Origin of the sequence: Terrihalobacillus insolitus, from assembly GCF_028416575.1 — a bacterium.
GTDB classification, from domain to species: Bacteria; Bacillota; Bacilli; order Bacillales; family Amphibacillaceae; genus Terrihalobacillus; species Terrihalobacillus insolitus.
The window spans coordinates 1-57,671 of the sequence record NZ_JAMQKB010000010.1 but is presented as its reverse complement, the minus strand read 5'-3'; the positions used below and the strand labels follow the sequence as shown (position 1 = coordinate 57,671).

At 39.6% G+C, this 57,671-nt stretch carries 50 protein-coding genes (1 of these 50 running past the window's edge); 49 read left to right on the top strand and 1 reads right to left on the bottom strand.

Annotated elements, in window-relative coordinates:
* On the bottom strand, positions 1 to 458 hold the start of the coding sequence (gene dcm, locus NC797_RS11075; protein ID WP_272436845.1) for a DNA (cytosine-5-)-methyltransferase. It extends 886 nt beyond the left edge of the window; the window shows 458 of its 1,344 coding nt (coding positions 1–458); its start codon is at positions 456 to 458; its stop codon lies off the left edge, out of view.
* A gap of 200 nt (positions 459 to 658) precedes the next feature.
* Between dcm and spoIIR the strand changes: the two genes are divergently transcribed.
* The 49 genes from spoIIR (at position 659) to galU (ending at position 57,346) form a co-directional block, all read left to right on the top strand.
* Positions 659 to 1,297: a stage II sporulation protein R gene (gene spoIIR, locus NC797_RS11070; RefSeq protein ID WP_272436844.1), complete on the top strand. Its 639-nt coding sequence runs from the start codon at positions 659 to 661 to the stop codon at positions 1,295 to 1,297.
* Positions 1,298 to 1,657: 360 nt separating this feature from the next.
* Complete coding sequence (locus NC797_RS11065; protein ID WP_272436843.1) at positions 1,658 to 2,101, top strand: hypothetical protein; 444 nt, start codon at positions 1,658 to 1,660, stop codon at positions 2,099 to 2,101.
* Positions 2,102 to 2,733: 632 nt separating this feature from the next.
* Positions 2,734 to 3,771 carry an L-threonylcarbamoyladenylate synthase gene (locus NC797_RS11060; RefSeq protein ID WP_272436842.1) on the top strand — a complete coding sequence of 346 codons (1,038 nt, stop codon included), beginning with the start codon at positions 2,734 to 2,736 and terminating at the stop codon, positions 3,769 to 3,771.
* A gap of 179 nt (positions 3,772 to 3,950) precedes the next feature.
* Entirely contained in the window at positions 3,951 to 5,984 is a 2,034-nt protein-coding gene (locus NC797_RS11055) for a DEAD/DEAH box helicase (RefSeq protein ID WP_272436841.1), read from the top strand.
* A 33-nt stretch (positions 5,985 to 6,017) separates the two neighbouring features.
* A complete protein-coding gene (locus NC797_RS11050; RefSeq protein ID WP_272436840.1) occupies positions 6,018 to 6,434 on the top strand; it encodes a hypothetical protein in 417 nt (138 codons plus the stop codon).
* A gap of 357 nt (positions 6,435 to 6,791) precedes the next feature.
* Positions 6,792 to 8,018 (top strand): IS110 family RNA-guided transposase, encoded by a 1,227-nt coding sequence (locus NC797_RS11045; protein WP_272436839.1) that lies wholly within the window; start codon positions 6,792 to 6,794, stop codon positions 8,016 to 8,018.
* A 99-nt stretch (positions 8,019 to 8,117) separates the two neighbouring features.
* Complete coding sequence (locus NC797_RS11040) at positions 8,118 to 8,777, top strand: hypothetical protein (RefSeq protein ID WP_272436838.1); 660 nt, start codon at positions 8,118 to 8,120, stop codon at positions 8,775 to 8,777.
* Between the two features lie 167 nt (positions 8,778 to 8,944).
* Positions 8,945 to 9,499, top strand: a complete 555-nt coding sequence (locus tag NC797_RS11035; RefSeq protein WP_272436837.1) for a manganese efflux pump MntP — start codon at positions 8,945 to 8,947, stop codon at positions 9,497 to 9,499.
* A gap of 851 nt (positions 9,500 to 10,350) precedes the next feature.
* Entirely contained in the window at positions 10,351 to 10,962 is a 612-nt protein-coding gene (locus tag NC797_RS11030) for a low molecular weight protein arginine phosphatase (protein ID WP_272436836.1), read from the top strand.
* Between the two features lie 24 nt (positions 10,963 to 10,986).
* Entirely contained in the window at positions 10,987 to 11,433 is a 447-nt protein-coding gene (gene rpiB / locus NC797_RS11025) for a ribose 5-phosphate isomerase B (protein WP_272436835.1), read from the top strand.
* A 250-nt stretch (positions 11,434 to 11,683) separates the two neighbouring features.
* A complete protein-coding gene (locus NC797_RS11020; RefSeq protein ID WP_272436834.1) occupies positions 11,684 to 12,241 on the top strand; it encodes a TIGR01440 family protein in 558 nt (185 codons plus the stop codon).
* A gap of 98 nt (positions 12,242 to 12,339) precedes the next feature.
* Positions 12,340 to 13,575, top strand: a complete 1,236-nt coding sequence (locus NC797_RS11015) for a serine hydroxymethyltransferase (protein WP_272436833.1) — start codon at positions 12,340 to 12,342, stop codon at positions 13,573 to 13,575.
* Between the two features lie 287 nt (positions 13,576 to 13,862).
* Positions 13,863 to 14,492 carry a uracil phosphoribosyltransferase gene (gene upp / locus NC797_RS11010; protein ID WP_272436832.1) on the top strand — a complete coding sequence of 210 codons (630 nt, stop codon included), beginning with the start codon at positions 13,863 to 13,865 and terminating at the stop codon, positions 14,490 to 14,492.
* 25 nt (positions 14,493 to 14,517) lie between these two features.
* On the top strand, positions 14,518 to 15,675 hold the full coding sequence (gene wecB / locus NC797_RS11005) for a non-hydrolyzing UDP-N-acetylglucosamine 2-epimerase (protein WP_272436903.1): 1,158 nt from the start codon (positions 14,518 to 14,520) through the stop codon (positions 15,673 to 15,675).
* Positions 15,676 to 16,450: 775 nt separating this feature from the next.
* Positions 16,451 to 18,682 carry a S8 family serine peptidase gene (locus NC797_RS11000; protein ID WP_272436831.1) on the top strand — a complete coding sequence of 744 codons (2,232 nt, stop codon included), beginning with the start codon at positions 16,451 to 16,453 and terminating at the stop codon, positions 18,680 to 18,682.
* A 468-nt stretch (positions 18,683 to 19,150) separates the two neighbouring features.
* Positions 19,151 to 19,519: an ATP synthase subunit I gene (locus tag NC797_RS10995; RefSeq protein ID WP_272436830.1), complete on the top strand. Its 369-nt coding sequence runs from the start codon at positions 19,151 to 19,153 to the stop codon at positions 19,517 to 19,519.
* Between the two features lie 23 nt (positions 19,520 to 19,542).
* Complete coding sequence (gene atpB, locus NC797_RS10990) at positions 19,543 to 20,265, top strand: F0F1 ATP synthase subunit A (RefSeq protein WP_272436829.1); 723 nt, start codon at positions 19,543 to 19,545, stop codon at positions 20,263 to 20,265.
* Between the two features lie 125 nt (positions 20,266 to 20,390).
* Positions 20,391 to 20,597, top strand: a complete 207-nt coding sequence (gene atpE, locus NC797_RS10985; RefSeq protein ID WP_272436828.1) for a F0F1 ATP synthase subunit C — start codon at positions 20,391 to 20,393, stop codon at positions 20,595 to 20,597.
* A gap of 197 nt (positions 20,598 to 20,794) precedes the next feature.
* Complete coding sequence (gene atpF, locus NC797_RS10980) at positions 20,795 to 21,259, top strand: F0F1 ATP synthase subunit B (protein ID WP_272436902.1); 465 nt, start codon at positions 20,795 to 20,797, stop codon at positions 21,257 to 21,259.
* Positions 21,256 to 21,801, top strand: a complete 546-nt coding sequence (locus NC797_RS10975) for a F0F1 ATP synthase subunit delta (protein ID WP_272436827.1) — start codon at positions 21,256 to 21,258, stop codon at positions 21,799 to 21,801. The genes atpF and NC797_RS10975 overlap by 4 nt, the downstream gene beginning before the upstream one ends.
* An 18-nt stretch (positions 21,802 to 21,819) precedes the next feature.
* Positions 21,820 to 23,328, top strand: a complete 1,509-nt coding sequence (atpA, locus tag NC797_RS10970) for a F0F1 ATP synthase subunit alpha (protein WP_272436826.1) — start codon at positions 21,820 to 21,822, stop codon at positions 23,326 to 23,328.
* Between the two features lie 48 nt (positions 23,329 to 23,376).
* Positions 23,377 to 24,240 (top strand): ATP synthase F1 subunit gamma, encoded by an 864-nt coding sequence (gene atpG, locus NC797_RS10965; protein ID WP_272436825.1) that lies wholly within the window; start codon positions 23,377 to 23,379, stop codon positions 24,238 to 24,240.
* Between the two features lie 41 nt (positions 24,241 to 24,281).
* Positions 24,282 to 25,703, top strand: coding sequence for a F0F1 ATP synthase subunit beta (atpD, locus tag NC797_RS10960; RefSeq protein ID WP_272436824.1), 1,422 nt, complete (start codon positions 24,282 to 24,284; stop codon positions 25,701 to 25,703).
* Between the two features lie 68 nt (positions 25,704 to 25,771).
* Positions 25,772 to 26,173: a F0F1 ATP synthase subunit epsilon gene (locus NC797_RS10955; protein ID WP_272436823.1), complete on the top strand. Its 402-nt coding sequence runs from the start codon at positions 25,772 to 25,774 to the stop codon at positions 26,171 to 26,173.
* Between the two features lie 1,404 nt (positions 26,174 to 27,577).
* Entirely contained in the window at positions 27,578 to 27,808 is a 231-nt protein-coding gene (locus tag NC797_RS10950) for a DUF1146 family protein (RefSeq protein WP_272436901.1), read from the top strand.
* Between the two features lie 479 nt (positions 27,809 to 28,287).
* Positions 28,288 to 29,010 carry a YwmB family TATA-box binding protein gene (locus NC797_RS10945; RefSeq protein WP_272436822.1) on the top strand — a complete coding sequence of 241 codons (723 nt, stop codon included), beginning with the start codon at positions 28,288 to 28,290 and terminating at the stop codon, positions 29,008 to 29,010.
* Positions 29,011 to 29,043: 33 nt separating this feature from the next.
* Positions 29,044 to 30,351: a UDP-N-acetylglucosamine 1-carboxyvinyltransferase gene (gene murA / locus NC797_RS10940; protein WP_272436821.1), complete on the top strand. Its 1,308-nt coding sequence runs from the start codon at positions 29,044 to 29,046 to the stop codon at positions 30,349 to 30,351.
* 518 nt (positions 30,352 to 30,869) lie between these two features.
* Entirely contained in the window at positions 30,870 to 31,862 is a 993-nt protein-coding gene (spoIID, locus tag NC797_RS10935) for a stage II sporulation protein D (protein ID WP_272436900.1), read from the top strand.
* A gap of 293 nt (positions 31,863 to 32,155) precedes the next feature.
* On the top strand, positions 32,156 to 33,076 hold the full coding sequence (locus NC797_RS10930; RefSeq protein ID WP_272436820.1) for a M23 family metallopeptidase: 921 nt from the start codon (positions 32,156 to 32,158) through the stop codon (positions 33,074 to 33,076).
* Positions 33,077 to 34,062: 986 nt separating this feature from the next.
* Positions 34,063 to 35,115, top strand: coding sequence for an AimR family lysis-lysogeny pheromone receptor (locus tag NC797_RS10925; protein ID WP_272436819.1), 1,053 nt, complete (start codon positions 34,063 to 34,065; stop codon positions 35,113 to 35,115).
* Positions 35,116 to 35,211: 96 nt separating this feature from the next.
* The gene (locus tag NC797_RS10920) at positions 35,212 to 35,355 is read left to right on the top strand and encodes a hypothetical protein (protein ID WP_272436818.1); all 144 of its coding nucleotides are present in this window, start codon (positions 35,212 to 35,214) and stop codon (positions 35,353 to 35,355) included.
* Positions 35,356 to 35,714: 359 nt separating this feature from the next.
* Complete coding sequence (gene spoIIID / locus NC797_RS10915; protein WP_272436817.1) at positions 35,715 to 36,032, top strand: sporulation transcriptional regulator SpoIIID; 318 nt, start codon at positions 35,715 to 35,717, stop codon at positions 36,030 to 36,032.
* Between the two features lie 448 nt (positions 36,033 to 36,480).
* Complete coding sequence (gene mreB, locus NC797_RS10910; RefSeq protein WP_272436816.1) at positions 36,481 to 37,482, top strand: rod shape-determining protein; 1,002 nt, start codon at positions 36,481 to 36,483, stop codon at positions 37,480 to 37,482.
* A 219-nt stretch (positions 37,483 to 37,701) separates the two neighbouring features.
* On the top strand, positions 37,702 to 38,526 hold the full coding sequence (locus NC797_RS10905) for a flagellar hook-basal body protein (RefSeq protein ID WP_272436815.1): 825 nt from the start codon (positions 37,702 to 37,704) through the stop codon (positions 38,524 to 38,526).
* Positions 38,527 to 38,539: 13 nt separating this feature from the next.
* Positions 38,540 to 39,367: a flagellar hook-basal body protein gene (locus tag NC797_RS10900; RefSeq protein ID WP_272436814.1), complete on the top strand. Its 828-nt coding sequence runs from the start codon at positions 38,540 to 38,542 to the stop codon at positions 39,365 to 39,367.
* 88 nt (positions 39,368 to 39,455) lie between these two features.
* Positions 39,456 to 39,827, top strand: coding sequence for a DNA-directed RNA polymerase subunit beta (locus NC797_RS10895; RefSeq protein ID WP_272436813.1), 372 nt, complete (start codon positions 39,456 to 39,458; stop codon positions 39,825 to 39,827).
* Between the two features lie 80 nt (positions 39,828 to 39,907).
* Positions 39,908 to 40,327 carry a 3-hydroxyacyl-ACP dehydratase FabZ gene (fabZ, locus tag NC797_RS10890; protein ID WP_272436812.1) on the top strand — a complete coding sequence of 140 codons (420 nt, stop codon included), beginning with the start codon at positions 39,908 to 39,910 and terminating at the stop codon, positions 40,325 to 40,327.
* A 378-nt stretch (positions 40,328 to 40,705) separates the two neighbouring features.
* Positions 40,706 to 41,110, top strand: coding sequence for a hypothetical protein (locus NC797_RS10885; RefSeq protein WP_272436811.1), 405 nt, complete (start codon positions 40,706 to 40,708; stop codon positions 41,108 to 41,110).
* 251 nt (positions 41,111 to 41,361) lie between these two features.
* Positions 41,362 to 41,949, top strand: coding sequence for a competence protein ComK (locus NC797_RS10880; protein ID WP_272436810.1), 588 nt, complete (start codon positions 41,362 to 41,364; stop codon positions 41,947 to 41,949).
* A gap of 302 nt (positions 41,950 to 42,251) precedes the next feature.
* Positions 42,252 to 43,121 (top strand): efflux RND transporter periplasmic adaptor subunit, encoded by an 870-nt coding sequence (locus NC797_RS10875; protein ID WP_272436809.1) that lies wholly within the window; start codon positions 42,252 to 42,254, stop codon positions 43,119 to 43,121.
* A gap of 3 nt (positions 43,122 to 43,124) precedes the next feature.
* A complete protein-coding gene (locus NC797_RS10870) occupies positions 43,125 to 46,190 on the top strand; it encodes an efflux RND transporter permease subunit (protein ID WP_272436808.1) in 3,066 nt (1,021 codons plus the stop codon).
* Positions 46,191 to 46,350: 160 nt separating this feature from the next.
* Complete coding sequence (locus NC797_RS10865) at positions 46,351 to 47,547, top strand: glycosyltransferase family 4 protein (RefSeq protein ID WP_272436807.1); 1,197 nt, start codon at positions 46,351 to 46,353, stop codon at positions 47,545 to 47,547.
* 16 nt (positions 47,548 to 47,563) lie between these two features.
* Positions 47,564 to 48,850, top strand: coding sequence for a glycosyltransferase (locus NC797_RS10860; RefSeq protein WP_417168708.1), 1,287 nt, complete (start codon positions 47,564 to 47,566; stop codon positions 48,848 to 48,850).
* A 19-nt stretch (positions 48,851 to 48,869) separates the two neighbouring features.
* Positions 48,870 to 50,126, top strand: a complete 1,257-nt coding sequence (locus NC797_RS10855; RefSeq protein ID WP_272436806.1) for a nucleotide sugar dehydrogenase — start codon at positions 48,870 to 48,872, stop codon at positions 50,124 to 50,126.
* A 29-nt stretch (positions 50,127 to 50,155) separates the two neighbouring features.
* Complete coding sequence (locus NC797_RS10850) at positions 50,156 to 50,965, top strand: ABC transporter permease (RefSeq protein ID WP_272436805.1); 810 nt, start codon at positions 50,156 to 50,158, stop codon at positions 50,963 to 50,965.
* A 14-nt stretch (positions 50,966 to 50,979) separates the two neighbouring features.
* On the top strand, positions 50,980 to 51,891 hold the full coding sequence (locus tag NC797_RS10845) for an ABC transporter ATP-binding protein (RefSeq protein WP_417168707.1): 912 nt from the start codon (positions 50,980 to 50,982) through the stop codon (positions 51,889 to 51,891).
* Positions 51,892 to 51,931: 40 nt separating this feature from the next.
* Entirely contained in the window at positions 51,932 to 54,049 is a 2,118-nt protein-coding gene (locus NC797_RS10840; protein WP_272436804.1) for a glycosyltransferase family protein, read from the top strand.
* A gap of 16 nt (positions 54,050 to 54,065) precedes the next feature.
* On the top strand, positions 54,066 to 56,303 hold the full coding sequence (locus NC797_RS10835; RefSeq protein ID WP_272436803.1) for a glycosyltransferase: 2,238 nt from the start codon (positions 54,066 to 54,068) through the stop codon (positions 56,301 to 56,303).
* Positions 56,304 to 56,458: 155 nt separating this feature from the next.
* Entirely contained in the window at positions 56,459 to 57,346 is an 888-nt protein-coding gene (galU, locus tag NC797_RS10830; protein ID WP_272436802.1) for a UTP--glucose-1-phosphate uridylyltransferase GalU, read from the top strand.
* The last annotated feature ends 325 nt before the right edge of the window (positions 57,347 to 57,671 follow it).

Sequence of the window (57,671 nt, the reverse complement as noted above, 5' to 3'; positions counted from 1 at the left end):
GGTCTATTCTTTCTTAAAGTATTACAGGCATGTTTATCTATTTCAACATTGCCAATAGACTCAAAACCTGCATACTCAAGGCCTAATCCTAAGCCTCCTGCTCCTGCAAATAATTCTAAGACTTTATATTTTTTATTGGGTTTGATATTTCTTACCTCAACAAAATCATTACCATCATCTTGATTTTCTTTCTTACCCTTTTTGTATATTACTTTCTTAGAATTTTGCTCCTCAATTCCTAAATTAAGCTCCATCTGTTCAGCTATATCCTCAAAACGAACATCAAGAGTTTCACATAGCTTTAGAGCATTGGATTTGATAGGATTATAGTTATGAGAAAGTAACATGGATAATTGGTTCTTGCTCAGTCCTAATTGCTCAGCTAATTCTTTTTGAGTAGCAATCCCATGCTTTTTCATATGTAATCTTACTTTTTCTTTACTGATAGAGTAGTACATTTATAACCCCCTCACAAAGTTAAAGATTATTTTAACTTTACATAGGGTTATTATAATGCTTGTACTATGATGAGTCAACAAATTAAAACAAATAAGCACTTACAATGGAACGAACTTAAAAAAAATAATAGATTAGGAGTTTAAAAGTATAGTAAGCTGCCCATACTGCTTGTAAGAAGAAAGCGAAAGGGGCAGGAACAATGAAAAAAGCAATTTTTATCGTTATTTCATTTTTTATATTACTAGGTTCGTTTCCAACAACAAGCGCAAGTGAAAGAGGAAAAACAACACAGGGTGAATCCTTCCAGGTCATACCAGATGAGGCTATTCGGCTTCGTATTCTAGCTAATAGTGATGACAACGTAGACCAAACGATAAAACGCACGATCCGTGATGAAGTGAATGCATATATTAGTAAATGGGTAACGGATATCGAGGACATAAAAGAAGCAAGACAAGTTATTCAAAAACGTTTGCCTGAACTGAAAGAAATTGTCGGGACAACGTTAGAGGAAGCAGGAGTCGATCAATCGTATCAGGTCGAGTACGGAAAAAATGTTTCCTTTCCAACAAAGCTTTATGGGCCTTACATTTATCCAGCTGGCGAATACGAGGCAATTTTAATTACGTTAGGCGACGGTAAAGGTGCAAATTGGTGGTGTGTTCTTTTCCCACCACTATGCTTTTTAGATTTTTCAAATGGAACAAGTGTCGCTAAGGAACAAGAAGATGAAAAAGAAGATAAACAACAAGAAGATGATAAGAAAACAGAGACAAAAGAAGAAGACAAAGATGAAAAAGTAGCCGTCAAGTTCTTCTTTCTCGAGTGGTTTTTTTAAAGGATTTGACAGATTTTATTCGAATACGAGTGACTATCGTAGTGTCGAGTTTGTCTGATGGATTTGAACAACCTCTAAAAGTGCGTGTTCAAAAAATCAGCAAATTAGAAGGTCGACTAATGTCGCCACGTCCTGTGGCAACGTCGACACTAGCACGTCCTGTGCGTCGCAAGCAGGTCGAGGCGGCGCAGTTTTGAGTAACGGAGCGTATGCTTTTAATACGTGAGTAACGGAAAAGCAAGCCAACGAAGAGATGCGTAGCTTATCATTTGGTGACTTTTTGAACAACCTCTAAAACTATCATATTTCTCCCTATCTATCATAGACTAATATAAATCGTTAGATAGGGAGAGGATGTAGATGAACGTAACAAGTACATTGGATATGGAAGAAGCAGTATTAAGAGATTTTTTTGAAGGAAAATGGGACACTTTTGTCGATAAGGAATCGTTACACGCTTGTGGATATTTAGTTGATTACCAAGGGCAATATCAAGCTTTTTTTGCCTTAGCTCCAGTAGTAGATGGCGGCTATTGGTTGAAAAGCTTATACATAAAAGAAGGCGTACCTACAACGTTTCCACTCACCATCATCGAGTCTAGCATCACACTAGCAAAAGAGAAACGAGCGTCATCCCTTTACGTGTACAGCCATCAGTCTGCATTGGATCGCCTATTGTCCATTCTACAATTTATGCCCCAGGAACAACCGTCATTTTCCAAAGAAATAGAAGCAATAGGCGGAAATTGGTGGGTGATGGATATAGATAACGACCTTCCCACAAAAGACAGCACGACCATTTAAAAATGAATTATTCTAAGCAAACAGTAGAAGTGGAATCGGACATTTATTCCTCTATTTGTAGTAAAACCATTAAAAGAAGGAAAAAAGGAAATCAAAGCAGCCTTTCAGGAACAGCCAGTGAAATGTTCCAAGCAAGCAGCTTCATTGACAGAAAACGCCAGATCTAGTTATCCACTAGGTCTGGCGTTTTTTTTATGAAATACATGCTTCCAAACTGTCTCACCAATTTTCAATACTTCATCAAAGGCAATATTGTATAAAGGTGCGGTTACGTTAGGCTTTTTACCGTTATCCACAACAATCAGTGAAAAGATAACCAGCATCACTTATTGTGGATAAAACAGTTGTGGATACTGTGGATTGATTAAAGATGAACCCCATTATAAATGTATTTTTTGCAATCTTATGAACAACACACATAAATTGCACACGTCGTGTGGATAAAATAACTCATGTGTGGATAATTGACACGAAACAAACACCAACATGTGGACAACTTGTTGAAAGGCTGTGCATAAATGAAAAAATGCTGGCCGCTGAGGATAAGTGCAGCTCTGCTTGCCAAATATGGCATCTTTCTTTCATAATGGTTGTGGACAATGCAAAATGGACAATCGAAAAGGAGTATACCCATGCCGAAAACAACAGTTTGGTCAATACAACAAATAGATCAAGACACAGCAAAAATAAGTGTGGAGGAAGCTGCACAAATGTTGAAAAAACAGGAAGTTGTAGCATTTCCGACCGAAACCGTATACGGACTAGGCGCAGATGCAACGAACGAAGCGGCGGTAAACAAGATTTTTCAAGCAAAAGGGCGACCCTCCGACAACCCACTGATCGTTCACGTAGCAACGAAACAACAGATGGAGGAATTTGTCACTCATATCCCACCACTAGCTGAAACATTAATCACTGCTTTTATGCCAGGACCGTTAACAATCATTCTCCCGAGTAATGGGAAGATCGCTGCAAATGTGGTAGCAGGATTGGATACAGTGGGCCTCCGTATTCCAGATCATCCTGTTGCACTTGCGCTTATTCAAGTGTGCCATCTCCCTTTGGCAGCACCTAGTGCGAATCGCTCAGGCAGACCAAGTCCAACTACTGCTGCACACGTACTACACGATTTAGATGGAAAAATAGCAGGAGTGCTGGATGCGGGTCAAACGGGTGTAGGAGTGGAATCAACAGTTGTCGACTGTACGGGAGACCTACCGATGATTTTACGTCCAGGTGGAGTGACAAGACAGCAGCTCGAGAAGGTTATTGGCGATGTGATGGTTGACCCAGCATTAGCTAAGAAAAACGAAAAACCTAAATCACCAGGAATGAAATATACCCACTATGCACCAGAAGCACCACTTTGGCTTGTTGACGGGAGTGTAAATTTTATCCAGAACTTGATTAACGAAAATAACAAGGAAGGCTTGCAAGTTGGGGTGTTGGCTAGCGATGAATTAGCGTGTCAAGTAACCGCAGATGTCGTACGAGCATGTGGTTCAAGGGCAGATTTAAAACAAGTTGCGATCCATTTATATGATGCACTAAGATCTTTTTCTAGTACCAATGTAGATATCATTATCTGCGAAACATTTATAGAGGAAGGGATCGGCGAAGCCATTATGAACCGACTTCAAAAAGCAGCGACAAAAAAACTTACCCAGTAGAGAAATAGCTGGACTAACGGACTAGCTTCTAATTTGCCGACTTTTTGAACACGCACTTATAGACTAGCTTTATTAACTTTTTTATAGCAACAAAAACCCTATTAATTTTTTCTACTAGCTAGCAAATGTATGATAAAATAAAAACAAATCTATCTTGTCCACGTTGGAGGCAAACCGTTATGGGGAAATTTTTGTTTAAATTAGATAGGGAACTGCTAGATTTAAATGCGATGGAAATGGACGATGCGCTCAGCCATTTCCTAAAAGATTTAGCGAAAGATTCGGATGAAAGCATTGAAATGGTCAATGATCAAGGGGTTACACGCAAATTCAAAATAAATTGGGATGACAACACCTTGCAGGGGCGTGGAATTAAGGGTTTTTTCTCCCCGTATAATGCAGAATATCTATTCATTAATAAAGAAACAAATGGCGAAATTAAGGTTTCCTCTCCTAGTCATTCCGAACAACAGCGGGTGAGGCAAAAGTCTATTAGCGGAGCAGATAGACTGGAAACCGTTATGAATGCCATGAAAGGGTTCAAACAAAATTCAGAAACGTGGTTTCAGCTATACCAATCGGCCCAAGCGTTTCAGATCAACGCAAAAGATGATCAATTAGTATGCCTCCCGTATATCCGCGAAGCACAAACATTCCAATACCAACTACAAACGGTAAAATCTGTCATAAATCATTTTAAAGGAAGGGTATTGTTAGGTGATGAGGTAGGTCTCGGAAAGACGGTAGAAGCGGGTATGGCAATGCTCGAGTATATTATGCGAGGCCTTGTCAAAAAGGTGCTCATTCTCACGCCGCCTTCTCTTGTACAACAATGGGAAAACGAAATGAAGCGGAAATTCAACCAAGACTTTATAAAAGCAGATGATCCAGCATTTAAAAAAATGGGAGATCAAGCATGGTCACACTATAATAAGGTGATTGCATCCATATCTACAGCGAAAAGAAAGCAGCACCGTGATCCGATTTTCAATGAGCATTATGATTTGGTGATCGTCGATGAAGCGCACCATTTAAGAAATCGCAATACCCAAGCATGGAAATTTGTCAATGGCATTAACAAAAAGTACATTTTCCTTTTAACTGCAACTCCAGTTCAGAACCATTTGGAAGAACTTTATAATCTGATAACATTGCTCAAACCTGGCCAGCTTAAAACATACCGTTACTTTAAAAACAATTTTATTGAAAGTAAAGACGGGATTGAGGTTAAAAATTCGGATCGGCTTAAGAGTTTAATCTCTGACGTCATGATTCGTAACAAACGAAGTAATGTCGATGTTCAATTTACCAAAAGGAAGGCATACACAACAACAGTTGATTTACCAAGTGCACAACAGGAATTATACGAAGATATTAGTAGTTTTATTCGCAATAAATATAGAGAAGATACGCCATCGATTAGTCGCTTCCAATTGAAAAATTTACAAGAACAGATGGGCAGCACATACACCTCCATGTATCATACACTTGAAAAACTTGCAGCCAATGAAAAATTGTCCATTTTTGACCAAAAATCACTAAAGAAGTTTTCCTTAAGAGCACAAGATATTGTGAACATGGAAAACGAAAACAATCCAAAAGTCAATCAACTCGTTCATATTTTAAGAGATTTTAATGATAAGATGCTTGTTTTTACAAAGTACAAATCAACACAGAAATTCCTTGCGAGCCTACTAAAAGAGCGCGGTTTTAAGGTTGCCGAATTTCATGGTGGATTAAAGCGAAAAGAAAAAGAAGAACAGATTACTTTTTTTAAAGAACAAGCAGATGTGCTTGTAAGTACAGAAGTTGGTGGAGAAGGGCGTAACCTACAATTTTGTAATGGAATGATCAACTATGACTTGCCGTGGAACCCGATGGCAATTGAACAACGTATTGGACGAATCCATCGTATTGGACAAACGCGCGATGTGTTCGTATACAATCTAGTTGCAAAAGATACCATCGAACACTATATCTTGGAATTATTAGATCGTAAAATAAATATGTTTGAGCTTGTTGTAGGGGAAGTGGATGCCATACTTGGCGATATTGAAAATGAAGAGGACTTCTCTGAGCTCATGATGAAAGCGTGGGCCCACTCAAATAGTAAAGAAGAAATAGAAAGTGAAATGGAGCAAATAGGTGAAAAGCTTTTTGAGAACAAACAAAAATTGTTAAAACAAAAAGAATTAGATGACCGTCTATTTTGATGATAAATATTTTTGCGAGGAAGGTGTCTCTAAATGGAGCTCCAAAAGTTTGTGACCAAAGTGATAGAAGGATTTGGAGGCGTTGTTGAGCCAGTCGAATATGCTTTATGTCAAGTACTTATTCCTGAAGAGTATAAAAGTTATTTTCAGAATAAGACCGAGCTTGAGCTTGCATTTGATTTCGAAGTAGCTCAAGAAAATCCTCAGTCTGAATTTGTCACCTTTGGAAGCTTTATATTAGAACAAGTACAGACGATCGCTAATCAACAGGCGATCAGCACACTAAGGTTTGCAGAAGTGGAACGACAGACACTTGCGAATCCTTTAAAAAAAATCACGCATTTTTTGCAAGAAGAAAATGGGAAAATCAACATTCTTGATGAGATCAATGTGATGGGTGTTTGGGCTGTTTTTCAATTTCACATAACCTCGTATAGTATATTCGTATAGTATATTTAAGAACAAAAAATTGCTCCTTGAAAATTGAATAATAGAGTTACATTAAAACCTTTTTGCTTGGGTATTGCGTGATGTCCTTAGATAATAGAATTGGAATGGATCCAACTGGGAATATGCTTTCATCTCCTGTAGATAAACTACGATTAAAGACTGTGACCCAGACAATTGTTGTACTGCAAACGCACAAGCTGTATCGATGTTTCGCTAAACCGAGATTAGTAGACTTGGGCAGCTTTTAGCGAGGCATCAGGGAATACTCATACGCGAGGTTGTTGTTAGGCAATTGTTCTAGGGATATCCCGCAGTATCCAAGCTTATTCCAAAATCTTATGAAAGGAGGTCCTTTCCGTGAAATTATTCGTAGGTATTGATGTTAGCTCTAAAAATCTTGATGTGTGCTTCCTTGACAGTGAAGACACGCGTCTAAAAGAAGAAACACTTTCCAATGACTTACATGGTGCCAACCAGATAAAAGAAACCATTTTAACGTATAACGGGCAGTTCCATTACGAAAAAATTATTGTTGGTATGGAATCTACATCTGTTTATAGTTTTCATCCGTCTACCCTTTTAGACAATGATAAGGACTTACAAAGGATTGGTGTGGAAGTAGTTGTTCAGAATCCTAAGGCCATTCATCGGTTTAAAGGGTTGTTTGAAGAAGATAAAACAGACCGTATTGATGCTTTTCGCATTGCCGATTTCCTTCGATTTGGACGGTACAATAAAACCGTTATCAAAGAAGAAAAGTATGTTGCCCTCCAACGATTAACGCGATCTCGTTATCAAGTGATCCAGCAATTGACGGAGTGTAAGCAACATTTTCTTGAGAATCTTTATTACAAGTGCAATACGCTCTCTAATGACGTAGATACTTCCATTTTTGGAGCTGCCATGATGGAATTGTTTGCCGATTCCCTTTCTTTAGATGACGTTGCCAATATGGAATTAGAGGAATTAGCTCTTTTCCTCCAAGGGAAAGGCAAAGGGCGCTTTCGTGATCCTGAAAAATTGGCCAAAAATATTAAAAAGGCTATTCGTGATTCCTACCGTCTTGGAAAGGTCGTGCAACACTCTGTTGATATGGTCTTGGCAACTTATGCCAGACTGGTTCAAACACTCAAGAAACAAATCAAAGAACTGGACAAGGGTATTGAGGCCTTATTCGAAATTCTTCCAGAGGCACAATGTCTCATAAGTGTGCCAGGTATTGGACCTGTTTATGCGGCCGGTATTATCGCTGAGATAGGTCAAATTGAACGCTTTGAAACACAGGCACAACTGGCGAAATACGCCGGTCTCTATTGGAAAAGATCACAATCTGGTGACTTTGAATCGGAACGAACACCTAGGGTGAAAACAGGAAATCAGTATCTTCGTTATTACTTAGTTGAAGCTGCCAACTCCGTACAACGAAATGAACCTGTGTACCATGAATTTTACCTAAAGAAATATAAAGAAGTTCCGAAATACAAACATAAAAGAGCCCTCGTAATGACCGCGAGAAAACTGGTACGTTTGGTGGATGTGCTACTACGCAACCACCAACTCTACACGTCAGAAAGGAGCGTGTAAATCGAAAGCAAATAATGCTTTTGAATCCTTTCTAGCATACCCGAACAAACGTTTTGTTAGTTGGGCGGGTTTAGTTCAGTGCGCTCTTTTTTACCTTAAATGAATGTTTTTATCTTTTTCTTTTATCAACTTTTACTTGACTTATCACCACAAGTCTTTATTTCCGATGAAAAGGAAGAAAGCTTAGATCAAGTCTGGGTAAACTTAATCACTGGTGAAATATCTGAAACAATGAAACAGGAGCAAAACAGTATCATGTACACGTCTGATCCATTGTATAACCATCCGATTCCTGTAGATTTGAACATAGAAGCAGCTTTTACAACCGCTTATAACCATGTAGAAAACAAAACAGAAAAACAGCAAAAGCAGCGCCAAAAAGATAATCAGCTTCAAAAAGATTTGGATAGAATTGAAACATATTACCAGGAATTAATAAAAGAAAATGATAGAAGAGCACAACGCAAAGGATTAAGCGAAGAAAAAGTCGAGGAAATTACAACAAAATCAAAAGTTATTGCTTTAGAAATGAACAAACAAATCGAAGAAATTAAGCAAAAATATCAAGGCCACACTGAAATAACAATAGATCATGGCATCCTGTATTTTGTGCCATTGCTGCAATATGACATTGAAACGATTTTCCGTTCCAATCGCAAGCAACAAACACTCTACTATAATCCGATAACAAAACAATTTATTGTTTCAGCAAATAACAAAGTAGCATTAGAGCAGAAGCTTCAAAAAATCTCTAAATGATATATGGTGCATTCATTTGGAGTAGTTTTTGCACCAGTCGCAATTACACGCTATACCAATAGAAAGCAGGCACCAATACAAGCCCGAACCATAACCACCGCTCATTTTCACATAATTGCTTGTCTTCAAGCATATAGTGAATTAGCATGTTCGGAGGTGGTTGTGGGATGCCAGATGCAGTGCTTGGAGAATTTATTTCCTTATCATTCATGGCAATTGCGTTGGGGGCAGACGCATTCTCTGTTGGATTAGGTATAGGGATGCAATGGCTCCGATTGAAGCGGATATTTGTAATCGGGTTAACGGTTGGCTTGTTCCACGTCATGATGCCGTTTCTAGGCATTGTGATTGGCCACTATATTTCGAGTCAATTAGAAGGCTTTGCCATCATTGCTGGTGGTGCCCTTTTATTTGGTATAGGGATGCAAATGTTACTATCATCCTTTAACAGAGAAGAGCAGAAATGGCTTCATCCAACAGGAACAGGTCTTGTCTTATTCGCACTTAGTGTAAGTATTGATAGTTTTTCTGTTGGACTAAGTCTTGGCATGTCTGGAACAAAGGTTTTTCTTGCCTTACTATTGTTTGGATTAGCAGCCACTGGCCTTACCTGGTTGGGACTGCTGATAGGAAGAAAAGCAAATGGATTATTAGGTGTCTATAGCGAAATATTTGGCGGAAGCATTCTTTGCGCATTCGGTTTAAAACTTATTTTTGGTTAAAATGGACTGGCTTTCTCTGTTATACAGGTGAAGCCAGCCCTTTTATTGTTAGGAAATGATAAAATTATTGTCAAGACCGTACCGTACGAGCCCAGAGCTACCCCTCATAAAGCCCATGAACGACATTTCTCATGCCAACGCACCCCGAAATGCCCCTCATAAAGCCCATGAAGGACATTTCTCTTGCCAACGCACCCCGAAATGTCCTTCATAAAGCCCATGAACGACATTTCTCTTGCCAACGCACCCCGAAATGTCCTTCATAAAGCCCATGAACGACATTTCTCATGCAACGCGCCCCGAAATGTCCTTCATAAAGCCCATGAACGACATTTCTCGTGCCAACGCACCCCGAAATGTCCTTCATAAAGCCCATGAACGACATTTCTCATGCCAACGCACCCCGAAATGTCCTTCATAAAGCCCATGAACGACATTTCTCTTGCCAACGCACCCCGAAATGTCCTTCATAAAGCCCATGAACGACATTTCTCGTGCCAACGCACCCCGAAATGTCCTTCATAAAGCCCATGAACGACATTTCTCGTGCCAACGCACCCCGAAATGTCCTTCATAAAGCCCATGAACGACATTTCTCGTGCCAACGCGCCCCGAAATGTCCTTCATAAAGCCCATGAACGACATTTCTCGTGCCAACGCACCCCGAAATGTCCTTCATAAAACCCATGAACGACATTTCTCATGCCAACGCACCCCGAAATGTCCTTCATAAAGCCCATGAACGACATTTCTCGTGCCAACGCACCCTTTCTGCTAATTTCCTTTATCATCAAGTAGAAACTATGATATAGTTTTGTCAAAGAGTGATTTTGATGGAGGTTTATAAATAAATGAGGATCTTGTTCGTTTGTACTGGAAATACATGTCGAAGTCCAATGGCAGAAGCGTTACTCAAGCAAAAGAATGATCAAATCAAAGTACAATCAGCAGGAATTTTTGCCGGTAAAGGACAGCGTGCCTCACAAGGTACAATCGACGTATTAAAAGAAAAAGGAATCCCTTTTCATCATCAGTCGCAACCAATCACAAGGGACTTACTCAATTGGGCTGATCTCGTTCTTGCGATGACCACACAACACAAACAAACAATCGTCATGGAGTACCCAGAGTTTTACGACAAAATTTTCACACTAAAGGAATATGTGATTGATACCGAAAATGAAACGTGGGAGCAATTGAAAAAAGCCTATACGGAAATGGAAGAAAAACGTGCAATATTTATGAAAGATCAAGGAAATAAATTAAATAGCAACAAGTTAGATCATGCATTAAGCATACATTTAAAAGATGAGATCAGCCGAATCCAAGAACTTGAGGCAAGGTTGCCGAATTATGATGTCACCGATCCATTTGGTGGCGATTTGGAAACGTATAAAAAAACATTAGATGAAATCGATAAGTTTATCGAACTACTGACGAACAAGTTAGATAATAGTAACTAAGGCAATGTGGAAGGAGTATCAAAAATGAAAGTTATATTAGCATCAGATCACGGCGGAGTAAATATTAGGAAAGAAATTGCTTCTTTATTAGAAGAATTAAATATCCAGTATGAAGATATGGGCTGTGATTGTGAGGGGTCTGTCGATTATCCTGACTTTGGTATACCAGCAGCAGAACGGGTTGCACGCGGCGAGTTTGACAAGGGAATTCTAGTTTGTGGCACAGGGATCGGCATGTGTATTTCCGCTAATAAAGTCAAAGGGATTCGTGCTGCACTCGTACACGACGTTTTCAGTGCAAAAATGACCGCAGAACATAACGACTCCAACGTATTAACAATGGGGGAGCGTGTGATTGGCCCTGGTCTTGCAAGAGAAATTGCCAAAACATGGCTACAAGCTGAATTCCAGGCAGGACGCCACGCGAACAGAATTGGCAAAATCACCGAATACGAAAACACAACACTTTAATGCTGTAAAGTAATGGAGGATCATATCCCAACATTTTGGAGGTAAAGCAAAGGAGGGACATACCCCAACGTTTGAAGGTAAAGCAATGGAGAAACACATCCCAACATTCGGAGAGGAACATGACCCAACATTTGGTGGTTATTTAACTGTGCATTAACGTCTTTTAATCCCAACATTAGGAGAAGAATATATCCGAACATTAAGATTTAATGCAATGGATGAACAATTCCAACATTAGGAGGTTATGCAGATGAGTGAGCTTCATGCCATTAGAGGGCACATGGCAGACATTGTGGACGAATGGCTTGCGAGTGATTATCTCACGTCTGGAGATCTATTTGTAGTTGGCTGTTCGACAAGTGAGGTTACTGGTCAGCGCATTGGCACATCGGGAAGCGAGGAAATTGCTGCAATTCTATTTGAAGAACTGCAACGGTTGCAAAAAAATTCAGGCGTCACACTAGCTTTCCAATGCTGTGAACATTTAAACCGTGCCATTGTCATGGACAAGAATATTGCTCGTCAGTCCAAATACGAGGAAGTAACCGCTATTCCCGTACCGACGGCAGGGGGATCCATGGCCTCCTATGCCTACAAACAAATGGAGCACCCAATTCTTGTAGAGGAAATCCAAGCAGATGCAGGTATCGATATTGGAGAAACAATGATTGGTATGCAATTAAAAAAAGTTGCGGTGCCATTACGTTTTAAACAACGATTCGTCGGAAATGCACGTATCAACGCAGCTCGAACAAGGCCCAAATTAATTGGCGGACAACGTGCACATTATCCTGATCATATGAGATAATGTACTACAAAATCTTATTATTTGGTGACTTCTTGAACAACCTCTATAAGATTTTATAAAAATAAAAGTAAAGAAAACGACAAGGGGGAAATACGAATATGGAACATGTGAAACAAAACGATTTAGAACTTTTTGAAGCAATCGAAAACGAAAAAAGGCGCCAACAGGACAAAATTGAACTGATTGCTTCTGAAAACTTTGTCTCAAGAGCAGTAATGGAAGCACAAGGTTCTGTGTTAACAAATAAATACGCAGAAGGATACCCAGGACGCCGTTACTATGGTGGCTGCGAATATGTCGATGTTGCAGAAAACCTGGCAAGAGATCGAGCAAAAAAATTGTTTGGAGCAGACCATGCTAATGTCCAACCCCACTCAGGCGCACAAGCGAACATGGGTGTTTATTTTGCCATATTAGAACCTGGCGACACTGTTTTAGGTATGAACCTTAGCCACGGTGGTCACTTGACACATGGCAGCCCAGTTAACTTCAGCGGAAATCTCTATCATTTCGTTGATTATGGTGTCGACAAGGATACGGAACAATTGGATTATGATGCTGTATTAGAAAAAGCACAGGAAGTCCAGCCAAAGCTAATCGTTGCTGGAGCGAGTGCCTATTCACGCACAATTGATTTTAAACAGTTCCGTGAAATCGCCGACAAAGTGGGTGCCTACTTGATGGTTGACATGGCCCATATCGCAGGTCTTGTTGCAACAGGGCATCATCCGAATCCAGTCCCACATGCCCACTTCGTCACAACGACAACACACAAAACATTACGCGGACCTCGGGGCGGTATGATTTTATGTCAGGAAGAATTTGCAAAAAAAATAGATAAGTCAATCTTCCCAGGAATTCAAGGTGGACCATTAATGCATGTAATCGCAGCCAAAGCAATGGCATTCAAAGAAGCATTGGAAGAGGACTTCAAAGCATATAGTCAATCCGTCATTGACAACGCGAAACGTCTTGGAGAAGCATTACAAAAAGAAGGTGTAAGACTCGTTTCAGGTGGTACGGACAATCACCTATTATTATTAGATGTACGACCACTAAATCTAACCGGTAAAGTAGCAGAAAAAGTACTAGACGATATCGGTATCACTGCAAATAAGAACACGATTCCATTTGATCCAGAAAGCCCATTTGTTACAAGTGGCATTCGGATCGGTACAGCCGCTGTAACAACCCGCGGATTTGGACTAGAAGAAATGGATGTCATTGCATCGATCATTGCAGCAACACTAAAGAATCACGAAGATGAAGCAACACTCAAACAATCAGAAGAACGCGTTAAAGCATTAACAGAGAAATTCCCATTATATGCATAAACATCTCTCCCTAGCCTGAGTACGTGCCACCCACTCTGGCTAGGTTTTTTTGGAAAAATCGGCAGAAAATCAGAAAATTAGCGGTTATGTAGTTTTGGGGCAAGCACAAGTAAACTTTGAGATAAAATATCTTGTGCTTACAAACTCTCGGGAAATAGATCATTTAACGTTTTTCCGAAAGAAGTCTCTCTCTTCAATCAATCATATTGCAGCTCCTACTTGAAAGACTGTCGATTTTTCTGTAAAATTTCAAGGATGCCAAAAATAATAAAAGGAGTGATCAGACCATGGGAAATGTTTACGTATTAGATCATCCGTTAATTCAACATAAGCTTACGTACATAAGAAACAAAAGCACAGGAACAAAAGAATTTCGAGAACTCGTTGATGAAGTTGCAGCATTAATGGCTTTTGAGATAACGAGGGACCTTCCACTTGAAGAAATCACAGTTGAAACACCTGTCACAGAGGCGAAAACAAAAATACTAGCAGGGAAAAAAATCGGTTTAATTCCAATTTTGCGTGCTGGTCTTGGGATGGTAGACGGAATTTTGAGACTCATTCCAGCTGCAAGAGTGGGACACGTTGGTTTATATCGAGATCCTGAAACGTTAAAACCTGTTGAGTACTATATAAAGCTTCCTTCTGATATTGATGAAAGAGAATTGATTGTTATTGACCCAATGCTCGCCACAGGTGGATCTGCTAACGACGCGATTCATTCTTTGAAAAAACGCGGTGCGAAACAAATTCGCTTAATGTGCTTAATTGCAGCACCTGAAGGCGTCGAGTTAGTACAACAACAACACCCAGATGTAGACATTTATTTAGCAGCACTTGACGAGAAACTGAATGAAAAAGGCTATATCGTACCAGGTCTTGGAGACGCTGGTGATCGTTTATACGGAACAAAATAACAATGAACCATTTGGAGTGACGACAATGACAGACCGGATCAAAGTTATGACGATTTTTGGGACAAGGCCAGAAGCAATTAAAATGGCTCCGCTCGTGCTCGAACTTAAGAAACGTCCAGAACAGTTTGAACCAATCGTAACGGTAACTGCACAGCACCGAGAAATGCTGGATCAAGTACTCGATATTTTTGGAATCACACCAGACCACGATTTAAACATTATGAAATCAAGACAATCACTTGCCCAAATTACGACCAGGGCATTAGAAGGCTTGGACGAGGTGATGCAACAAACGAAGCCAGACATCGTGCTCGTCCATGGTGACACGACGACAACATTTGCGGCATCCCTTGCAGCATACTACAACCAAATTGCGGTAGGACATGTGGAGGCGGGGCTGCGTACGTGGAACAAATACTCTCCGTTTCCAGAAGAAATGAACCGGCAGCTTACAGGTGTGATGGCCGATCTTCATTTTTCACCAACGGAACAGTCGAAACAAAATCTTGTCAACGAAAATAAGCAGGCTGACACTGTTTTTGTAACTGGAAATACAGCAATTGATGCACTAAAAACAACAGTAAACGAACAGTATAAAAGTCAAATCCTAGACGAACTTGGCAACAAACGTCTCGTATTAATGACAGCCCACCGTAGAGAAAATTTAGGCAAAAACATGCAGCAAATGTTTCGTGCGATTAAGCGATTAGTAGAAAAACATGATGACGTGCAAGTTATTTATCCTGTACACCTCAATCCAGTCGTTCAAGACACGGCAAATGAAATTTTAGGAAATGACGAAAGAATTAAGTTAATTGAGCCATTAGGGGTAGTCGACTTCCACAATTTCGCATCCCGCTCCCATCTAATTCTGACGGACTCAGGTGGGGTGCAAGAGGAAGCGCCATCTCTTGGGGTACCTGTTTTAGTGCTGCGTGACACAACAGAACGACCTGAAGGAATCGACGCAGGTACACTGAAACTAGCAGGTACAGACGAAGATCATATTTTTTCACTCGCTGATACACTTTTATCCGATCCAAACGCACACGAGCAAATGGCTAAAGCTTCCAACCCCTACGGCGATGGTCAAGCATCTAGCCGGATTGCAGAAGCGATTCGTTACTTTTTTAAGCAGCGTGCCGATCGACCAGCATCCTTTCAAGTAAAAAAAGTAACGTAAAGAAAACACAGTATTAATGCGGGCATTTATCCGGCTATTTGGTCAAAATTGAGCACGTCAGCTGCCTTTTTGATAAATACCCAAATAAATGCCCGCACACATTTACCAAAAAACGGGAATAATGTCCACTTCAAAATAAGCTGGAAATGCCCTTCATAAGGGTGATGAACCACTTTTCCTAGCCCAAATCCACGTGAAATGTCCTTCATAAGGGTGATGAACCACTTTTCTTAGCCCAAATCCACGTGAAATGCCCTTTATAAGGGTGATGAACCACTTTTCTTAGCCCAAACCCACGTGAAATGCCCTTCATAAGGGTGATGAACCACTTTTCTTAGCCCAAACCCACGTGAAATGCCCTTCATAAGGGTGATGAACCACTTTTTCTAGCTCAAATCCACGTGAAATGCCCTTCATAAGGGTGATGAACCACTTTTTCTAGCTCAAATCCACGTGAAATGTCCTTCATAAGGGTGATGAACCACTTTTCTTAGCCCAAACCCACGTGAAATGCCCTTCATAAGGGTGATGAACCACTTTTCTTAGCCCAAACCCACGTGAAATGCCCTTCATCCCCGTGATGAACCACTTTTCCTTCCTCAAATGTTGATTACCTCAACTTTTCCGTTTTGCATAGACTAAATTCACTCATCACACGTTCAAAACTAAGCGTGTCCTCAACTATGCGATTCATATGTTCATAAATCCGTGCATGAAAAAGTCGATCATAACAAAAACTAATAAGACTTGTAACATAATGGAGGATGACGTGCACATGAACCTTTTCCGAATCGCATCGATCATACTACTTAGTATTATGGTAACAGCAGTAACTTTCCCAACCATAGCCTTATCAGAAACAGGTTTTGCTCGTGCCGATGATAAAGAAAATTCAATTATTATTGAAGTCGAAGGGAATCCATACGAACGTAAAAAAGAAATCGAAACCTACCACCCTTTTGTAGAGGTCGTCCAAGTATACGATACCATTTTGACTGGACTGGCGCTAAAGGGAGATTTAGATAAACTTCAGGATATAAAAACAAAATCCTTTGTCAAAAAAACATACCCCGTTCGAAATTATCAGGTGAATAGTAGGGATGAAGACAATATCAACAAGAGTATCCCTTTTATTAAAAAACAGGCCAAAGGAGTCTTGCCTGGAGATCAAAATTATACAGGAAAAGGGGTGAAGGTAGGAATAATTGATACGGGAATCGATTATACCCATCCAGATTTACAAAAGAATTACAAAGGAGGTTACGATTTAGTCGATTTAGATGATGACCCAATGGAAACATTGCCTGAGCAAGGTAGTCCCACACTGCACGGAACCCATGTTGCTGGGATTATAGGAGCAAATGGAAAAATGAAAGGTGTTGCACCCGAAGCAGATTTGTATAGTTATCGTGCCTTAGGGCCAGGCGGGATGGGTACGTCGATCCAAGTGATTGCAGCAATTGAAAAGGCTGTGAAGGATGGGATGGACATCATCAATTTATCATTAGGTAACACGGTAAATGGCCCGGACTGGCCAACAAGCATTGCAGTGAACCGCGCCGTAGACCACGGTGTTTCGGTGGTGATTGCAAATGGAAATGCAGGACCAGATCAATGGACGGTAGGATCGCCAGCAACGGCAACAAAGGTCATATCAGTTGGCGCCTCAACACCACCGATTACCATACCGTATCTTGACGATTCCTTCACAAACAAAAAAATCCCCTTAACCCCGCTGATGGGATCCGTTCCTTGGCAGTTTGAGAAAGACCAGCCAATCGTTTATGGTGGCATAGGAGCAAAGCCATTGACCGATGCTAGGAATAAAATCGTTCTGTATAAACGAGGCGAAATTCCTTTTGCTGAGAAAGCAAGGAGGGCACAACAAGCTGGGGCAGCTGGCGTGATCATTTTTAATAATGAAAAAGGCCCACTTCAAGGCTCTGTTGCAGACGGAAAAGCAGCTGTTACCATACCAGTTGTTTCGGTAACAAAGCGAGACGGTGAATGGATATTGGATAACATGGTGAACAAAAATAATTGGCTTGATACCTCCTATACAACTGTAAAAGATAAGATGGCGCAGTTTAGTTCAAGGGGTCCTGTAACGGTCAATTGGAGGATAAAACCAGAAATTGTAGCACCAGGTGCGGCTATCTTGAGTACTGTTCCAGATGGATACCGAGAGCTTCAAGGGACAAGCATGGCAGCACCACATGTGGCAGGCGCCCTTGCGCTAGTGAAAGAGGCACATCCTGATTGGTCCCCACAAAAACTGAAGGGTGCATTGTTAACAACAGCATTACCATTAGAAGAGAAGGAAGGACAACTTTATGATCCGATCGAACAAGGAATGGGGAGAATGCAGCCTGCCCGTGCCATTGAAACATCGACAATCCTTTATCAGCCGCTCATTAGTTTAGGAAATGTGACAAAGCTACAAGACACGAAAACATACGCTTTTAAAGTTGAAAACCTTTCGAACAAGAAGAAAGAGTTTTATTTTGATATGCCAAAGCAGAAACAGGGAATGCGATGGGTGCTGCCGCAAAGTATTACCGTCCCTCCAGGTGATAAAAAGACGATCGAGGTCAAGCTTACCGTTGATAGCAATAGGATGGAGGAAGGTATTCACCAGGGCTGGTTAACATTAAAAGAAAGGGATAAAACATATCAACTACCATATTTATTCCTTATTAAAGGTGGAGACTATCCAAAAGCGATGGGATTTGATTTTTCACTAGAAGCACTTTCCGACGATATGTATCAATATAGCTTGTATTTACCAGAAGGAGCAGAGAAAGTGACCGTTGACCTGTACGATCCACAAACATTTCAATATAAAAGAACCTTGTTAGAGATGGACGATCAACAAGTTGGATTAATCGAAGGCACAATGGAGGAACGTAAAGTGGGCAAAGGCGGCCAATATCTGGCAGTTGTATCCATAACTACGAGCAATGACAAAACCTATACCTACCCAAGCAACATTGTCATCGAGCAATGAAGCGGGTAGGTCTCCCCAACACATTACAAGCGAACTCGTTTCAGTAAGTTGAAACATCGGGGATCAGATGGAGTCTCGACTCCATCTGATTGGAAACTCCTACCTACGCTTCACTTAGAGGTAGAGTCTAATACGATGTAATAGGTGCGCTATTTTCGAGCATTCGCGTCACACTTTTGTCACACTTTTGGCGTACATTTGCATACTTATCCGTTATAATAAATAGTGGTGTCAAAGGCATAGTAATTGAATTCGTTTGAGGAGCAATATTCCAATAAGTATCGAATTTTTTCCAATTTGTACTTTTACTCACAAACTAATTGACATCAGATAGCCCCTATTGTATGCTAACTTAGGATGAATGATAAGGGTTTCACTGTGCCTGAAAAACTTCCTTGTATTCTTCTTGGAACAGAGAAAATGGAACAGTCTATTTAGTTCAAAAATGCATGGGAGACGAGTAAACGAATGCAACAATACCAAAATATGATTACCCGTCAACGAAAATGGATGTTCTTTCTTCTAGCATTGTTGGTTTTGGGTGCTGGATTTACACCCTATCCGCGCATATTCCTCGGTCTCATCTTAGGAGCTGTAATAAGTTTTTTCAATCTTTGGTTATTGCAATCAAAAGTTAACAAACTTGGACATGCAGTAGCTAAACAAAAATCCGCGCATAGTATAGGTACCTTTACGCGACTAGCAGCAGCAGTACTTGCTGTTTTAATCGCCCTTCGTTTTGAGGATTACTTCCATTTAGTATCTGTGATTATTGGATTAATGACAGCTTATCTTGTCATTATGATAGATTTTATTTACTTTAGATTTAGAGATTAACACAGGAAAGAGAGGTGAAGAAATTGGATCATGAAGCACCTATAGTGGAAGACGTACTTGGTATAGCTTGGCTTGATTTCAACTTGTCTAATGTGTTAATGATATTCATTGCATCTACGATCGTGTTTATTTTAGGCCTACTATCTGCACGTAGTCTGAAGATGAACCCCAAAGGATTACAAAATTTCATGGAATGGGTAATTGACTTTGTAAAGGGAATTGTCGGGGATACCATGGATTGGAATACTGGTAAGACTTTTCTTCCGTTAGGTTTAACCCTAATCACATATATTTTCGTTGCCAACATGCTTGGTGTAGTAACACTAGGAGTATACGGAGATGAACTATGGTGGAAGTCCCCAACATCTGATGCAGGTATAACATTAACACTCTCCACTCTCGTTATTGTATTGACACATTATTACGGGATTAAACGTAAGGGATTGAAAGAGTACGGTAAAGACTACTTGCGCCCATTACCATATTTGCTACCATTGAAAATAGTGGAGGAATTTGCAAATACATTGACATTAGGTCTGCGACTATTCGGTAATATTTATGCGGGAGAAATTTTACTCGGATTACTAGCAGGACTTGCAACAACAGGTGTTGGTGGATTCCTAGGTACAGCTATTCCGATGATCGCGTGGCAAGGATTTAGTACATTTGTTGGTGTGATTCAAGCATTTATCTTTACTATGCTAACAATGGTTTATATGTCACACAAAGTGGGACATGATCACTAATTTTGTTCACCACAATTTTCTTAATGAAGAATAAATAAGGTCAACACCATTGCATTACATGTAACACTTAAATCAATGAAAAAATTTTATCGAAAAGATAATACATTATGAGGAGGAGTTTTATTATGGCAGCTATAGCAGCGGCAATTGCGGTAGGATTAGGAGCACTTGGTGCGGGGATTGGTAACGGTTTGATTGTAGGTCGTACAGTTGAGGGTATTGCACGTCAGCCAGAATTACGTGGTACACTTCAAACTACTATGTTTATCGGGGTTGCATTAGTAGAAGCATTACCGATTATCGCGGTCGTTGTCGCATTTATTGTAATGTAACACCAACTAGCAATGAATACGGACAACTTAACAAAATGGCGAAGTTCTAGTAAAGGTGGGGTCTTCGCCATTGCTTTGTGATACAACACGATCGTCTTAAAGCAATGCCTTGACAAAGATAGTAGAAAGGAGTGAACACTGTGGTGACAAACGCAGGATGGATCGTTATTGGTGCTGAAGGCTTACTTGTAGGTGACATGCTAGCTCAATTGGTCTTCTTCATCTTATTATTATTCCTATTAGGTAAATTCGCTTGGGGTCCACTTATGGACATGATGAAAAAGCGTGAAGACCATATTGCAAGTGAAATAGAAACTGCGGAGAAAAGTCGTAATGAAGCAGAAAAAGCGTCAAAAGAAGCCGCAGAAGAACTAAAACGTACCCGCCAAGAAGCCCACTCTATCATTGAGGAAGCAAAAAAGGTAGGACAGAAGCAGGAAAAGGATATTATCGAATCAGCTCGAAAAGAAGCAGAACGCTTAAAAGAGACTGCACAGCAGGACATTATACAAGAAAAAGAAAAAGCAATTCAGGCGCTCCAAGATCAAGTGGCATCGTTATCCGTTCAGATTGCTAGTAAAGTAATCGAAAAAGAACTAAATGCAAGCGATCAGGAGAAGTTGATCAACGAATATATTAAAGAGGTAGGCGACAAGCGATGAGTGAAACAATAATCGCGAAACGCTATGCCGATGCCCTTTTCCAAATAGGCCAAGAAAAAGCTACAATGGATCAATTGGAAAATGAACTCCGACTTATCGGAGATGTAATAAAACAAAACGAAGAAATTTTACCATTCCTTCAGCATCCTCGAATTAACAATGACAAGAAGAAACAGCTTCTGGATGAGTCGTTTCAGGGTGTTTCGACAGATGTGATCAATACGTTAAAGCTGTTAATTGACCGCCATCGTGTAGAGGTCATTCCAGCGATCACGGAACATTTTATTGAGTTGGTTAATGATGCAAAAGGAATAGCACAGGCAACCGTATTTTCCGTTCGTGAATTGAACGAAACTGAAAAAAAAGAGCTTGCAGACGTTTTCGCGAAAAAATTAAACAAAACAACGCTGAAAATATCGAATGTAGTTGATCCAACCATTCTTGGTGGCGTGAAACTTAAAATTGGTAACACGATATATGACGGAACTGTAAGCGGAAAATTAGAGCGGATCGAACGGAACTTAGTATCTGCAAACAAATGATGATAGGGGTGAAATGGCATGAGCATTAAAGCTGAAGAAATCAGTGCGCTGATCAAACAGCAAATTGAAAATTATGAGTCTGACATTGAAGTCAACGATGTTGGTACAGTTATCGAAGTTGGTGACGGTATCGCACGTGCTCATGGCCTTGATGACGTCATGGCTGGAGAACTCGTTGAATTTTCAAATGGTGTTATGGGTATGGCACAAAACCTAGAAGAAAGTAACGTAGGGATTGTCATCCTAGGACCTTATACAGAAATTCGTGAAGGCGATGAAGTACGCCGAACAGGTCGCATTATGCAGGTGCCTGTAGGGGAGGAATTGCTTGGTCGCGTAGTAAATCCACTTGGACAGGCAATTGATGGCAAAGGTACAATCGAAACAGGAAAAACCCGTCCAATTGAATCACCAGCACCAGGAGTTATGGATCGTAAATCCGTACATGAACCATTACAAACAGGAATTAAAGCAATTGACGCTTTAGTACCAATTGGCCGTGGTCAACGTGAGTTAATCATTGGGGATCGTCAAACAGGAAAAACGACGGTAGCCATTGATACCATTTTGAATCAACAAGATCAAGATATGATTTGTATTTATGTGGCAATTGGTCAAAAAGAATCTACCGTACGTGGAACAGTGGAAACATTTCGTAAGCACGGCGCCTTAGATTATACAATTGTTGTATCTGCCGGTGCTGCCGAGCCCGCGCCATTACTATTCTTAGCACCATATGCAGGAGTATCTATGGGTGAAGAGTTCATGTACAATGGTAAGCACGTACTTGTCGTTTATGATGACTTATCAAAACAAGCATCAGCATATCGTGAGCTTTCCTTGCTACTTCGTCGTCCACCAGGTCGTGAAGCATTCCCAGGGGACGTATTCTACTTACACTCTCGTTTACTTGAACGTGCAGCTAAGTTGAGTGATGCAAAGGGTGCAGGATCCCTAACAGCACTTCCTTTCGTTGAGACACAAGCTGGGGACATTGGTGCTTATATCCCAACAAACGTTATTTCGATTACAGATGGGCAAATCTTCTTGCAGTCTGATTTATTCTTCTCTGGTGTTCGACCAGCGATTAACCCAGGTTTGTCTGTATCCCGTGTAGGTGGTTCAGCACAAATCAAAGCGATGAAAAAGGTTGCGGGAACACTACGTCTTGACCTTGCTTCCTATCGTGAGTTAGAAGCCTTCGCACAATTCGGCTCTGACTTGGATAAAGCGACCCAAGCAAAGCTAAATCGTGGTGCTCGTACGGTAGAAGTATTGAAGCAAGGCTTGCATAAACCACTCGTTGTTGAAAAACAAGTGATGATTATTTATGCATTAACGAAAGGCTATTTAGACGATATTCCGGTTGGAGATATTACCCGTTTTGAATCTGAATTCCATCAATGGCTTGAAGGAAATAGAGCAGAATTACTTCAATCTATTCGTCAAACAGGAAACCTTCCTGAGGCGGCAGATATGAACAGCGCAGTTGAGGAATTTAAAAAATCGTTTATCGTTTCTGAGTAATAAACAAGCTTCAAGCGCAAACCTTTGAAGAAAGGACGGTGAAACGACGTGGCATCTTTACGAGATATTAGTAACAGAATAACCTCAACAAAAAAGACGATGAAAATCACTAAAGCAATGGAAATGGTATCTGCATCAAAGTTAAATAAGGCAGAACAAAATGCGAAATCCTTTGTTCCATATAGTGATAAAATTCAAGAGGTTGTTGCAAATATTGCAAACGGCGGAGAAAAGATAGATCATCCTATGTTAAAAGCACGCGATGTGAAAAAGGTTGGATATTTTGTAGTAACATCTGATCGTGGACTTGCTGGACCATATAACAGTAATGTACTGAGAGAGGTTTATCAAACCATCCAGAAACGGCATCAATCAAAAGATGAATATACAATTATCGCAGTTGGTCGTATCGGACGTGACTTTTTTAAAAAGCGTGATATAACGATAGCAAAAGAAATTATCGGACTTGCAGACCAACCAGATTTTGCTGACATCAAAGAGCTAGCTTCAGAAACAGTTCAAATGTACGTGGATGAAGAAATAGATGAATTAAACATCTTTTACAACCACTATGTGAGTGCTATTTCTCAGCAAGTAGAAAGCAAAAAGGTTTTACCACTAACAAACATCGGTTCAAGTGGAAAGTCAACGACGAGTTCATATGAATATGAACCAGGTCAAGAAGAAATTTTGGAAGTATTACTACCACAATATGCAGAAAGCTTATTATATGGTGCCCTATTAGATGGAAAAGCCAGTGAACACGCGGCACGAATGACAGCAATGAGAAGCGCTTCAGATAATGCTGAAGATATCATTGACGATCTTAGTTTATCCTATAACCGCGCACGTCAGGCATCCATTACGCAAGAAATCACCGAAATTGTTGGTGGAGTAGCTGCGCTAGAATAACTACTAGTATCGTTTTTTAAAGTAAGATAGGAGGGAAATCGATGAGCAAAGGACGCGTTACACAAGTTATGGGACCTGTCGTAGACGTGAAATTCGAAAGCGGCCAGCTTCCTGAAATCTATAACGCATTACAAGTCCAGTATGACACGTTAGAAAATACGGACGCGAAGTCAAGCAATGAACTAACGTTAGAAGTTGCGTTGCATCTAGGAGATGATAGTGTTCGTACCATTGCGATGTCGTCAACGGATGGCTTAAAGCGTGGTACAGCCGTCATTGATACGGGTGCGCCTGTATCCGTGCCAGTTGGAGATGTCACACTTGGGCGTGTGTTTAACGTACTTGGAGATAACATTGACTTAGATGAACCAATTAAAGGCGATGTGCGTCGTGATCCAATTCACCGCCAGTCACCAGATTTTGAAAACCTTGCAACCGAAACACAGATTCTAGAAACTGGAATTAAAGTCGTCGATCTTTTAGCACCATATATTAAGGGTGGTAAGATCGGACTATTTGGTGGTGCGGGTGTAGGAAAAACCGTACTAATCCAAGAACTTATTAACAATATCGCACAAGAACACGGTGGTATTTCTGTGTTCGCAGGAGTAGGGGAGCGTACTCGTGAAGGGAACGACCTTTATTATGAAATGAAAGATTCCGGCGTTATTTCCAAAACAGCAATGGTATTCGGTCAAATGAACGAACCACCAGGTGCACGTATGCGTGTAGCATTAACAGGACTAACGATGGCGGAATATTTCCGTGATGATCAAGGACAAGATGTATTGCTCTTTATCGATAACATCTTCCGTTTCACCCAAGCAGGTTCAGAGGTATCTGCATTGCTTGGACGTATGCCATCTGCCGTTGGTTATCAACCAACACTTGCAACGGAAATGGGTCAGCTTCAAGAGCGTATTACATCAACAGACAAAGGTTCCGTAACATCGATTCAAGCGATTTACGTCCCTGCCGATGACTATACCGACCCTGCACCAGCAACGGTATTTGCGCACTTAGATGCAACAACGAACCTTGAGCGTAAATTATCTGAACAAGGTATTTACCCTGCAGTGGACCCACTTGCATCTACTTCTCGCGCACTTGACCCAGAAGTTGTTGGCGAAGAGCATTATGCAGTGGCACGTGAAGTTCAACGTACACTACAGCGCTACAAAGAGCTGCAAGACATTATTGCAATCCTAGGTATGGATGAATTGTCAGATGAAGATAAACAAACAGTAGCACGTGCACGCCGTATCCAATTCTTCCTATCTCAAAACTTCCACGTAGCCGAGCAGTTTACTGGACAAAAAGGTTCCTACGTTCCTGTTCAGGAAACAGTAAAAGGCTTCAAAGAAATTTTAGATGGTAAATATGACGATCTTCCAGAGGATGCATTCCGCCTTGTCGGTCGTATTGAAGAAGTTGTCGAGAAAGCAAAAGCACTAGAAGCATAAAAAATTGCAATAACCAAGCGGTGTTTTATGAAGAACACCGCTTCATTCCAGCCCAAGGAGGGGTTGCATTGAAAACACTAACTGTAAGTGTTGTTACTCCTGATGGCCCTGTATTGGAAGATCGTTTTGAAATGGTTAGTTGTAAGGCGGAATATGGAGAACTCGGGATTTTGCCTGGTCACATCCCCCTCGTTGCACCATTATCGATCAGTGCTGTGCGTTTAAAAGGTAACAACACAACAGAAAATCTCGCAGTAAATGGTGGATTTCTTGAAGTTCGCCCAGATAAGGTAACCATCCTAGCACAATCAGCAGAAAAACCTACAGACATTGATGTGGAACGAGCAAAAAAAGCAAAGCAACGAGCAGAAAGCCGTCTACAAGCTAATCAAGATGATCTTGATTTCAAAAGGGCAGAATATGCACTAAAGCGTGCCATGAATCGCTTAGACGTAACAGGACAAAGATAAACAACATACTAATTTTTCAAAGGGTGCCCCCACGTCACGATCGGGAGCATCCTTTTTGGTTTGGGCTTAGCGGACAGAGAGGCAGCTATTTGGCCAAAAACCGTGGTTTTGGTGTATTTCGCGGACTGAGAGGCCCTTAATTGCCAAAAAGCCAGCCGATTTAAGCCCATTTAGAGCAAATAACGGCCTCTGAGTCCGCAAAACCCCGTAAACCATGCGTTTTACTCAAAATAAGGGCCTCTGAGTCCGCATAGAATTTTTAGCGGACTGAGAGGCCGCTATTTGGCCAAAAACGGGGGTTTTGGTAGGTTTCGCGGACTGAGAGGCCGTTACTTGCCGAAAAGCCAGCCGATTTAAGCCCATTCCGATCAAATAACGGCCTGTGAGTCCGCAAAACCCCGTAAACCATACGTTTTACTCAAAATAAGGGCCTCTGAGTCCGCATAGAATTTTTAGCGGACTGAGAGGCAGCTATTTGGCCAAAAACGGGGGTTTTGGTAGGTTTCGCGGACTGAGAGGCCGTTAATTGCCGAAAAGCCAGCCGATTTAAGCCCATTCCGATCAAATAACGGCCTGTGAGTCCGCAAAACCCCGTAAACTACGCGTTTTACTCAAAATAGGGGCCTCTGAGTCCGCATAGAATTTTTAGCGGACTGAGAGGCCGCTATTTGGCCAAAAACGGGGGTTTTGGTAGGTTTCGCGGACTGAGAGGCCGTTAATTGCCGAAAAGCCAGCCGAGTTAAGCCCATTCCGATCAAATAACGGCCTGTGAGTCCGCAAAACCCCGTAAACTACGCGTTTTACTCAAAATAGGGGCCTCTGAGTCCGCATAGAATTTTTAGCGGACTGAGAGGCCGCAATTTGGCCAAAAACCGTGGTTTTGGTGTATTTCGCGGACTGAGAGGCCCTTAATTGCCGAAAAGCCAGCCGAAAATAGCCCATTTAGAGCAAATAACGGCCTGTGAGTCCGCAAAACCCCTTAAACCATGCGTTTTACTCAAAATAACGGCCTCTGAGTCCGCTATTTGGCCAAAAACGGGGGTTTTGGTAGGTTTCGCGGACTGAGAGGCTACTATTCGGCCAAAATACTTTTCGCAAAAAATGGGATAACAATAGATCTTTGTTTAGGAATTACTGTCGATATTACCCGGGAAATAATGATGATTGTTGGTGAGAGGTGTCGGATATTTCCCCATCAGGAAATAATATGTTTGCCAGATGATTAGGATATCGTCTAGAACACCACACATCCTTAAATTCTTATTCACCCATGATGGCATTTCGTTGACATTTCCTATTGTCCATGTCATCTTGTATAGGGAAGTCAGAATCAATCGTATTTTACACATATGAACGGGATAGGATGAACAAAAACGAGTTCAAGGAAAGGATATGGTCACAATGATGGAAACGATTGGTCAACAAGCACTTACTGGCATTATATCGCACTTATTTTTTATTGGTGTTACTTGGCGAGTTCTCCAAGCGGTCAACATGGATCCATTGTTTAAAAAAGGCCGTGTTTTTGAGGCAAGAGTTTTAATCGTATTTCTAACAATCACAATCGGTACAACTGTAAGCAATTTTTTCTTAGATTACTTGCAATGGTCAGGCCAACTCATGTTTTTATTTTAAATTTAAAGAGGATGTTCAAAAATTCGCCAAATGATAAGCGGCGCATCTCTTCGTTGGCTTGTTTTTCCGTTTCTCACGTATTAAAAGCATATCCTCAGAAAAAGAAGAACATTTTTTCTTCGTGCGAGGTAATGCTTTCGAAGCAACAACCTTTCGCTGCGATACTCAAAACTGCGCCGCCTCGACCTGCTTGCGACGCACAGGACGTGCTAGTGTCGACGTTGCCACAGGACGTGGCGACATTAGTCGACCTTCTGATTTGTCGACTTTTTGAACACGCATTTAAAAAGATCAATCCTTAACATCAAATGAGGGTTGATCTTTTTTGTGTAATATTTCACCCCTACCACAGTGGTCAATAATGAAGTATTTGTTATTCCAGTAAACAGCACTGTCGGACATTGACGAATGAATATCTGTATGTTTTTCAATCTCTCTGACAATAATGATGAGAAAAAGGATAAAGAGGAGAGAAAACCATGAAGAAAAGCTATACATTCATTGCAATAATTGTCCTGTTACTTTCTATTATTTATGTCAATACGACGAATGCGACAACATCATCATTTAGAGAGATTAAAGAAATGGATAAAGCCCTCCAACGTGAAAATTTAGAGGTCAGCAAGTGGCAGATTATCGTAAAGGAGTCTGTTACTCGCGATAGGATGAATCAATTAAAACCAAAGGTCAAAGAATTTTTTTCTGTTTCCACTTTTGAAACAGAGGAAACATCTGAGGTAGAAAAGTTATCGGCACCCATCCCCCAAAAAAATAAACAAGTTACCGAACAGTTTACCATACTCGAACCAAAGGCATCCGATGAATATGTCGAGGTGATCTACACAATGACTGGAACTGTGTTGAATGAGGACACCATCATGAACAATTCTAGCAAACTAGCAAAACTTTCTAACACATTATTTACTAGTAAAATGCTAAAATTCTCTTGTGTGACTAGTACAACTAGTGATAAGATTAATAGTGTTAATTTTTTTGAAAAAATAGAAGATACATTACAAGTTCAGCCACTAAATCAGTTGGATGAAAATGGCTTTCATGTTCAATCTGGCTATACACAAAAGTGGGAATCCAGCATACCATATGAAAATAATCAAATGAATGTGCAAGTTGCGATTCGCGAAGGATTGGGCGGTAAAACAACCATTACAATAGGAACACCTATCATAACTTCTGAATATTAATATAGTGAAAATGGACGCGAAGGAGAATGAACCTTGGAAAAAATCATCGTCCGTGGTGGGAGGCAGTTAAATGGCACAGTGAAAGTGGAAGGTGCCAAGAATGCCGTACTGCCTGTCATCGCAGCAAGTATAATTGCAAGCGAAGGAAGAAGTGTGCTTCATGAAGTTCCCGCCCTTGCTGATGTAGAAACAATGAGAGAAGTATTGCGTCATATGAATGCAGACGTAAACATTGAAAATAATACCGTAACCGTAGATGCAACAAATACTTTATTAACAGAAGCTCCATTTGAATACGTAAGAAAAATGCGTGCTTCCGTACTCGTACTTGGACCACTGTTAGCTAGATATGGGCATGCAAAAGTTGCATTACCAGGTGGATGTGCAATTGGCTCACGTCCGATTGATCTCCATTTAAAAGGCTTTGAAGCAATGGGCGCAAATGTGCATGTTGGAAATGGTTTTGTAGAAGTTTATACGAATGGCCGATTGCAAGGAGCAAAGATTTATTTAGATGTTCCAAGTGTCGGTGCAACGGAAAACATTATGATGGCTGCTGCAATGGCTGAAGGCAAAACAATTATTGAAAACTGTGCAAAAGAGCCCGAGATTGTGGATCTGGCAAACTACTTGAACAAAATGGGGGCAAAAATTGTAGGTGCTGGAACGGAAACAATAAAAATTGAAGGTGTCAATCGCCTGCGCGGTGTAGAACACACGATCATACCTGACAGAGTAGAAGCAGGAACGTTCATGGTTGCTGCGGCGATTACAGGTGGAAATGTATATGTTCAAGGTGCAGTTACAGAGCACTTACGTTCACTCATTTCAAAGATGGAAGAAATGGGTGTAAAATTTCAAGAAGAAGAAGATGGGCTCAGAGTATTGGGGCCAAAGCGATTGAAGGCAACGGATATCAAAACATTGCCACACCCAGGATTTCCAACAGATATGCAGTCACAGATCATGTCATTAATGCTAAACGCACATGGCACTAGTGTCATTACTGAAACAGTGTTTGAGAATCGGTTTATGCACGTAGAAGAATTTCGTCGAATGAATGCAAAACTGAAAATCGAAGGACGCAGTGTTATTGTGGAAGGACCATGTGAATTGCAAGGAGCTGAAGTTGCTGCAACCGATCTTCGTGCAGGTGCTGCCTTAATTTTAGCTGGGCTTACTGCAGAAGGCTACACAAGAGTAACAGAATTAAAACATTTAGATCGTGGCTATGTAAACCTAGCAGAAAAATTAGCGAAGTTAGGTGCCGACATTGAACGAATAAAAGAAGACGAAAGCATAACAACCGAAAATGAGCACCAAGCATTCAATGCATCATAATGCAAACTGAAATGCACACCAAGCATCTAACGCATCATAATGCAATCTGAAACTGCACCTGTTTATTATCATATGCCCTCTAACGAACTGCATAAAGGAACCGCATAAAGCTGCCCTCCCAATCCTGGGAGGGCAGCTTTTCCTTTTGGTAGCAATTCTTGACGGATCCTTCACTACATTTGCAAAAAATGGACAGCCTCTATCAGACAATTCTTCAATTTCTAGTTCTATTATTTTTATGTTTTGTATAGATTTATATAGTAGAGGACGTTCAAAAAGTCACCAAATGATAAGCTACGCATCTCTTCGTTGGCTCGTTCTTCCGGTCCTCATGTAGGGAAAGCCTACACTGCGGTCCTCAGAAGCATCGCCGCCTCGACCTGCTTGCTTCTAATTTGCCGACTTTTTGAACACGCACTAGTAGAAAGCTAGAAAGGGGGCCAGTAATGAAGAAGAAGTGGAAAAAGCAAACTTCATTCAAAACTTCATTCAATTGGAAGCATTCAAGCATCCTACTAATGATTAGTTTATTTACAGTAATCTTGGTAGTACCAACATTAATCGTTGTGCCATTCATCCAGTCAAATGGCGAGCTAAAGGCCTCGGTAAACGAAGGAGGGGAAGAGCCCGTTGTTCTAGATGCTAGTAGTTCTCCTTTTTCAGTTAGCGTATTCCGGACACAAACGAGTGAGGTGGAGAAAGTACCCCTTGAACTGTATGTAACGAGGGTAGTGGCTTCAGAAATGCCCGCTGACTTCGAATTAGAGGCATTGAAAGCACAAGCCTTAGCCGCCAGAACCTATATCGTCAAATTTCTTCAACAAGGTACAGAAGATACCGTTCCAGAAGGCGCAGATGTTACAGATACAGTACAATACCAAGTTTACAAAAATGAAACGGATCTAAGAAAGGCATGGGGAGAAGATTACAGCTGGAAAATGAACAAAATTAAAAAGGCGGTTGTTCAAACGGCTGGTAAAATTATAACCTATGATGGTCAACCAATTACACCAGCATTTTTCTCTACAAGTAATGGGTATACGGAGAACTCTGAGAACTATTGGTCGAATAAGCTCCCATATTTAAGAAGTGTAGCAAGTCCATGGGATAAGCAATCACCTAAATTTGAAGATCAAAAAACGCTTCCTATTTCCAAGGTGGAAGAACTGCTTGGAGTTTCCATCGATCCAGCTGCAGAAGCAGTTGCAGAAATAAAAAGAACCGAAAGCAAACGAGTGGATCAAATTACGATTGGTGGGAAAACATTTAGCGGCAGAGACGTTAGGGAGAAACTAGATCTACGTTCCAGTGATTTCACGATTAAACAGAAGAACAACCATCTTATTTTCACGACCCAAGGATTTGGCCATGGTGTCGGCATGAGTCAATATGGTGCAAACGGTATGGCAAAGGAAGGAAAAAACTACAAAGATATTGTGAAATATTATTATAATGGAATAAAGATAGATGAGGTGACAACAGCAGCACCTAAATTAGCTGCTGCAAACTAAGATACGCACACATCTACAGCACAAACTGTCTAACAACCTCATCCAACATATATTAGAACTGGAATGCAATTGGCTCATGACGCTTCTTTTAAGCTTATCAGAAGCGTCATGAGCCAATCATTTGTATGTAGCGATCATACTCTTAAAAGCAGCTGAAACAGGATTAGTCATCATTTTTTTCCCTATTTCATACATAACTTTTGCGATTTGTCGAATAATAAATAGAAAAAATTTAATTTTGATGTATAGTTTTTCCTCTTTCTGATCAGAATGGTTCTTGAGGTGATGATGAAATGAGAGAGGAAAATAAGAACGTTTCAAAAAATGGTTGGAAACGTATCTTTGGTAAGAAGTGGTTTTTTCCGGCAGTTTATTTGACATTGGCGGCATTACTGCTGACGGGTGTTTTGTGGTATCAAAACTTAGGCAATCAGGTTCCTGAGGCAAGTGAAGATTCTCAAACGGAATTGGGTAGTGACTCGATCACAAGAAGTCCGATTGAGGGTAAAGAGTCAAAACCAGTTTTAGAACAACAAGAGGTTGTGAAAATGCCAGTTGCGGCAGATGCACAAACCAAAATTGTAACAAAGTTCTATGACCGTGGTGGCGACGCGAAGGATCAGGAACAAGCACTTGTTTTATACAACAATAAATACTACCAAAGCACTGGGATTGATATTGCATCTGAGGATGGAAAAGGATTTGATGTTACTGCATCCCTTAGTGGAACAGTTTCAGAAGTAAAAGAAGATCCATTACTCGGAAACATTATTAAAATCTCCCATAACAATGACGTGTCAACCTACTATGCAAGCTTAGGTGATGTTTTAGTTGAAGAAGGTGCTAAAGTGGAACAAGGTGACGTGATCGGTACTGCTGGTCAAAACCTTTATGGCCAAGCAAGCGATGTCCACGTTCACTTTGAAATTCGCAAAGGGGATACAGCCGTAAACCCAGAAGATTATTTCAATCAGTCAGTAAGTGCGCTGGATGCGGTAAAAGATGAGAATGCAGAATCAACAAGCAGTCAAGATGATGGCAGTGATTCGGATGAAAATGTAGAAGAAGGCCCATCAGGAGACTTGCCTTCACCAGGTCAATCAGACGAAACAGATGATACAGATGACACAGGTTCTAGTGATGACTCTGGTTCAAATGGCGGAAATAGCACGGACGATCGTACAGAATCGTCAGCTGCCATGGCAAATGCATAAATAGCCCACACCAGAGTACAGCGAAAAATAGCCCTTAGGAGCAATCCTAAGAGCTATTTTTTTGTGATAAAGCCGATCAAGGCCACTTCTCGTAAGAAAGCGCCCCAAAACGTCCATGATAAAGCCGATCAAGGCCACTTCTCGTAAGAAAGCGCCCCAAAACGTCCATGATAAAGCCAATCAAGGCCACTTCTCGTAAGAAAGCGCCCCAAAACGTCCATGATAAAGCCAATCAAGGCCACTTCTCGTAAGAAAGCGCCCCAAAACGTCCATGATAAAGCCGATCAAGGCCACTTCTCGTAAGAAAGCGCCCCAAACCGTCCATGATAAAGCCGATCAAGGCCACTTCTCGTAAGAAAGCGCCCCAAACCGTCCATGATAAAGCCAATCAAGGCCACTTCTCGTAAGAAAGCGCCCCAAACCGTCCATGATAAAGCCAATCAAGGCCACTTCTCGTAAGAAAGCGCCCCAAAACGTCCATGATAAAGCCAATCAAGGCCACTTCTGACACAAAAGCGCCCCAAACCGTCCATGATAAAGCCGATCAAGGCCACTTCTCGTAAGAAAGCGCCCCAAAACGTCCATGATAGAGCCAATCAAGGCCACTTCTGACACAAAAGCGCCCCAAAACGTCCATGATAAAGCCAATCAAGGCCACTTCTCGTAAGAAAGCGCCCCAAAACGTCCATGATAAAGCCAATCAAGGCCACTTCTGACACAAAAGCGCCCCAAACCGTCCATGATAAAGCCAATCAAGGCCACTTCTGACACAAAAGCGCCCCGAACCGTCCGTGATAAAGCCGATAAAAGCCCTTCCCATGTTTATAAAGATGATCCAGAGCATTATTGTCGAAAAATTTCGGTAATTGTCGAACGATTGTATGTTGAAAGTTGTTGATTTTTTGTTATTTTATGTCATAATTAAGTAAAATTGACGTTGGATGACGGAATATGTAAAAACAATTCGACAAAAGGGGGTGAAATAAATGGCGAAGAACAACGTAGCATATGATCCATATGACATTGCGTACCAAGACATACTCACTGATTTCATAGACTCAAGAGAAATAACATTAAATCAGTTTATCAAACAAATGAGCCTTCACTACCGTGATGAATTGGTAATGCAGCTGACTAGAAAATTCACATTAGAATCAGAATCGTCAATGGTACAAAAAGAAGGTATGGAATTTTTATACATGAATGGGTATGACGACGATCTCAGAATCCTAATACAAAAGAATTTCCATTCAATGAACATGGCTAACAATAGATGGGCATATGTGTACGAACTGCTACTGGAAAGGAAAAGGCGATTGAGAAGTCCAAGACAGCTCATCCACCTTGTTGAGAAAGTAGAGACGGAATCTCCTGAGCTGAAATGTTTAGTAGGATTTTTAAGAATTTATTGTTACTATGATATGTTTGAGTTCGATATGCTTGGGAATTATTTGGAGGAGCTTAATGAATCCGTTTCAGAGGTAGATAACCCATTTATGTCAGCCCTCCTTTATGTGCGTTTACAACAAGTACTGTTCATCTATTATTGGAAAAGAAATGAGATCATCATTGCTAGAAAGCATGCATTTCGGATTTTAAGCCGAACGTACAACCTTGATTTTCAATTAAATACACATATTAATCTAGCATTAACCTATACATTTGATAGTTATACACAAGCAATGAACCATTTAAACGAGGCAGTTAAAATTGCAAAACAATGTAATCAAAAACGATTATTATCGATGATTTATCAACAGAATCTTCCATTCATATCTGCGCATTTTGGTATGGTAGATGGAATAGCCTCAGACGATCCGAGCGAACAAGCCCATATTGAAATTGCAAAACAAAACTTCGTAGGTGCAAGTAAAATACTAGATAACGTTTCGATTAATTCGCCATTCCGTAAATATTACCTCGGACTAGCACACCAAGACAAAGACATTCTGTTAGAAGCACACAAAGATTTCATAGAAAAAAGAAGTGATTACTTTTTTTCAAAATTACCATTAAATGCGATTCAACAATTTTGCTAGTTGGGATCCAAATGATCACTAATTCGTTTGCAAAGGGTTGCACATTTTGCGTGTATCTCTTGTCAATAAAAAAATGATTGAAGGAGGTAAGCAAGCATGAAGAAAAAATTGCTGTTACTTATAGGTACAGTCGCACTTACCATTTCTTTTGTTTTTACATCCCCAGAAAATCACACACAGCTAGCGGCAGAAGAAACACCTAGTAGTCAGGTTGATCCTGGCTATGGAGATATTGGTTAAAGAGGTTGAACACACACTTAAACACATAGAATAAAGCCAATAACACCCCGTTCGGTCCGTTTGCCACTTCCCCCGGCAAAAGGATCTTTTTTTTGGATAATTTTCTTTCTACACCCCTTGTCCCATCAACATTTTAGATATTTTTATTCATATTCACCATGCCCAGGTAATAAAATGTTATAAACCGAGCATTCAAGTAAGGTCTGAGGTGAGAAAGTGTGTGGGGCTAAGACTACCAAGAAGCGTACTAACAGATGCTGCCCTTTCATTCCCTGCTTACATAAATATGCAAACACCACAGCGTTCATCACCTTGTCTCATTTCGTACCTTGGATAACCAACTCAGGGAGGCGAGTGATGTGCACGATTACATCAAAGAGAGAACAATCAGGATCGGGAAGCATATCGTGGAGACGAGGAAAACTGTCCGGGTCATCGCGAAAGAATTTGGTGTTTCAAAAAGTACGGTCCACAAAGATTTAACCGAACGACTGCCAGAAATTAACCCCGAACTTGCGAATGAAGTGAAGGAAATTTTAGACCATCACAAAGCAATACGTCATTTACGGGGCGGCGAAGCAACGAAATTGAAATACAAGCTTAATTCAAAAGGGGAAGTAGAAATAGCCATAGACTTAGATTCCGACATTGAATCCCCAATCAAACCAGTAAGTTAACCCTCATCGATTCTCCAAATGCCTATCTTAGAAAACGTGGCTTATCGCCCTGTCGTAATGTTGGCGGTAGCCTTCGTTTTTCTACAAGATTCTCCTACTTTAAAAGGAATAAATTCGACAAATCAGTCGTAAACCAGCGAATCCTGGTTAACGTCTCATACGTCCGGTGTCAAAGCCAGATCATGCATCAAAGAAAGACTAATTTGCCCTTATTTTTGGTGATTTTTCAAACCGTCTCAAATATGGAAACAATTTTTCAAATAATTACTAACTAATGTCGAATTTTTGTGATAAAATATGTTATTAGTAGTATTATGTTATTGGACGGATGCACCGCTAGTGTTTTAGTTAAGGCGAAAACGCCGTCAACCAAATACAGCAATTTTGTCAAAACGTATGTAGAGCTGTTAGGAGCTGTTAGTTTGAATAGGCAGGGAGGATCAAGTTCATGTTTTCTAGAGATATCGGAATCGACCTTGGAACGGCCAATGTATTAATTCATGTAAAAGGAAAAGGAATCGTATTGAATGAACCGTCTGTGGTTGCCATGGATCGCAATACGGGAAGAGTACTCGAAGTAGGGAATGAAGCACGACGCATGGTAGGACGTACACCAGGAAACATCGAAGCTATCCGCCCATTGAAAGACGGGGTAATAGCGGATTTTGATGTAACAGAAGCAATGCTTAAATATTTTATAAATAAAATTAATGTGCGTGGATTTTTGTCGAAACCACGTATGCTTATTTGCTGTCCGACGAACATCACAAAAGTCGAGCAGAAAGCAATTAAAGAGGCAGCAGAAAAGTCGGGCGGAAAGCGCATATATCTTGAAGAAGAACCAAAAGTTGCCGCGATCGGAGCGGGTATGGATATTTTTCAGCCAAGCGGAAACATGGTAGTTGATATTGGCGGCGGAACAACGGATGTTGCCGTTTTGTCAATGGGAGACATCGTCACAGCACAATCGATTAAAATGGCTGGTGACAAATTTGATGCGGAAATTTTGAATTATATTAAAAGAAAGTACAAGCTATTAATCGGGGAGCGAACCGCAGAGGATATTAAAGTAAACATAGCAACCGTATTTCCTGGAGCGAGAGATGAATCCATCGACATTCGCGGTAGAGATATGGTAACAGGCTTGCCTCGTACGATCACAGTAAAGTCTGATGAAATAGAAGAAGCGCTACGTGAATCTGTCTACCTTATTACCCAGGCAGCAAAAACAGTACTGGAACACACGCCTCCAGAGCTCTCAGCAGACATCATTGACCGTGGTGTAATCCTGACAGGTGGCGGTGCGCTCTTGCACGGTTTAGATCAGTTGCTTTCAGATGAATTAAAAGTTCCTGTGATTTTGGCAGATGAACCAATGAATTGTGTCGCAAAAGGAACAGGGATTATGCTTGAGAATATTGATAAAATAGAAAAAAGAAAAATTGTATAAGAGGATGTTCAAAAAGTCACCAAATGATAAGCGGCGCATCTGCTTGTCCACGATGGGCTGATCCGACGTTTGACACAGGACGTGCCGATATTAGTCGGCCTTCTAAAATGTCGACTGTTTGAACACACACTATAAGCGTCTTTTTTTATCCAAAGTGCGAAATTTGTTGTAAAATGCGAATCTAACATGATTGGTGTTATGAGAAAGGGGGGAGAACGTTTGCTTAGAGGTTATTATACGGCAGCATCTGGAATGATCGCGCAACAACGCAGGCAAGAAGTGTTATCCAACAATATTGCAAATGCAACAACGCCAGGGTATAAACAGGATCAAGGCATTTTGCGCGCTTTTCCTGAATTGCTAATCCAGAAAATAGGAACAGAAACCGCACCAACAGCAAGACAACTCAAGCTCCCAATTCAAACACCGATTGGCTCATTAAATACAGGTGTTTACATGCAAGAAGCAGTCCCAGATTTTCAACAGGGCAGCTTGAAAGATACTGGGATAGGAACGGATATGGCTCTAGTCAATGGTACGATGCCAGATCCTTCTGGTAGTGTTTTTTATACAGTGCAGAATGAAACGGGTGACATACGCTACACACGGAACGGGAATTTTACTGTTGATGGACAAGGTTATCTTGTGACCAATCAAGGCTATTATGTGTTGGATCAAGCAGGCGCGCGCATTTCAACGGACGGTCTTGAATTCGATGTAACAGATGAGGGGACCGTTCAAACTGCTAATCAAGCAATGCCACTTGGGATTAGCTACAGCCCGAATGCAAACGATCTAGTAAAAGAGGGAAACGGCTTGTACCAACTAGCAAATGACGGCGAAGCGATGCAAAATGCGAGGAACAATCCCAATATTTCTTTTCAGGTAAAACAAGGATTTCTTGAACAATCAAACGTAGATCCCGCAAAAACGATGACCGATATGATGGAAGCATACCGTTCCTTTGAAGCAAGTCAGCGTGTATTAAAAGCATATGACCAAAGCATGGAAAAAACAGTAAACCAAATAGCGAGACTACGCTAAGGAGGGTTTGTGTATGGGGCAAATGACAATACAAGCAGCTGTAACAATGGGACAGCTTCAAAAAAAAATGGATGTAATCGCAAATAATATGGCGAACGTAGATACAGCTGGCTATAAAAATCGCCAAGCAGATTTCGCTTCCTTATTATTTCAACAAATCGATAACCTATCAGACCCTCAGAATGCGGAAGGTCGTCTCACCCCAGATGGTATACGGATTGGGTCAGGTGCTGCTTTAGCTCAAACAAACATGAATTTAAGTCAAGGTGCAATCAAGGATACAGGTCGTAATCTAGATGTAGCCCTTTTAGATAAAAATAACTTTTTTGCAATAAACGTCACGGAAAATGGCAATACCGAGACACGCTACACCCGAGATGGTGCATTTTATTTAAATCCTCTTAATGATGGACAAGTCATGCTTACAACGAAAAATGGTAATCCAGTTGTAGGAATAAATGGGCCACTTGTTTTTGCGGATGGATTTGAGGCAATCAATATTACGGAAAATGGCCAGATTGCAATAACAAGAAATGGCGATCAGCAAATAGAAGGACAGCTTGCAGTTGCAGAAGCAGTTCGTCCACGTTTACTCGAAGCAACAGGTGAAAATATGTTTAAACTTCCCAATTTAGTCGGTCTTAATTACAATGCGGACGAAATAGTGGAGACAACCGATTTGGAAAACATACGTGTAAAGAGTGGTGCGCTTGAATCGTCCAACGTAGACACTGCTAAGCAAATGACAGACTTATTAGAAACACAGCGAGCTTATCAAATGAATGGAAGATCCATCTCGATGGCAGACCAAATGATGGGACTTGTTAACCAATTAAGGTAAGATGTAGGGTGGCATGAAACGAATTCACTCAACCTATAATAACACTGAACCTGTAGATGAGAATTTTTTAGTAAGGAGTCATCATACTATGGCAACACAATCAGAGCAAACAGTAGGAACGGAAAAAAAACAATCAGCCAAGCGCAGTGAACAAAAAAAGCGACAAAAACAGGAACGATCCGAACAAAAAAAGCGTCAACAAGCTGAGAAGAACCCAGAAAAGGCAAAGCGTAAGGAACAACGGATAAAACAAAAAGAAGAAAAAAAACAAAATAAAAAGCCAAAGCGGCGTATTTTTCCAATTTGGTTAAGAATCATTGTCGTTCTCCTTTTATGTGGACTCGCGCTCATAGCTGGTTTGATGTTAGGCTTTGGTGTTATTGGTGATGGAAATCCTACTGATATTCTAGATCGCAGCATATGGGAACACATCCTAAATCTCATTAATAAAGGCGTCTGACTGGAAAACAAATGAAGTCTGCACATTCTGTAGGGAATTTAATTTTACTCAAAAAAACAGAAAGAGGAGTGAAACATCCAATGGACATTCAACAAATCAAAGGAACTATTCCACATCGTTATCCGTTTTTGCTAATTGATGAAATAATCGAAATAGAAGAAGGTAAGCGTGTCGTCGCCAAAAAGAATGTAACGATAAATGAGCCATTTTTCCAAGGGCATTTTCCTGATTATCCAGTCATGCCAGGTGTCTTGATTGTGGAAGCATTAGCACAAACAGGAGCAGTAGCTGTGTTACATAAGGAAGAAAATAAAGGGAAAATTGGTTTTCTTGCTGGAATTGATAAATGTCGATTTAAGCGCCAGGTGAAGCCAGGAGATCAACTTAAACTAGAGGTTGAAATCATTCGGTTAAAAGGACCAATCGGCAAAGGAAAAGCAATCGCAACCGTGGATGGAGAACTTGCAGCTGAAGCGGAAATCACCTTCGCGATCAAATAAGTGCCTCGGTCTCTTTTTCGGAGCAACATCTTACATCACAAGTATCGATTCAATTCGGAACGAAGTCTTACATCACAAGTATCGATTCAATTCGGATCGAAATCTTACATCAAATGTATAGATTCCATCCGAAAACGAAATCGACATCACACGTATAGTTTCACTTTTATGAAGCAATCTAAGGAAAACCGTTTACAAATGCGGTTCTTTTGATTGTTTTTTTTGTGTACTGGGTCATGCTACGATAAAACGGAAAAAGCGAATCAAAGAAAAATCAACCAAAGCATGAAACTCATTACTACTTGTAAAAAATCGAAACATTAATTGAAAAGTGGGAAAGATAAAACCGAATCAAGCAAATGAAGGAGGATACGCACAATGAATAAACATTGGTTAATCAAATTAGGTGCTCCAGCACTTGCACTATCTTTACTAACCGCATGTGGGAATGCTGAAGACCCACCACCAGAAGAAGATGATACACCAATTGATCAAGAGGAAGAGCCACTAGATGAAGAAGCACCTCTTGAAGATGAAGGTGGCAACAATGGTGATACAGGTGAAGATGGCGGTGCCACTGACGAAAACGGAACAAATGGTGAAAATGGTACAAATGGCGATAACGGTATGAATGATGAAGATGGCACAAATGGTGAAAACGGGACAAACGGCGGAACTGGCGATGAAGGAGATGCTGGAACAGAAGGCGAAGATGATGGAGACCTGTTAGAAAATGATGAAGATGGCGCTATAGACGAAGATAAGAATAAAGATGATGAATAAAGGTGACGAAAAGTAATCTAAGTAATCGTCGTTATCTCAATAACAAATGGAAGAGTCCTTTTGCGGGCTCTTCTTTTTAACACATATTGTCTAACCAAACTCCCCTCCCAGAAAGACGAAACTTTTGACTACTAGTTATCAAAATTGTAACAAAATGCATTAATTTGTAAAAATAAAGTGAAAAAAGGAAAGTTTTTGTAGTAAAATAAGAAAAGAGGTGTAAAACCAACATACACGATAGGAGGCACGCCATGCCGAAGCGAACAGTAAAAAACGATTACATATTGTCGAGAAATACATTAGCCATCATTACAAGAGACCACCAAGATTGTCGATCCCTCATCCTTGAACAATACTACCAAGAAATGAAATCATTAGATGCACCCGTTACCATTTTAAATCGTACATGTATCCTGTATGGCGCAGACTTTGAAGGTAGAAGAAAGTATGCACAACATATTCTGAAAACAGATAAAAAAATACCAGTATCAATCATCCCGCAGCATGGAGTATTTATGTTTCCAACAGCAGCAACAACGAATAGAAACTGTGTATGGTTGTCGTATTATAGAATCAGTAATTACCAAATGCATAACGATTTTCAGACATTAGTGACTTTTGATGAAGGAAGCCTCCTTATTGTGGACATTCCAGCGAAATCGTTTCAACGTCAGTATAACTTGACAGGTCAACTAGTCGCGCAATCTTTAAAAGGGATTGTGTTACCTGACTTTGGCACTTGTCCATTTTTGACCGTACAAAACAATCATTTTTACAATTCCGCAGTAATCGACCAAATAGACGAACGTAAAGAAAGAATACTTAAGCTACAACCTTAAAAACAAGAGGGGGGTTACTTTTAGAACCGATCCCCCTCTTTTTTAATTTGAGACGCTGTTATGCTAAAATGCGGAGTAGGCGATACCCAGCTCCAGTGCCCAGCATCTAGCTCACATTACATAGTAAAAAATTGAAGTGCCAAACGAAATCATGTATAGTAATCCCAGGATTGACAGTGACCTTTTCCGCATCAGAATGGTATCCGTACTGAGGCGAAAAGTGGTGAGAACGGTCAGACGAAGAAAGGATACATACGAAAACAATCACTAAATGAAAGGCCAGCGCGAGAGGAGCCAGAGCAATGAGAAAAGCAATAGCACTAATCCTATTCGTACTGCTGTTAACAGCATGCGTGCAGCAACAGGACAACGAACAAGCCGATCAAACAGAACAAAATACAAAAACACCTGTTGAGGTAACGACAATCCAACAAGGTGATTTAAAAGTTGAAAAAGATATTTACGCACAAACATTACCGAAAACGACTACTCCAGTTATGTCGCAAGCAGCAGGAGAGGTCACATCCCTAGAAGTAGCAAAAGGGGATCAAGTCGATGAAGGCGATCCGATTGCAGAAGTCCGTACTACAAATGGAAGAACGATCACCGTAAAAGCGCCATCAAGCGGTCAAGTCACAATGCTGCAAGCGCAAACAGGTGGAATGGTGTCCAATACAGAGCCAATGGCGACCATTGTTACACTGGATACAATCCTTTTAAACGCAACTGTTACCCCAGATAGTCGTGCCCTTTTTGACGAAACGGAGGAAGTCCCAGCGAACTTTGATTTGATGGACAAAACGTTCCGAGCAGATATCACATATGTTTCGGATGTTGCAAATGATACAGGACTTTTTCCTGTTGAGCTTGAAATCGAAAACGAATCGGAACAAATAAAGCCTGGTATGGTTGCTAGTCTCAAGCTCCCAGAAAAAGTAGTAGAAGACGCGCTTCTCATCCCTACAGAAGCATTGATAGAAGAAGACGAGGAAACATTTATCTATATTATAAAGCAAAATAAAGCGGTCAAAACAACCGTAACCACTGTCGAAATACAAACAGATGTTACTGCCATAACAGGAGCAGTCGCAAAGGGAGACACGATTGTGACGAAAGGGCAGCTAACCCTCCAAAACGGTAGCATGGTTCGCATTATGAAGGAGGAGAACTAAAGAATGAAATTAGTGAATACCTCCGTGAAACGACCTGTTGGCGTGATCATGATCGTCCTTGCAATCATTGCACTTGGTATTGTATCGTTACGCAATTTGGCGATTGACCTTTACCCAGAAATTGACCTGCCAATAGCAGTAGTATCAACAAGCTATCCAGAAGCGGCGCCAGAAGATGTCCAAAAGCTCGTCAGTCGGCCGATTGAATCAGCCGTTAGCTCAATCGAGGGGATCGATACCGTACAGTCGCAATCACAAGCTGGAACGTCTCTCGTAATTATGATGTTCAACAATGGCGTTAACATTGACACGGCCCTACTAGATGTTCGAGAAAAAGTAGATCAAGCAAAAGGCTTCCTCCCAGAAGGGGCAAATGAACCGAATGTATTAAAATTTGATCCACAGCAAATTCCAGTCATGTGGGTCGGTCTAACAGGTGACAATGCCGCAGCACTGCAAAATATCGCAGATGACCGCCTTGTTCCGTATTTCGAGCGACAAGGTGGTGTTGCTTCTGTCAGTGTTGAAGGCGGCAAAATACGAGAGGTTCAGATCGAACTTGATCGAGCAAAATTACTCCAATACGGTCTTAATTCTCAAGCCGTTATGCAGGCGTTAGCTGGATCCAATCAATCTGGATCTGCTGGCGTGATCGAAAAAGGAAACAAGGACCTGCAAATACGGATCGAAGGAAGTTTTGCAACGCTTGACGACATGAAACAAACGATTGTTCCAACACCATCTGGAGCACAGGTACTCGTGGAAGACGTTGGTAAAGTAAAAGACACGTTTCAAGAAGCGACATCTGAAACACTTGTCAACGGAAAGCCTGCAGTCGTGTTGTCCGTTTTAAAGAAAACCGACGGCAATACAGTAGATGTGGCAGACAATATGAATCAAGCGATAGAAGATGTACAGAATGACTTACCTGCAGGTGTTAACTTAGATGTCGTCCTGGACACGTCCACCTTCATTAAAATGTCGATCAGCACGGTTGTTCAAAACATGATCATCGGCGGAATATTTTCACTCCTCATTTTGTTGTTATTTTTAAAAAGTATCCGAGCAACGATCGTTATTGGACTATCGATTCCAATCGCAATCATTTCAACATTTACGTTAATGTATTTTACGGGCGAAACGCTAAATGTACTCACAATGGGTGGTCTCGCCCTCGGAATCGGGATGATGGTCGACAGTTCAATCGTTATTTTAGAAAATATCGTATCCTACAGGCAACGGGGATATTCGATCATCGAAGCGGCCAAACAAGGAGCTTCCGAACTTGCGCCAGCCGTAATCGCGTCGACAACGACAACACTTGTCGTTTTCCTGCCAATCGTTTTCGTGGAAGGAATCGCATCGGACCTGTTCACGCCGCTTGCTTTAACCGTGTCTTTTTCACTAATCGCATCACTCGTCGTCTCTGTCACATTAATTCCGATGCTTTCTTCTAAGTTATTAACAAAAGCAATGGAAGACAACGGGCGGCGCTATTGGTTTGATCGATTCATGGAAAAAGTGAACAAGGCCTACGAGTCGATCTTACGCAGCGTACTTCGTTTTAGAAAAACGACAATTTTAGCCACGATCGTAGCGATTGGTGGAAGTCTTGCCCTCATTCCAATGATTGGTACAGAGTTTATCCCTGAATCTGATCAAGGGCAAATACAAATCACAGTCCAAACGCCGACAGGAACATCACTGGAAGGAACAAAAGCAACTACCGACCAAGTGAACACGCTGCTACAAGAGTATCGCGATAGTATCGAAACAAATTATGTGAGCATCGGTGGTGGAGGCTATGATAGCCTATCATCATCCGCAAACGAAGCAACCTATACCATTCAGCTCGTCCCAAGTGATCAAAGGGAGAAAACGACAACAGAAGTAATGCAGGCAATCGATCGCGACTTAACCAATATCCCTGGGGCCGAAATAACAGTTAGTGTCATGGGTGCAGGAATTGGTACAGGTGATCCGATTCAGATTCAGCTAAACGGCCAAGACCAAGACGTGCTGAATGAACTAGCAGACCAAGTGGTATGGACTATATCAGACGTGAAAGGCGTCTACAATCCAGCATCATCTGTATCCGAAAGCCGCCCAGAGCTCACAATCGATGTAAACAGAGAAAAAGCAGCCCAATATGGCCTCAGCTATCAAGAAGTGATGAATCAAGTGCAAATGGGTTTTACTGGCCAAGTAGCAACACGTTATCAAGAAGGTGGCAATGAAATAGACGTCAAGCTGATATACCCGAAAGACGAACGGAGCACCATCAGCGACTTAGAAACGATGCAGATCCAAACACAAACAGGCACAATGCTGCCACTCGCATCGATTGCAACGTTCCAACAAGAACAAGGGCCAAGTACCCTATTGCGTGAAAATCAGCAGCCACAGCTAAATATTACAAGCGACATTGTTGACCGTGACCTTGGAAGTGTCACAAAAGATATTAAAACAAAATTAAATAACATGAACTTTCCAGAAGGATACAGCTACACCATCGGCGGCCAAGCACAGGACATGGCAAAATCCTTTTCAGACCTAGCAATTGCCCTAGTGTTCTCGATTTTCTTAGTATACGCCGTCATGGCAATTCAATTTGAGAATTTCCTATTCCCACTGGTCATCATGTTTTCCTTACCAGCAACCGTAGTAGGGATCTTACTCGGTTTATTCGTCACAGGCAAACCGTTAAGCATCCCAGCCTTCATCGGGGTCATCATGCTAGCGGGAATCGTCGTCAACAACGCCATCGTATTAGTCGATTACATCAACATCGTCCGACAACGCGGCAAAAGCCGTTACGAAGCCATATTAGAAGCAGGGCCAAGCAGACTACGCCCGATCTTCATGACAACCCTAACCACCATCTTAGGCATGGTCCCATTAGCACTAGGCCTAGGTGAAGGAGCAGAAGCCCAGCAGCCACTCGCGATTACGATCATATTTGGATTGGGGATTTCGAGTATTTTTACGCTGTTGCTGATTCCTGTGGTTTATACTTATTTTGATGATTTGTCAGGGAAGGTAGTGGGATGGGGGAAGAAGAAGGAATAGCATAAATCACTTAACCCTAAAGGGATTCAATCTCTTTAGGGTTTTTGTTTCCATAAAGTTCCACAAATAACGATTGATATTTAATATTGTTTATCGTAAAATGTAGAATTGTGATAAAATAAAGCTGTTGTTTATTTATCCTCAAGGTAGGAGCGTTATAATGACCAAAAAGGTTTTAATCATGACACAAAACTTTTATCCGGTAATCGGTAGTGCAGGAAACCGGATGAAAAATATATTTCAGTTATTGAATGACCAAAAAGGAATGGAAGTACACGTACTTACAACGGAACCAGCATATCCAAATAAATCAATGTATTCAAATGATGACTTATGGGATGATGAGGCAGTAAATAGAGAAACAGAAAAAATTAATCGAATACCAATAAAAAACAAAAGGTTTTCGAACCATATCTTTAGCAGGCTTTTTTTTTACGTTGAAATAATGTACCGTTTCTTTTTGAAACTATTTGAACTTAAGAAAAATAAGTATGACTATATATTGGTAAGTACGCCACCAATATTTATTGTTCTTTCAGCATTCATTGGTAGAAGACTATTTGGTGCAAAGCTAATCTTAGAGGTAAGAGATTTATGGCCAGATAGTTTGTTGGGAGTAAAGGCATTTGATCACCCTTTTATCATTCGTATTTTCCGATACTTAGAAAAAAAGATGTATCGTAACGCTGATTATATCGTTATAAATAGTAAAGGGTTTGAAGACCATATTGTTTCAAAATTAAACAAAAGAAAGCCAATTATATATTTACCAAATGGTCCAAGAATAAACGAACTTGTAAAGGATAAGGTGAAAAAGGAAGAGTTTAGTGTCATTTACGCTGGAAATCTTGGTCTCGCGCAAGATGTAAATCGCCTTAAATCCATTGCAATTTTACTCAATAATCATAACATTCGGTTTGACGTACTTGGATACGGGATTAAAACGAATGAATTTAAGACACTGCTTAGAGAAAATAAATTAAACAATGTTCATATACATGAGCCGACAACAAGGAAAAAGAGTTTAAATATCATAAAGAATAGTGATTTAGGTATAGCATTCCTGAATGATGAAGAGGTCTTTTCAACTGTTTTACCTGGAAAAATATTAGATTATATGACATGCCAAACACCGATAGTTGCAGGTGTAAAGGGTACCGCAGCAGATATGATTACCTCGAATAAAACAGGTTTTGTATTTGATTCCGACAGTATAGATGCAATGATAAATAAGATTCTAGAGTTAAAAAATGACAAACAGCAAGTAGACATGCTAGAAGAAAATTGTTATTACACCATTACGAATAGATTTGTTTGGGAAAATAATATAGATAAGTTGGTCGAAATAATAAAATGAAGAGGGAATAAAAATTATGAAGAGAGTCGGCATGTTTGTATGGAATCACTTTACAAATGACGCACGGGTGTTAAGAGAGTGTACGACACTATCACAGAATGGTTATGATGTTGAGTTAATATGCATTGATGATCCCAAGGACCCAACTATTAAGAAATATGAAGAGTATAATGAACATTTTAGGGTTCACAGAATGAAACGCTATCCGTCATTATTACTATTTATGCAAAAAGCATATCGTTTCACTTTAAGAAAAAAGTGGCCAATTATTCCATTGCTTTTACTGTGGGGATTACTCGTATATATACTCCCTTGGATTATTTTACCTCTCACAGTAATTGGTGGCGTATTGTTAAAAACAAAGGCTAGAGTAATATGGATTAGATCGGCTTTAATACTAAGAATGATCGTGAAAGGTTACAGGGGTAACTATGACATTTATCATTCCAATGATTTAAACACACTTCCACAAGGTTATATTAGCGCGAAATGGCGTTTTAAAAAGAAACCTTTAATATATGATTCGCACGAAGTTCAGACAAGTCGAACAGGGTACGATAGTCCTTGGTATGAGAAGTTCGAACGTTTTTTTATCAAGCGTATTGATCGCATGATGGTAGAAAACGATACAAGAGCCAAATTTAATGAAGATCTATACGGTTTTTATCCCTATGTTCTACACAACTATCCTTTTAAGCAGAAAGATGATCGGGAAAATGATAAAATCGATTTACACCAATTATTAGAACTTCCATCCGGTGAAAAGATTTTACTTTATCAAGGTGGTATCCAAACAGGAAGAGGTTTAGAGAAGCTCGTTGAGGCTTTCCCGCTGTTTAAGGAAGGGACGCTTGTTTTTATTGGCGATGGAAGAATAAAAGAGGAACTAATGCAAACAGTTAGTGAACGTGGATTAGAGAATAAAGTCAAGTTCCTGCCAAAGGTACCCTTAAAAGAACTACCTAAATACACAAGAAATGCTTATTTGGGATTCCAAGTTCTTAATAATGTATGCTTTAACCACTACTCGGCTTCATCTAACAAGCTGTTTGAATATATGATGAGTGAAGTTCCAGTTGTTGCATGTGCTTTCCCTGAAATTAAAAAGGTTGTAGAAGATAATCAAGTTGGCGTAACCGTTGATTCCCATGATCCTAAAGATATCGCGCGAGGAGTTAACTTTTTATTAGAGAATCCAAATAAACGTGACGAATACAGTAGGAATTGCATAGAAGCACGAAAAAGGTATAATTGGGAAGAAGAACAGGATAGTTTGTTAGAGGTTTATAAGCTATATAGCTAATAGAGAGGATGTAATATTCATGAAAATCTGTACTGTCGGATTAGGATATATCGGTCTACCAACTTCTATTATGTTTGCTAAATATGGAGTAGATGTAGTGGGTGTTGACGTTAAACAAGAGGTAATTGACTCATTAAATAATGGAAAGATCCATATAGAAGAACCAGGATTGCAAGAGGCACTAGATGAGGTTGTGACAACGGGGAAATTTAGAGCGGCATTACAACCAGAAAAGGCAGATACATTTATTATTGCAGTTCCAACGCCAAATAATGATGATGAACATAAATCATGTGATTTAACATACGTTTTGTCTGCACTTGAGAATATTATCCCGTTTTTGGAAAAGGGCAATACAGTTATTGTTGAGTCAACAATTGCTCCTAGAACGATGGATGATAGTGTCAAGCCAAGACTAGAAGAAGCAGGATTTAAAATTGGGGAAGATATTTTCTTAGTGCATTGCCCTGAAAGAGTACTTCCTGGACAAATCATGCATGAGTTGATTTATAATAACCGTATTGTTGGCGGAGTAACACCTGCATGTACTGAAAAAGGTGCAGAGGTTTATCAAACATTTGTGCAGGGTGAAATTATAAAAACACAAGCTAAAACAGCTGAAATGTCTAAACTTATGGAGAATACGTTTAGAGATGTGAATATTGCCTTGGCAAACGAATTGGCAAAGGTTTCAAACGAATTGGGAATCAATGCACTTGAAGTAATTGAAATGGCTAATAAGCATCCAAGAGTGAACCTTCACACACCTGGACCTGGTGTTGGTGGACACTGTCTAGCAGTTGATCCATACTTTATTATTGCTAAAGCACCCGAACAGGCAAAAATGATTAATTTAGCAAGAGAAATCAATACGGGAATGCCTGAATACGTTGTCGAGGTTGCTGAAAAGCTAATTGTACCAAATAACGGGAAAAAGATTACTGTCTTTGGTCTAACCTATAAAGGAAATGTTGATGATATAAGAGAAAGCCCGGCAATGAAAATCTATGAGGTATTGAGGTCTAAGGCTCAATATGAGGTTGTAGCATACGACCCACATGTTAAATTAGACTTTGTTGAAAAAGATCTAGAGAAAGCTTTAAAAGATTCTGACCTAGTATTGGTACTATCTGACCACAATGAATTCAAAGAATTAACAAGTGATTCATATAAACGAATGAATACCCCGCAGGTTTTTGACACAAAAAATATAGTTAAAAATTATACAGATGATATTAACTATATTAATTATGGGAACCTATACAAATACTTGTAATTAACTATAATTAAAAGAGGAATAAAAATATGCTATCAAAGGTTTGGCAAGTTTTACATGAACAAATTAGTCATTGGCATCTTATAGTTAGAATGTCAATATTTGAAACCAGAGGTATATACCAAGTACATTATTTAGGGACTCTATGGCAATTCATTAACCCTGCTATACAAGTAGGCATCTACTGGTTTGTGTTTGGCTTTGGTATTAGGGGGGGGCAACCTGTAGGGGATGTCCCTTTCTTTCTATGGCTTCTTATGGGGATCATTCCGTGGTTTTTTATTAGCCCCACAATGATACAAGGTTCTAATAGTATTTATCAAAAGGTAAGTATGGTTTCAAAAATGAACTTTCCTGTTAGTGTGTTACCATCCATTAAAATAGTTAGTAATAGCTTTCAATTCATCATTCTTATGGTATTGCTTTTTATCATTTTACTGGCATATGGGATAGAACCAACAATTTATCTTTTACAATTACCATATTATTTACTTAGCATGTATGTATTTCTATTCGCCTTTACATTACTTAGCTCCACTGTTTCTACTTTGGTAAGAGACTATCAAATGTTCTTGCAGTCCATGATGAGGATGTTGCTATATGTTTCGCCCATTTTGTGGGATCCTAGGAGTATTCCGATTGAAATTTTTGTTAACATCGTTAAGTTAAATCCTTTTTATTACATTATAGAAGGAATAAGAAGCTCATTACTTGGAACGGGTTGGTTTTTTGATGAACCAGTATTCCTGCTATATTTTTGGTCCTTAACGTTTACCTTACTTTTCTTGGGTGCGCAGCTTCATATGAAATTCCGAAAAAACTTTGTCGATTATTTATAAATGAGGTAATAAATATGAATGTTAAAGTCGAATTTAAAAATGTATGTAAATCATTCCCTTTAAATACAAAACAATCGGACAAATTATTAGATCTGTTTTCAATAAATAAAAAGAAAGAACGGAAAGTATTTAATGCTGTTAAGAATGTTTCGTTCAAAGTTTATGAAGGGGATACTGTTGGTATTGTAGGATTAAATGGTTCCGGCAAATCAACAGTATCTAATTTATTGGCTCAGGTAATACAACCATCAAGTGGAGAAATTAAGATTAACGGACAAACTTCATTAATAGCAATATCTGCTGGTCTAAATGCGAATTTAACAGGAATAGAAAATGTTGAGTTAAAATGTATGATGCATGGACTAACAAAAAAGCAGATAGAAGATGTAAAACCTGACATAATGGAATTTGCTGATATCGGAGATTATATTTATCAACCAGTAAAGAATTACTCTAGTGGAATGAAGTCTAGATTGGGTTTTGCTATATCTGTCCACACAGATCCAGACGTTTTAGTCATTGATGAAGCTTTATCAGTTGGTGATTCAACATTTACAGAACGTTGCTTAGACAAGATGGAGGAATTCAAAAAACTCGGGAAAACGATTTTCTTTATTAGTCACTCAGCTTCTCAGGTTAAGAAGTTTTGTGACAAAGTAATGTGGATGCACCACGGCAGCCTTAAGGAAATTGGTGAATCGGAACAAGTTATTGGCGAATATGAAGAATTCGTTAAGTCGTTTAATAAATTAACTGCAGCTGATAAGAAAAAACGGAAATCAGAAATGTTAAATGAACAGATTTCATTTGTTTCAAAAGAAAAGAATAAGGTCGAAGGTAAGAATTTAAAAGGGATTTTATTAAATACTCTATTATTAATTCCTGTTTTTGTTACCGGAATCTTAATGGTATTAGGTTATAGGTGATTTTTGGTTCAATTTTTTAGAATTGAGGTGGGAATAGGGTATGAACGATTCAAATGACATTAAAAGTTTAAAAAATGATATTGAGGCATTGCAAAAAGAATTAAATAAAATGCAATTAGTCGAATCTTTTAAAGCACTACAAGAAAGAGAAGATAGGATTATTGAATTATTTGAAGACCAAGAGGAATTAAGGGAAGAGATAAAGAGCCTTCAGCTACAAAAACTCACAATAACAGACAAGATTAGGGATTATGAGAAAATTGTTAATAAAGCAATTGCTGATCGTGAGAAAGTTATTGTCAAACTACAAAAGCGTGTAACCGTCCTTGAGCAATCATTACTCCATTATGTAACTAAGAGACTTAAAATGGGTCTTAAGAGTCCCCTTACACTCCCTTTAGAAATAGTAAGGTCTAGTAGAGCAGTAGTTGGTGCCTTTGTAAGAAAAGTTACGCGCAAGAAGAAAAAATACAACCTAAGAAAGGTACCTATTAATTTGAACGTAAAACCTAAATCATTATTAGAGACTATAGAAACAAATAAGTATGATAAAGAAATAAATGATCTGTTACTGATGGGTCTGTTCAATAGCCCTAAAAACCTAAAAGACCTTAGGGTTGCCAGTATTTTAGATGAATTTTCCTACGAATCGTTCAAATACGATAGTGAATTAATTACTTTTGCACCTCATAACTGGTACGAAGTATTAAAAACCAAACTACCACATTTGCTCTTAGTGGAATCTGCTTGGAAGGGAAATAGTGGTTCTTGGCAGTATAAGATAGCCAAATATAATATTGAACAGGGTAATGAGTTAGATGAATTGTTGGCCTGGTGTAAGGAACACAATATTCCAACCGTTTTTTGGAATAAAGAAGATCCAATTCACTTTGACAAGTTTATTGATACTGCGAGTAAGTTTGATATTATTTTCACCTCTGATGAGAACTGCGTGGATAAGTATCAAGATGTTGTTGGACATAATCGTGTATATCCACTTCCTTTTGCAGCACAGCCGAGACTTCATAATCCAGTAAAAATAAAAGGTTATAAGGATCATAATGTTTGTTTTGCAGGATCTTATTATGCGAATAGGCATGAATCAAGAAAATTAGAGCAAGAAATGCTTCTAGACGTGGCCAAGGATTATGGATTAGTTATCTATGATAGAAACTACTCCTCGAATAGTAAAAATGAGCACATGAAATTCCCAGATAGATTTCAAACTTCTATTCGTGGATCACTTCCTTATGATGAGCTGGTAAGAGCATACAAAGAGTATAAAGTATTCCTTAACGTAAATTCGGTAAGAGATTCTAAAACGATGTTCTCTAGAAGGGTATTTGAGCTATTAGCGTCTGGAACGTCTGTTGTTAGTACCAAATCAGAAGGAGTTAGCCATTTGTTTTCCGACGTCGTATACGTAGTGGAAAGTGAAGAGGAAACTAGGACTGCTATTGGAAATATCTTAGATGATTCAAGTAAGAATGGCATTATAAATGAATGGAACGGGATAAGGAAGGTATTTAGTGAGCATACCTATGCTCACAGACTACAAACGATTGCTCAAAAAAGTGGTTTTGATATAAAAACCCCAAATGATGTGACGGTAACAGTTATTGGCTACGCAAATACGGAAGATGATGCAAGTGCTGTTATATCCTCCTTTACCAAACAAAATTATAAGAACAAAAAATTGGTACTCATCGTTAATGAAGGAATCGAAATAGACAGCAATGTCCCCTACCTAGTAATATCAGATAATACAAATGAGGCATTAAATATAGAATCAACACTTGTAGAAAGAGATATTTCCTATGATTACATAGGTATTATGGATGGAAAAGCCTACTATGGAGACTATTTCTTGACCGATATTGTTCATGCGTTTCTATACACGGACGCTGATGTTATTGGTAAGTCTTTAGATGAAACAAAAGAGAATGTTTACGTAACTGATTTGAAACCATCATCATATATAGTTAAAAGTAAAGTGTTTAAGGAACATAATATTAAACTGACTGAGTTAATCAGCGATCATAATATCTTATCTGATCACTTACCATTTGGTCTAAGGTTATATAGTGTTAACAAGTATAATTTCTCCTCCAATGTAAATGGATTGTCGGATACTGAAATAAAACAATTGACTATATAGAAGGGAGGTTAAATAATTGCTTACCGATAGGACAGTAGAACCATTAATATATGCCGATGTGGATCTAAATTTTATAGACGGGTCAGCAGTTTGGGTAACTTCAATAGTCGAGACATTGTCACAAAACGAAAATATCAAACCCACGTTATTACTTAAAAGTCCTAATAAAAGAGGTATCCTGTTAAACCAACTTATTGAAAAGGAAAATGTGAATATAATTGATCCATGGGATGAAGAAAATAGAAAGAAGTTCTCACATTTATTCAATAAGGAGCAAAAAGGTCAACGTCTCCAACCTGAGGAAGCTTGTAAAATAGTTGACCTTTTGGACCAAGAAAACAACTATGACTTTTTCGTAGTTCGAGGCTATAAGTTATCTCAATTAATCTCACAAAACTATACTTTCTCATACCGCACATGGTTTTACTTAACTGATTTCCCGCAGGATACAGAATCGCTAACAGATAAGGATATCAGAAACCTAAAAATAATATATAAGAATAGCTCTTGCTTGGCATGTCAAACACCTGTTCTTGTTAATTATTTTAAAGATTTACTACAAGAGGAGTTTATTGAGGAAGAAAAATTTGTTTATTTGCCTCCTATGATCCCAAATATAACTGAACACAATTACAGCTTTTCAAATAAAAATAATCGATTAATTTATGCTGGAAAGTTTGCTCCGTATTGGAAAATTCCTGATATGTTTTTGTTATTTAATGAGATAAGAAATGATCAGTTGGAATTTGTGGTTATAGGTGATAAGTTCCACAACTTTCCTTATACGGAAAATTACCCAGATAAGGTGACGGACATACTAAATGGCTCAAATCGCATTAAATGGAAGAAGGCGCTTCATAGAAATGAAGTTCAAGAAGAAATACAGAAAAGTGATTTAGGTATTTCTTGGAGAGATAAGGAGCTAGATGATAGTAAAGAGATTTCAACAAAAGTGTTGGAGTATGGTTTACACGGAAAACCAGTAATCATGAATAGGAACAAACTTCATGAAGATGTTTTTGGAGTTGAGTACCCACTTTTTGCAAACTCAGAGGAAGAATTTAAAGAGAAAGTAGAAGCGGCTTTTAGTAATCCTGAAGTTTATAAACAAGCAGCTGAAAAAGTGTTTGAAGTAAGTCAGCGCCATACGTTTCAAAGTGTTAGTAAGTATTTGGAACCAACGATTAGAGAAAAGATTTCGCAAAACGAAAAACATAAAAATATGCAAACTCGAGTATTTGATAAAACAAATATTGTGTTTGCAGGACATGACCTGAAGTTTGCTAAAATACTTATCGATTACTTTGACTCCTCAGAGGATTTCAATGTAAAAATGGATCAGTGGAACGGCCATAATACACATGATGAACAATATAGTAAAGACTGTCTAGCGTGGGCGGATGTTATAGTGGCCGAATGGGGACTAGGAAATGCTGTTTGGTATTCAAACAATAAAAACGATGATCAAACAATGATTGTTCGAATGCATTTACAAGAAAAAGACACTGATTATCCTAAAGAAGTTAAGTGGGATGCAGTTGCCAAAATAGTGTTTATAGCACCTAAATTAAAGGAAGAAATGCTTGATACGTTTGAGTTCTTAGATGAAGATAAAACAAAAATTATTTATAATCTTGTGGATACAAATAGATTAAGCAAGCCTAATTTACCAAATTCAAGATTTAATATTGGAATTCAAGGAATTGTCCCAAGTCGTAAAAGATTAGACATTGCAATAGATATCTTTAAAGAACTATGGAAGAAAGATCACAGATATACATTATTTATTAAAGGTAAATTACCTAATGAATACAAATGGTTATGGGCACGTGATGAAGAAAAGAACTACTATTTAAAAACTTTCCATGAAATGAATACATCAGAGTTTGGAAATGCGATTGTGTATGAAGGATGGGGAGACGTTAGTGAATGGTATCCGAAGCTAGGGTTTGTTTTATCTGTGAGTGATTTTGAAAGCTTTCATCTGTCCGTTGCAGAAGGGATGGCTTCCCGAACTGTTCCCGTAATCAGGAATTGGAGTGGGGCAACAGAGTTATATCCAGATAAATACATCTTTACGGATGTACAAGAGGCTATATCATTGATACAATCCTATGAAAAAACTACAGACGAAGATTTTGATATAGAAACCAATGAATTAAGAGACTTTATTGTAAAGTATTATGATAAGGATGTCATCTGCAAGCAGTGGCAATCACTAATTAATAAACTAACGAGGGAGAGAAAGACCTAAAGAAACGGGTCTTTTCTTTTTAGGTAACACTTTATAGAATGGCGTGGAGTTTTCCCTATTTATGGGAGACGTTGAAAAATGCCTTCCTTTGTTAGATAATATAGTAGAGATTTAGCGTAGGTTGCATAATTATAAAAATTGTGAGGTGGAATACAGTGGGAAAAGTGAAAAAGGCAATTATCCCAGCTGCGGGTTTAGGTACAAGGTTTTTGCCCGCAACAAAAGCAATGCCAAAAGAAATGCTACCAATTGTTGATAAACCCACCATTCAATATATAGTAGAAGAAGCTATTGAGTCTGGTATAGAGGATATTATAATTGTAACGGGAAAAGGTAAGAGAGCAATTGAAGATCATTTTGATAACGCATTTGAATTAGAAGATAATTTAGTAAGGAAGGAAAAGTTTGAGTTACTAGAGAAGGTAAAACAGTCTTCTAAGGTAGATATACATTACATTAGACAAAAAGAACCGCGTGGATTAGGGCATGCAGTATGGTGTGCAAGAAAATTTATCGGAAACGAACCATTTGCAGTCCTACTCGGTGATGATATTGTTGAGTCTGACACACCATGCTTAAAACAAATGATTATTCAATTTAACCAAACCGAATCATCTGTTATTGGAGTGCAGACCGTCCCACAGAGTGAGGCAAATCGTTACGGGATTATTGACCCTGCAAGTCAAGATGGACGTCTCTATCAGGTAAGACACTTTGTAGAAAAACCTCCTGTGGAGAAGGCACCTTCCAATTTAGCTATTATGGGGAGATATATTCTAACACCTGAAATATTTAATTATTTAGCCGATCAGGAAACAGGTGCCGGTGGAGAGATTCAATTGACTGATGCGATTGAAAAACTTAACAGTACACAAAAGGTGTTTGCATATAACTTTGAAGGAACAAGATATGATGTTGGAGAAAAAATAGGTTTTGTTAAAACGAATATTGAAATGGCAGTAAAAAGAGAAGATTTAAAAGAAGAATTATTAATTTTCCTATCGGATCTATTAGAGAAGAATATGAATAGGCAAAATAGATAACAGAGTTTTTTAGTCATAATCTGCGATGGTGACCCTTAGCACCAAAAAAATAGAAAGGAAAAAGCTGCCTTTATGGCAGCTTTTTTTTACAAAAATCGGATTGAATTTCATAATTAAACAATATATACTTAAATACGTAAATATTACTATAAGAAAGGAGTAATAAATGACTAGAATTCGACAAAAAAGCTTTCGTTTCAGCACTGAAGAGTAAAAAATTTTTCGAGATAATTTGATAAAATACCAACCCTAAATATGCTAAAAATGGTAAAATTGAGTGTAATAAATGCTGATAAATGGCGTATTTTAGGGGGGAATGAAAATT

Bases quoted from the DNA above. Each gene is read 5' to 3' on its own strand.
- NC797_RS10845 (WP_417168707.1), top strand. From the start codon at position 50,980: ATGAATGTTAAAGTCGAATTTAAAAATGTATGTAAATCATTCCCTTTA.
- NC797_RS10895 (WP_272436813.1), top strand. From the start codon at position 39,456: ATGGCAACACAATCAGAGCAAACAGTAGGAACGGAAAAAAAACAATCA.
- NC797_RS11030 (WP_272436836.1), top strand. From the start codon at position 10,351: ATGAGGATCTTGTTCGTTTGTACTGGAAATACATGTCGAAGTCCAATG.
- NC797_RS10995 (WP_272436830.1), top strand. From the start codon at position 19,151: ATGCAACAATACCAAAATATGATTACCCGTCAACGAAAATGGATGTTC.
- NC797_RS11065 (WP_272436843.1), top strand. From the start codon at position 1,658: ATGAACGTAACAAGTACATTGGATATGGAAGAAGCAGTATTAAGAGAT.
- rpiB (WP_272436835.1), top strand. From the start codon at position 10,987: ATGAAAGTTATATTAGCATCAGATCACGGCGGAGTAAATATTAGGAAA.
- NC797_RS10865 (WP_272436807.1), top strand. From the start codon at position 46,351: ATGACCAAAAAGGTTTTAATCATGACACAAAACTTTTATCCGGTAATC.
- NC797_RS11040 (WP_272436838.1), top strand. From the start codon at position 8,118: ATGAATGTTTTTATCTTTTTCTTTTATCAACTTTTACTTGACTTATCA.
- NC797_RS11000 (WP_272436831.1), top strand. From the start codon at position 16,451: ATGAACCTTTTCCGAATCGCATCGATCATACTACTTAGTATTATGGTA.
- NC797_RS11055 (WP_272436841.1), top strand. From the start codon at position 3,951: ATGGGGAAATTTTTGTTTAAATTAGATAGGGAACTGCTAGATTTAAAT.
- NC797_RS10875 (WP_272436809.1), top strand. From the start codon at position 42,252: ATGAGAAAAGCAATAGCACTAATCCTATTCGTACTGCTGTTAACAGCA.
- mreB (WP_272436816.1), top strand. From the start codon at position 36,481: ATGTTTTCTAGAGATATCGGAATCGACCTTGGAACGGCCAATGTATTA.
- atpD (WP_272436824.1), top strand. From the start codon at position 24,282: ATGAGCAAAGGACGCGTTACACAAGTTATGGGACCTGTCGTAGACGTG.
- NC797_RS10925 (WP_272436819.1), top strand. From the start codon at position 34,063: ATGGCGAAGAACAACGTAGCATATGATCCATATGACATTGCGTACCAA.
- NC797_RS11060 (WP_272436842.1), top strand. From the start codon at position 2,734: ATGCCGAAAACAACAGTTTGGTCAATACAACAAATAGATCAAGACACA.
- upp (WP_272436832.1), top strand. From the start codon at position 13,863: ATGGGAAATGTTTACGTATTAGATCATCCGTTAATTCAACATAAGCTT.
- NC797_RS10945 (WP_272436822.1), top strand. From the start codon at position 28,288: ATGAAGAAAAGCTATACATTCATTGCAATAATTGTCCTGTTACTTTCT.
- NC797_RS11035 (WP_272436837.1), top strand. From the start codon at position 8,945: ATGCCAGATGCAGTGCTTGGAGAATTTATTTCCTTATCATTCATGGCA.
- fabZ (WP_272436812.1), top strand. From the start codon at position 39,908: ATGGACATTCAACAAATCAAAGGAACTATTCCACATCGTTATCCGTTT.
- NC797_RS11020 (WP_272436834.1), top strand. From the start codon at position 11,684: ATGAGTGAGCTTCATGCCATTAGAGGGCACATGGCAGACATTGTGGAC.
- NC797_RS10840 (WP_272436804.1), top strand. From the start codon at position 51,932: ATGAACGATTCAAATGACATTAAAAGTTTAAAAAATGATATTGAGGCA.
- NC797_RS10870 (WP_272436808.1), top strand. From the start codon at position 43,125: ATGAAATTAGTGAATACCTCCGTGAAACGACCTGTTGGCGTGATCATG.
- wecB (WP_272436903.1), top strand. From the start codon at position 14,518: ATGACAGACCGGATCAAAGTTATGACGATTTTTGGGACAAGGCCAGAA.
- NC797_RS10860 (WP_417168708.1), top strand. From the start codon at position 47,564: ATGAAGAGAGTCGGCATGTTTGTATGGAATCACTTTACAAATGACGCA.
- NC797_RS10920 (WP_272436818.1), top strand. From the start codon at position 35,212: ATGAAGAAAAAATTGCTGTTACTTATAGGTACAGTCGCACTTACCATT.
- NC797_RS10975 (WP_272436827.1), top strand. From the start codon at position 21,256: ATGAGTGAAACAATAATCGCGAAACGCTATGCCGATGCCCTTTTCCAA.
- NC797_RS11050 (WP_272436840.1), top strand. From the start codon at position 6,018: ATGGAGCTCCAAAAGTTTGTGACCAAAGTGATAGAAGGATTTGGAGGC.
- NC797_RS10855 (WP_272436806.1), top strand. From the start codon at position 48,870: ATGAAAATCTGTACTGTCGGATTAGGATATATCGGTCTACCAACTTCT.
- spoIID (WP_272436900.1), top strand. From the start codon at position 30,870: ATGATTAGTTTATTTACAGTAATCTTGGTAGTACCAACATTAATCGTT.
- NC797_RS10950 (WP_272436901.1), top strand. From the start codon at position 27,578: ATGGAAACGATTGGTCAACAAGCACTTACTGGCATTATATCGCACTTA.
- NC797_RS10880 (WP_272436810.1), top strand. From the start codon at position 41,362: ATGCCGAAGCGAACAGTAAAAAACGATTACATATTGTCGAGAAATACA.
- NC797_RS10900 (WP_272436814.1), top strand. From the start codon at position 38,540: ATGGGGCAAATGACAATACAAGCAGCTGTAACAATGGGACAGCTTCAA.
- atpE (WP_272436828.1), top strand. From the start codon at position 20,391: ATGGCAGCTATAGCAGCGGCAATTGCGGTAGGATTAGGAGCACTTGGT.
- NC797_RS10850 (WP_272436805.1), top strand. From the start codon at position 50,156: ATGCTATCAAAGGTTTGGCAAGTTTTACATGAACAAATTAGTCATTGG.
- NC797_RS11015 (WP_272436833.1), top strand. From the start codon at position 12,340: ATGGAACATGTGAAACAAAACGATTTAGAACTTTTTGAAGCAATCGAA.
- atpF (WP_272436902.1), top strand. From the start codon at position 20,795: ATGCTAGCTCAATTGGTCTTCTTCATCTTATTATTATTCCTATTAGGT.
- NC797_RS10930 (WP_272436820.1), top strand. From the start codon at position 32,156: ATGAGAGAGGAAAATAAGAACGTTTCAAAAAATGGTTGGAAACGTATC.
- atpA (WP_272436826.1), top strand. From the start codon at position 21,820: ATGAGCATTAAAGCTGAAGAAATCAGTGCGCTGATCAAACAGCAAATT.
- NC797_RS10885 (WP_272436811.1), top strand. From the start codon at position 40,706: ATGAATAAACATTGGTTAATCAAATTAGGTGCTCCAGCACTTGCACTA.
- spoIIR (WP_272436844.1), top strand. From the start codon at position 659: ATGAAAAAAGCAATTTTTATCGTTATTTCATTTTTTATATTACTAGGT.